This is a genomic window from Streptomyces sp. NPDC026538, assembly GCF_055567535.1.
The window spans coordinates 1-54,781 of sequence record NZ_JBVHQG010000008.1 but is presented as its reverse complement, the minus strand read 5'-3'; the positions used below and the strand labels follow the sequence as shown (position 1 = coordinate 54,781).

Sequence of the window (54,781 nt, the reverse complement as noted above, 5' to 3'; positions counted from 1 at the left end):
ACCCGATGCACGGCACGGTCGGCGTGGCCCCCGCCAACCTGGAGGTCCGCTCGGCCCTGGTGCCCGACGCGCACGGCGGGAACATGGACACGCCCGAGATGCGGGCGGGCGTCACCTGCTATCTCGGGGTGAACGTGGAGGGCGCGCTGCTCAGTCTCGGCGACGGACACGCCCGGCAGGGCGAGGGCGAGACGTGCGGGGTGGCCGTCGAGTGCGCGATGAACACCGTGGTGATCGTGGAGCTGCTGAAGGGAATCGCGACGCCCTGGCCCCGGCTGGAGTCGGACACGCACATCGTCTCCACGGGGTCGGCGCGTCCGCTGGAGGACGCCTTCCGGATATCGCAGCTCGACCTGGTGCAGTGGCTGGTGCGCGACTACGGATTCGCCGAACTGGACGCCTACCAGTACGCGACTCAGACGGTGGAATCGCCGCTGGCCAACGTGTGCGACACCAACTACACGTGTGTGGCCAAGCTCCGCAAGGAGTGGCTGCCCGCGCGCGAGACTTACCGCGGACTGCACGCGCGGCTGCGCGAGACCGCGGCGGCCCTGCACCGCTGACCGCGACTCCCCATGCTTCAGGCACGCTTCCGAAAGGCACCTCATCCATGGACCGGGCACGACCGCTCCCCAGCAGGCGACTGCTCATGAAGGGCGCGGCCCTCGCCGCGGTCCCGTACGCGCTGCTCCCCGCGAGCCGCGCGGGCGCGCGCACCGGAGTCGTCGACTACCCGAAGGCCGAGTGGCAGGCGGCGAGCGGTGAGAACCGTACGTCGGCCCAGCGTCCCGACGAGTACGACATCGACCGGGTGATCATCCATGTCACACAGCAGTCGTACGACGGCACCCTGTCCATCTTCCAGAACCCGAAGAAGCGCGTGTCCGCGCACTATCTGGTGCGTTCGGCCGACGGCCATGTGGCGCAGTGCGTCAGGGAGTCGGACGTCGCCTGGCACGCGGGGAACTGGGACTACAACACACGCAGTGTCGGCATCGAGCACGAGGGCTGGGTGACCAAGCCGGAGTACTTCACCGAGGCCCTGTACGCGGAGTCGGCGCGGCTGACGGCGTCGATCTGCGACAGATACGGCATCCCGAAGGACCGCGACCACGTCATCGGCCATGTCGAGGTGCCGGGGACCGACCACACGGATCCGGGAGAGTACTGGGACTGGGTCAGGTACATGCGACTGGTCGGCCTGTCCTCGGAGTGAGAGCGAGCCAAGGCGGTCGAAACGGTTGTCGGCGCGAACACCCCGAGTGACGATGTCCCCAGCCGCATCGCCGTCCGGGGAGGCTCCGTTGACCGATCCGTGGGTGGCCCTGGAGCCGGGGGCCGACCCTGCCGAGCGCGTCCGGGTACTACGCCGGGCGCATGAGACGTTCACCACGGCGGGTACCGTGCCGCGCCCGGTGCGGTCGGTGGTGGCGGAGTCGTGGCGGCGTTCGGCACGGGCCGGAGTGGGACCGGACGGCGCGGCGCGTGTGGAGCTGACGGACGGCGACCTCGGGGCCTATCGGGCGGAGCACCCGCTGGCCAGGGTGATGCCGCTGGTCCGGGAGCTGATGGGCACGTTCGCGGCGGACGGCGAGCATCTGCTGGCGGTGTGTGACGCGGACGGCAGGCTGCTGTGGGTGGAGGGGCATCCGGCGACCCGGCGCCGGGCGGACCGGATGAACTTCGTGCCGGGCGCGCGCTGGTCGGAGACCGCGGTCGGCACCAACGCGCCGGGGACGGCGGTGGCCGTGGACCGGCCGGTGCAGGTGTTCGCCGCGGAGCACTTCATCCGCCGGGTGCAGCCGTGGACGTGTGCGGCGGCGCCGGTGCACGATCCGCGCACCGGCCGGGTGCTCGGTGCCGTCGACATCACCGGCGGCGACCGGCTGGCGCATCCGCACAGCCTGGGCTTCGTACAGGCGGTGGCGCGGGCCGCCGAGTCGCAGCTGGCGCTGCTGGATCCGCCGACGGCCGCCGACGAGGCGCCCGCGTTGACGGCGCTCGGCCGTGACGAGGCCGAACTCCGGCTGGACGGGCACCGGATCAGGCTCGGCCGCCGGCACAGCGAGCTGCTGGTGCTGCTGTCCCGCCACCCGGAGGGACTGACCGGCGACGAACTGCTGTACGCGCTGTACGAGGACGAGTCGGTGACGCCGGTGACGCTGCGGGCCGAACTGGCCCGGCTGCGGCGGCTGCTGGGGCCCGGGCTGCTCGCCTCGCGGCCGTACCGGCTGACCAGTCCGGTCGAGTCCGACGCGAGCGTCGTGGAGCGGCGGCTGGAGGCGGGGGCGGTGACGGCGGCCGTGACGGCGTACCCGGGTCCGTTGCTGCCCGGTTCGCAGGCGCCGGCGGTCGTACTGCTCAGGCAGCGGCTGGCGGACGGTCTGCGGGCCGCGCTGATCGCGAGCCGTGACCCCGATCTGCTCGCGGACTGGGCGCACGCCGTGTGGGGCGAGGACGATGTCGAGGTGTGGCGGGCCCTCGCGACGGTGCGACCGACGGCGGTGATCCGCAGCCGGTTGACCGCGCTGGAGTCCGAGTTGGCGGCGCCACCACGCTGACCTGCGGTGCAACGTGGGCGCAACCTCCGCTTGTCTAGCCTGCGCGCCGGAGCTGCCCAACGGCGGGCAGCGCATCTGCAAGGAGGCAGGCCACCATGACCCGTTACGCGGCGCCCGGCACCGAGGGCGCGATCGTCTCCTACCAGGCGCGCTACGACCATTTCATCGGCGGCGAGTACGTGCCGCCGGCCCGGGGGCAGTACTTCGAGAACCCGTCGCCGGTGAACGGGCAGCCGTTCACCGAGGTCGCGCGGGGCACCGCCGAGGACGTGGAGCGGGCGCTGGACGCGGCGCACGCGGCCGCGCCGGGCTGGGGCCGTACGTCGGTGACCGAGCGCTCCGACATCCTCCTGAAGATCGCCGACCGGATGGAGGCCTATCTCGAACCGCTCGCGGTCGCCGAGAGCTGGGAGAACGGCAAGCCGGTGCGGGAGACGCTGGCCGCGGACATCCCCCTCGCCATCGACCACTTCCGCTACTTCGCGGGGGCGATCCGCGCGCAGGAGGGTTCGCTCAGCGAGATCGACGACGACACGGTGGCGTACCACTTCCATGAGCCGCTCGGGGTCGTGGCACAGATCATCCCGTGGAACTTCCCGATTCTGATGGCCACTTGGAAGCTGGCGCCCGCGCTGGCCGCCGGCAACGCCGTCGTCATCAAGCCGGCCGAACAGACTCCCACCTCCATCCACTACTGGATGAGCCTGATCGCGGACCTGCTGCCGCCGGGGGTCGTGAACATCGTCAACGGCTTCGGCGTGGAGGCGGGCAAGCCGCTGGCGTCCAGCCCGCGGGTGGCGAAGGTGGCGTTCACCGGGGAGACCACCACCGGGCGGCTGATCATGCAGTACGCCTCGGAGAACATCAAGCCGGTCACCCTCGAGCTCGGCGGCAAGTCCCCGAACATCTTCTTCGACGACGTCTGGGCCCACGACGACGACTTCCGTGACAAGGCCCTCGAGGGCTTCACGATGTTCGCGCTCAATCAGGGCGAGGTCTGCACCTGCCCGTCCCGGGCCCTCGTCCAGCGCGGCCACTACGCCGAGTTCATGGCGGCGGCGGTCGCCCGCACCCAGCAGATCAAGCCGGGCCACCCCCTCGACACCGACACGATGATCGGCGCGCAGGCCTCCAACGACCAGTTGGAGAAGATCCTCTCCTACCTGGACATCGGCCGGCAGGAGGGCGCGAAGGTCCTCACGGGCGGCGAACGCGTGGAGCACGACGGCGAGTTGAAGGGCGGCTACTACGTCCAGCCGACGATCTTCGAGGGCGACAACCGGATGCGGATCTTCCAGGAGGAGATCTTCGGCCCGGTCGTGTCGGTGACGTCCTTCGACGACTTCGACGACGCGATCAAAATCGCCAACGACACGCTGTACGGCCTCGGCGCGGGCGTGTGGACCCGGGACGCCAACACCGCGTACCGCGCGGGCCGCGCGATCCAGGCGGGCCGGGTGTGGACGAACTGCTACCACGCGTACCCGGCGCACGCGGCGTTCGGCGGCTACAAGCAGTCCGGGATCGGCCGCGAGAACCACAAGATGATGCTGGACCACTACCAGCAGACGAAGAACGTTCTAGTTTCATACAGCCCAAAGAAACTTGGTTTCTTCTAGAGCTTCAAGTCGGTTGTCTGGAGGGAGTTCTGCCTTCCAGACAACCGAGCCCCGAAGTCACTGTAAGTAAGGGACTCACGGCGTCGCCGCCTGGGCGGGCGTTGTCCATATCGCCTTCATCGTGGACACCTTCTCCCGCCGCATCGTCGGCTGGTCCGCGTCGCTGTCGAAACACACCCAACTCGTCCTGGATGCACTGGACATGAGCCTGTGGCAGCACGACCGAGACGGTCGTCCGTCCATGGCGCTTTCACGGTGCTCGGTGACTCACAGGCGGTTGACGGCCCCCGGATCACCAACTCGCCCGTCAGCCTGCCGCGTGTCAAGGGGTGTGTCCTGCAGCTGGAGTGTCCACCCGTACCCCGCTACCCGTACAAGCCCTGGCATTTGGCCCGGCATCTGGGCGCAGCATGGGCACTGCATGGCGACGGCGCGCTCATCGTCCGCAGCGCCTTGGCGCGATTGTTCGGATGGCCACGCGATCCCTTCAGGCCGTTACCAAGCGCTACGGCAGTTCTGAAGAACGGCCGGCACGCTCAGCAGCGCGCCGTACGCCGCGATGGTCGTCCAGCGTCATGTCGATCACAGGGTGGCGGGTGCACTTCACCCGGCGAGACCTCGCGTGGCCGAGGGAAGTGAGCCCATTCATACGGGAGTTCAATGAGCTGTTCGGCGATCTGGATCAACGGCTGGACGACCTGGGCGTACCCGGAGATCAGCCGTTCCTGATCAGTCCGAATCAGTCCGACGGCCGAGGGATCGCTGTGGCGTTGTCGCGTGCGGCTGGCAGCGGTCGAGGAGTTGGCGGTGTGCCGCTGGGGTGGCGCTGACGCGCGGGGTGTAGTCCTGGCCGCGTCGTACGGTCACGGCCTGGCTCACAACAGCAGTACGGGGCGCCCCCGAACACCGCCCACTTCGAAGAGACGGTGCGCCTCTGCCGCCTGTTCGGCTGGGAACGTGGCCGCGACGCGGAGTGTGAGGATGCCGGACTCGGCCTGGTCGCGTAGTTCCGTCAGGGCTGCCGTGTCCCGGAGCCGGTCCCCCACGAACAAGGGGAGCCGGCGCACACCACAATCCGTGGTCCCGGTAAACCCCTGAAGGGTCACGATGGTTCCGCCGTCGCGCACCCCTGCGGCCACCGCCGCGTTCATCAGCCCGGCGCCGATGATCCCGCCCGCGCCGGCGGGGCGCAGTTCACGGACTCGTTCGGCGAATTGGTCCCCGCGGGGGAGCACGTGATCGGGACCCAGGCCGGTGACGAGGTCGCGGTCCTTGTCCGCCGCGTCGGCAATCACTGTCAACCCGGCGGCCTTGGCCGGCTGCACCGCGTAACCGCCGACGGCTGCGCCGGTCACCGCGACCGTCGCTCCGGGGGCAGTTCAAGGGCGTCCAGCGCCGTCCGCGCGGTGAGCGCGTTCATCAGGAGGGTCGACGCGCTCGTCAGGTCGGCCCCCTTGGGCGCGCGAACCACCGATTCCGGGGTTGCGACCACGTGGCGATCGTCGACGCCGTTCTCACGCCTTTGCTCTGACGGCCATTTGTGAAGCGTCACCGGCAGGCGATCGGTCTGAAGCGAGTTCAGGGTTGGTGTGCCCGCCACGAGCAGAGTGGCGCTGCGTCGCGAGGTCGGGTGTAGACCTCGTCGCCCGCCTTGAACCCGTGCACCGCGGGTCCGACGCGGCAGGCGAGGCCCGCGACGTCGCGCCCGTACGTAGGGGGTGGACAAGGCCGCGTGCAGGCTCCGTGTGTCGAGTGGGCACCTCTTCCCGTACGGATGTCGCGCCGCAGGTGAGGTGTTGGCGCGGTGCCTAGGCGCGGCGCCAGCTCCGCGGTGTCCCCTTGCACGCCGGTCAGTGCGCCGTCCTGGTGTCCCCTTCGTGCTCGATGCCCAGGAGGGCGAGGGCGTTGTGGATGCCCTGTTCGAGGACTTGATCAGCGAGCTGCGGGTCGGCGAGGGCCCGTGAGAGCTGGAGTGTGCCGGCCATCATGGCGTACGAGCTCAGTGCCATGGGGCGGACCGAGAGCGGGTCGTCGGGCGCCAGGCGGGTGGCGATGCCGTCGGCGACCACCAGTACGCCGTCGGTGTAGGCCTGCTTGGTCGGGTGTGTGCAGCGCCCTATCTCGTCGAGCAGGGCGGCGGAGGGGCAGCCGACGTCACGGCTGTCACGGTGCCAGGGGGACAGGTACCAGCGCACGATCTGTTCGAGGCCGGCGCGGCCCGGTTCCGCGTGCGCGACGATAGTCGCGTTCTGGGCCTGCAGCTGGTCGGCGATCGTGGTGGCCACCAGTTCGTCCTTGGACGTGAAGTGGGTGTAGAAGGCGCCGTTGGTCAGCCCGGCGTCCCTCATGAGCGCCGCGATGCCCGAGCCGTCGATGCCGTCCTCCTTGAAGCGACGGGCCGCCGTCTCGATGATCCTCTGCCGGGTGGCCTGCTTGTGCTCTCTCCCGTATCGCACCACACACTCCTCTACGTACCGGGCGGGCAACTCGCCCTCCATCGGCTCCCCCAAGGTATTGTATTGTGAACGTAATTTAATAGCCCTGGATTCCAGTACCCTCACAGCCGAGGCGGGGCCACAGCCTCTCAGCCCCTGTCGCACTGAACCGCTTGCACTGCCGGTCCGCATTCGGCTCCACAGCCGACCGCGAGCCCCGCTCACCGCAGGGACCCCCTTGTGCACCAGAAGCACCCCTGCTTAATATTATGAGCATAATTCAATTGCCTCGCGGCTCGGCGCGGTGGATTCCGAGGCGATCGGAGCGCGCCGGAAGCCGCCTGGGTGACCCCAGGGGGCGAGAAGGTGTCGAGCGATCCGAGCGGATCGGATCGTCGGCCTGATCCACAACTCCGGCTCGCCTCTTCGAGCGCCGGCCAACGGCAGCGGCCCCACAGGCCCAGCACGCCTCCCCGTGTGCTGCGTGAGCAGACCCGCCAGAACCGACGGGCACCCGCCAACAAGAGAAGGACGTCATGAGCACATATCTGGCCGACACGGCCGAGAACCTCACCATGGAGGGGCCCTCCGCGACCTTCACCTACCGGCGCATGGGACCGCAGGGCGGCGTCCCGCTGGTCCTGCTGCAGCGTTTCCGCGCGACCATCGACTGGTGGGACCCGGAGTTCCTGGACTACCTGGCCGCCGACCACGACGTGATCGTCTTCGACAACGTCGGCGTCGGCTACACCACCGGAGAGCCGCGCGACTCCCTCGACGGATTCGCCGAGGGCGCCGCCGAGTTCATCGAGGCCCTCGGCCTCACGCAGGCCGACCTGCTCGGCTGGTCACTGGGCGGCTTCGTGGCCCAGCGCCTGGCCGCGCGACGCCCGGAGCTGGTGCGCAAGATCATCGTGGCAGGCAGCGGCCCGACCGGCTGGGTGCCCGGTGCGCCGGAGGCAAGCGAAAAGGTCCTGGGCATCATGGCCAAGCCCGACGCCGACCAGGAGGACATGCTGTACCTGTTCTACCCGGAGACGGACGCGGCCCGCGCCTCGGGTCACGAGCACTTCGCCCACGTCGCGACCCGGCTCACCGCCGGCGGCCCCGCGGTCACCGAGGCGACAGCGCAGGGCATGCTCGCCGCGATCGGCCAGCTGCTGGCGGCCCCCTTCGACGAGGTACGGGCCGAACTGGAGTCCATCGAGCACCCCGTCCTGTACGCCAACGGTCTGCACGACGTGATGGTCCCCGCCCACGCGTCCTACGTCGCCGTCCAGCACCTGGCCGACGCCACCCTCCTCCTCTACGGCGACGCCGGCCACGCCTTCCTCTTCCAGCACGCCAAGGCCTTCACCAAGCAGGTGACCGACTTCCTCGCCGCCTGAGCACGCCGACCGCACCGCCGATCCCGAACCCCGGCGGCTGGCCGGCAGTCGTGCAAGCGCCGCCTCACAGCCGTGAGGCGGCGCTTGCACGATGGTTGACCGGCGTCGCCATCGAGGCTGGGCAGTCGGTGCGTACCGGGACGTGACAATTCTGGATTGCCGGTTCCGAGTGGTTCACCGTCGTGTAGCTGAGGCCCTCGCCGAAGCGGCTGTGATGCCCCCGGACCTGGCCGCAGTAGACCGGCAGCTGTCCGGCAGGGCGGGGAACGCCGAGCGACAGCCGCCCACTCGGCTCGATGCACCCGAGCATGAACTCGGCAATCGCCCGACCGCCCCGCATCCCGGGTTGAAGGCCTGGATGATGGCGTCCGCGCCGAGTTCCGAGGCGTGCAGCGTCGAGGGATTGCCCTGGATCAGGACGACGACGAGGGGCCGGTCGAGAGCTTCTGGAGGGCGTCGAGGAGCGCGATCTGACTCACCATGAGCTCCAGCGTCGCCGTGGAGCGGCCTTTCCCCGGTCAGACCGACGGTGTCGCGGACGACCGCGACGACGTAGTCCGCCTGGGACGCGACCGCCACCGCCTCAGGCAGTTCGGCCTCGCCGACCTTGGCGGGCGGGATCGACCGGATCAGGGATCAGCCGGCCGATCTGCGCACCACGACGGTGTTGCGCAGGAGCACGAGTGAACATCACGACAGTTCGAGGTCGGGGCGGACGTCGATGACGACGACGCCCACCACGTCACCGGCCGGGATGCCTTTTGGGCCCGCCCGTGAGCTGGGCGCAGCGGAACCCGTGGAAGGCCATGGCCGGTTCGAAGGCGTCTTCGCAGCCGCTCAAGGTGAAGTGGTTGGTCGCCAGGGCCGAACGCAGCGGCCGTACGCACAGCTCGCTGCCCTCAAGAACCCCTCACTGTCCTCAAGGACCCCGGGTGCCGCGCCGTGATGCCGTCCCGGCCACTCCGCGCGCACGGAGCTTGAGCCGGCCCACGGTGTTCTATCCGAAGTCGAGGAGAAGGGGGGCCCGGAAGCGCCGCGTCAGATCCGCCGCAGGTGCACGTGGGCATGCGCCGTACCGGCGGCGCGGGATCGGGGCTGAGGCGGGCGTTGTCGAGCCGGTGCAGGCTCCGGCTCAGCCCTCGTCCTGGATTCCCGGGCGCAGCCAGGTGTCGTCGTCATGCCGGCATCGATGTCCCGACCGTCGTTGTCACCGCTCCGGGGCCGGACGTCCACGACTCATCGGTCACGATCAGCGTCTCGTGGCCGTCGGCGTAGGTGAGCCGCCCCTGCCCTGGTGGTGCGTTGCGCTATGCGCCATGACGCTTGGCGGAACTCGGGATTCCACAGCTGTGCATCCAGTTCGACTCCACCACTTGCACCCTGATTAAAGTACGGTCATACTTCAATAGTCGGCGGGTTGCTCAGGCCTGATCCAAGGGGTTTCCCATTTCCTGGGCCTCCTCTGACCGTCGACTCCGGACTGCAGTCGCAGCCGGGAGGCCGGGAACCGCTCTGCGCTCACCCGCGAGGAAGCAGAAATTGGCGCACAGCGGCGGTAACCCACACATCGAAGGGCACGACCGTGAACGCACGCGAAACACGAAACGACGGCGACGTGGTGACGTCGTACAAGAACGCGCAGACCCGCACCGTCACCGCCGACGGAGTGACCTTCGCCTACCGTGACCTCGGCCCCCGGACCGGCATGCCGGTCATCTTCATCACCCACCTCGCCGCGGTCCTGGACAACTGGGACCCCCGGGTCGTCGACGGCATCGCCGCCAAGCACCGGGTGATCACGTTCGACAACAGGGGCGTGGGCGCGTCCAGCGGCAAGACGCCGAAGACCATCGAGGAGATGGCCAAGGACGCCGTCACCTTCATCCGGGCGCTGGGGTTCGAGCAGGTGGACGTCCTCAGCTTCTCGATGGGCGCCATGATCGCCCAGGTGATCGCCCAGACCGATCCGCAGCTCATCCGCAGGCTGATCCTCGCGGGCACCGGTCCGGCCGGGGGCGAGGGCATCAAGAACGTCACCCGGATCTCCCACTACGACACCCTGCGGGCACTTCTCACCCTTCAGGACGTGAAGCAGTTCCTCTTCTTCACCCGCACCCCGAACGGGATTCGGGCCGGCAAGGAGTTCCTTGCCCGCCTGAAGGAGCGCACCAAGGACCGGGACAAGGCGATCCGCCCCGCCTCCTACTTCTCCCAGCTCACGGCCATCCACCGCTGGGGGCTGGCACAGCCGCAGGATCTCTCCCGCATCCAGCAGCCCGTGCTCGTCGCCAACGGCGACGACGACCGCATGGTTCCGACGTCGAACTCGCACGACCTGGCCCGGCGACTGCCCAACGCCGAGCTGGTGATCTACCCCGACGGCGGCCACGGCGGCATCTTCCAGTACCACGAGCAGTTCGTGCCGACGGCGCTCGAGTTCTTCGGCCGGCCGTAGGGCCGCGGTGCGGTCTGCGTACGGGCCGAGGACGCCGACTCAGAGCCGTGACGCCCGGCGGGCGTCACGGCTCTCGGCACCTGTTCGACGTAACCGAGCTGCTCGCTTCTCAGCCATACGGCGCCGAGACGGTTTTTGTGCGGACGGCGATGCGGAGACCGGCGTGGTCGATATCCCGTCTGCGCCGGTCCGCTACGGCGTATCGAATGAGTGGAGCGTCATGCGCCGTACGAGCGGAGGATCGCCGCATCGGTGTCGCTTCCGAGATCGCAGTTGTCCCGGCGACCGCCCGCTCACGCTGACGGCCGAAATCGCGGGTGCGCGGCACCGGCGTCCCGGTCCTTGCCAGGTGGTCAGCCAGCCGGTACCGACCGCTGTTGCGCGAAGGTGAGGGCGTTCTCGATTCCCTGCTCGAGGACCTCGTCGGAGAACTTCCGGTCGGAGAGCGCCCGGGACAGCTGCAACGTTCCCACCGCCATGGCGTAGAGCCCGATGGCCTGACCGCGGGCGGATTGCGGATCCTCGGGTGCCAGGCGGGCGGCGAGCTCGTCCAGGATGGCCCTGGCGCCGTCGGTGTAGACGTCCTTGGTCGCGTCACCGCAGCGGCCGATCTCGTCGAGCAGGGCCGCGGACGGGCAACCGTCACCGGGGTTGTCCCGGTGCTCGGGCGACAGATACCCGCGGATGAAATCCTCAAGTCCCTCACGGCCGGGCCGGAGCGTGTCGTACTGCTTGACCTGCGCGCGCAACTGCTCGGCGACGACATTGGCGACGAGGTCGTCCTTGGACTCGAAGTGGGCGTAGAAGGCTCCGTTGGTGAGTCCGGCGTCGGACATCAGCGTGGAGATGCCGGAGCCGTCGATGCCGTCCTGCTTGAACCGGTGGCCGGCCCGCTCGATGATCCGCTGCCGCGTCACCCGCTTGTGCTCTTTGGCGTAGCGCGCCACAGGGTGCCTCCCTCAACTTTGCCGGGCATTGCCTCGTGATCCCATCCTAATCCATGGCCTGACGCACGTAATATTACGATCGACAGGTGATTGTGCGGTCAATCTGCCTCCCAGCGGACGGCAGGCCATGGGCTCGCATGGCGGCCTTGGCTGTTGCCCGGCGCGACCGCCCCTCCTGGAGACCACCGACTTGCCGGCGGACGAGATCACCGGCCAGGTCGGCTTCGGTGCAGACACCTCGCTGCGACCTTGCTGCGACCTTGCCTAGCGGCCTGAACGCCCGTCGAGCTTGCCGAGGATCGCGTGCACCACGCGATCACGTGCCAGACGCCCGTCGATCACCGGGTTGATCACTCCTCGCGGCACGGACAGCGGGGCCCAGCGAGCCGGCCGGATCACACGGGGTGACCGGTGTTCGATGACCCGCACCACGGCTTCGGCGGCCTGGTCCGGCGCCAGGCGCTTGAGCAGCGGCCCCGGCGATGTCCTGGCCGGCATCTCAGTGATCGCAGGATCCGCGTCGACGCCGTTTCTGATCATGTCCGTCTGGATCAGACGGTGGTGGCGGACGCGCCGTGGCGGGCGAGTTCCACGCGCACTGCCCATGATGCCGGCGCTCGCGATCGCGACGCCGACCCGCCCGAACCGCTCACACAGGTGGGCCACGGCATCGTTGAGCGCGCTGCGGTCGCAGACGTCCGCGGTAAAGCCGACAACGTGGGACGACGAGATGTCGGCTGCGATCTCCAGCGTGTCCGGACGCAGATCCACGACGCCGACCCGGGCGCCGCGGGAGAGAAGGGCCCGGGCCATGGCGCCGCCGAGTCCGCCGGTGCCGCCGGTGCCGCCGGTGCCGCCGGTGCCGCCGGTGCCGCCGGTGCCGCCGGTGATGAAAACGACCTTGTCGGGGAGATCGAATGCATTGATGCGAATGCCTCGTCTTCAGTCATGGAATGGGGCCGAGTCCCCGTCCGGTGCGGCGAGTCCGGATTCAAAGCCGCGGGGCGGGACCTCGTCGTCATCGCCGGCGCACCGCTCGCGTCGCGAGCGCATTTGCCCCGCTGCCTGGCTGCGCCACGCACACGCCGAAGCGCCCGAGGAAGGCGACTCCCTCGGGCACCGGGCGCTCTGGTCAGGCGGCGTAGGTGGGGTAGTCGGTGTAGCCGGCCGCGCCACCTCCGTAGAAGGTGGCCGGGTCGGGGGTGTTCAGGGGCGCGCCCGCACGGATGCGCTCGACCAGGTCGGGGTTGGCGAGTGCCATTGAGCCCACGGTGATGACGTCGGCGATGCCGTTCTCGATGTCCTTGGCGCGGGTGGCGATGTCGGTGCCCGCGCGGTTGAGGAGCAGCGTGTTCGGCCACAGCTCGCGCAGCGTGCCCAGGAGTTCCTCGTCGCCGCCGTGGGCGAGGTGCAGGTAGGCGAGGTCCAGGGCAGCGAGGGCGCGCACGAGGTGCGGGTAAAGCTCGCGGGGGTCGTCCTCCGTGAGGTCGCCGAGTTGGAAGGGGTTGCCGGGGGAGAGCCGGATGCCGGTACGGTCGGCTCCGATCTCGTCGGCCACGGCGGCGGCGACCTCCACCGCGAAGCGGATGCGGTTGTCGAGGGAGCCGCCGTACTGGTCGGTGCGCTGGTTGGTGCTGGGGAAGAGGAACTGGTGGACCAGGTAGCCGTTGGCGCCGTGGATCTCGACGCCGTCGGCGCCGGCCGCGATGGCGGCCGCGGCGGCCCGCCGGAAGTCGTCGACCGTCGCGGTGACCTCCTCGGTGGACAGTGCGCGCGGTTCCGGCATTTCCTGCATCCCGGAGCCGGTGAACGTGAGACCCACCGGCTTGATCGCGGAGGGGGCCACCGGCTGCCGGTGGTGGGGGGTGTTGTCGGGGTGGGAGATCCGCCCGACGTGCATGAGCTGGATGACGACACGCCCGTCGGCCTTGTGTACGGCGTCGGTGACCTTGCGCCAGCCGGCGATGTGCTCGTCGGTGTAGATGCCCGGCGTCACCGGGTAGCCCTGGCCGTCGGCGGAGGGCTGGGTGCCCTCGGTGATGATGAGGGCGTGCGAGGCTCGCTGGTCGTAGTACTCGGCGTTGAGCTCGGTCGGCACGCCGTCCGGGGCGGCCCTGCTGCGGGTCAGGGGGGACATCGCCAGACGATGCGGCAGGGAGATCTTTCCGGCGACGGTCGGGGTCCACAGGCTGTCGAGCATGCGTGCTTCCTCAGGTTGTTGGTGGCGGACATCCGGCAGACCTACATCCCGGACTGTGAATCCGATGAGGCATCCGCCATGAGCATGGGTAAATTACATTACGCACGTAATACTTTACTGGGTGGCGGACGGCGCAGGAACGACCGGGACCGCCGTCGGCCGAGGACGTGCCGTTCGGCCTTGGCGCGCAGCTACTTACTCGTCGAGGAACTGGAGGGCGTGCTTGAGGAACCGCTCGGGGTACTGGAAGTGGGCTCCGTGTCCGGCGTCGGGGTAGATCAGCAGCTGGGCGTTGGGGATGTTCTGGGCGAGGTGCCAGGAGTTGATCGAGGCGATCATCACGTCGTTCTCGCCGTTGAAGACCAGCGTCGGCTGGGTGATCGCGTTCAGGTAGGCGTAGCGATTCTCGCCCGGCAGCGGCTCCGCATAGGCCATGGACGCTTCGAACTGCGCCTGCCCGACTGCGGGCGAGCTCGGCGGGTCCTGGTCGGCCCGCTGGTGGCGTCGCTCCCAGAAGGCCCGGCCCGCTTCGACCGCGGCTTGTGAGCGGCCGAAGAACAGGAAGAGGAAGTCCTCCAGGCCGGGGACCGGGTTCAGCGCCACCTCGGGCACCTTGGGGTCCATCGTCGGGTCCCCGCCGCAGAGGCCGGTGCCGAGCAGGAGGAGCTGCGCGATCGAGCCGCAGGCCCCCGTTCTCGCAGGTCACGCCTCTGTATTGCGAGAACGAGCCATCAGATGGTGCGGCCGGCATCACGCGACACTACTGTCAGGCGGTCTCTTTCAGCTGCGGGGAGGAGTCCTCCACCCGCAACACATAGGCCGCAGCCCCGGCGTAGGAAGCCTCGACGACAAGAACGGCGATCAGCAGAGCATGGGGCCACCCATCCGCCACGATGCTGACCAGGCGCCCCACAGCCAGGCCGCTCATGAAGGTGAACAGCGTGATGAGCGAAGTCCTGGTGTAACGCGTGTTAAAGGCTCCCAGGCAGAACAAGATCGCCATGGCTACGAACAGTGACCCCGAGCCGCTCCTGAAAATGTTCGCCTCCGATGGCGACCGGATGTCGACCCCGTAGACGTCGAGCAAGAGGTGGGGAGCCAAGAGATAGATCAACCCGATCACGGCGATCCCGAGGCCCGCGGAACCAAGAACCAGCTTTTTCAGGCGCATCTTTCTGATACCTCCGGCTTGGGAGCTCATCGAAGAAGCTCCGGAATACGCGGCACGAACTGCTCGTGGTGCTCGTGGTGCTGGAAGACGCCGCCATGGCCGGCATCGGGGTAGATCCGAAGTGAGGCGTTGGGCAGGCGATGCGCGAGGTCGGACGATGCTCGTGTTGGAAGCCTGCGGTCGTCCTCGCCGTACGCGACCAGAACGGGATGCCGGATCAAGGAGAAGTCCATCGGTGCTTGATTTCCCCAGCGAAGAGTCGCCTTGAGCTGGGCAGCGACCCTCTCGGTGAGGTGCCGGACACAGCCTCGAGGTTCGGACCCGGACGGGCGGGGCGCGGCCCTCCGGCCGGGAGCCGGCGGCCGGGGCTGCCGTTGGGCGTGCCCGGCCGCCGCAGGGACCCTGGTGGGCCGCCGAGGATGGCACCGGCCCAGGCTGTCGCGGCGCCTACGGGCGCCCAGTGGGGCGCTGCGGTCGGTCGTGGGCGCGGCCGGGGCCATCAGAGGGCTTCGCTGACCCGGCCGATGTACTCACCCAGCTGGTACTCGACGTCGAGGCCCTTTTCGGCAACCAGGGCGCCGATTCCGACCGCACGCGCGGCGAATCCCGGCTGCGTCAGGGTGCCCGCGAACTCGCCGAAGGCGGCGACCAGGTGGGCGTCCGGCGGCAGTGTCGCCCGGTTGACCTGGGACTTCGCGGTCGCCAGTGCATGCCGGTCGAAGGAGGCGAGGCGGGCGACGGTCGCGTCGACGAAGGCGTCGAGTTCCGCGTCGGGCAGGGTCCGGGTGACCCATCCCCAGCGTTCGGCCAGGTCGGCGTCATAGTCGGCGCTGGTCAGGATGGCCTCCAGGGCGCGGTCGCGGCCGATGGAGCGCGGGAGCCGCTCGGCGCCGCCTCCGCCGGGGACGAGGCCGAGGCCGACCTCGGGCTGGCCGAAGAACGCCTTCTCGCGGCTGGCGTAGCGCAGGTCGCAGGCGAGGGCCAGCTCGTTGCCGGCGCCGCGGGTACGGCCTCGGATGGCCGCGATGCTGACGAACGGAGCCTTGCTCAGCCGCAGGACCATGTCGGTCCACAGCGGGTTGTCGTCCTCGTGCTCGGGCACGGGAAGGTCGGCGGCCGCGGCGGCGTCGAAGTGGTTGATGAAGAAGTCGGGAAGTTCGCTGGCGAAGACGACGACCTGGATGTCCGGGTCGTTCTCCAGCTCCGAGACGATCTTGTGCAGCGTCACGATGGACTCAGGAATCACCAGGTTCACGGGGGGATTCGAGAACGTGATCCTCGCGATCCGCGGGGTCGTCCGCTCCAGGCGGATCGTGCTGGGCTGGCTCATGGCCTGGTTTCCATTTCATAGGGGCTCGGGCTTGCATGACCGTGATCGCGTCCGGCGACCACGGAACTGTTGCGCCTGGTGGGGTGCGGGTGTCGCCGACTTGTCCGTCGGAGCGGCGTCGGCTGGGCCGGCCCCGCCTGCACCTGTGCGGCATGGTGTGGGCTGTGTTCGTTCGAGCTGATGGCGAGCCATCGCTTGGTTCCCATCATTTACCTTACGGCCATAATGCAATAGGCCGGGAAACGCTCAGCAGGCAAGACCCGACACACGGGGCGAGCCACCGGCCAGCCGTTTTCGCCTGGATGGCCGACCGGCGAACCGAGCCGTCGAGACCGTCCGGCGGCGCACGAGAAAGAAGGCCAGGCGGGCAGAAGAGCTCCTCGCTTTTGAACGAGGCCGCCGCCGAGGTCTTAGCGGATGGAGGGGAGGGTGGCGGTGACGATCAGGTTGTCGAGCGCGGTGATGACTCCGGCCGTGCCGGTCATGACCGCGGCCCCGACGGCACTGCCTCCCGAACCGGTTGCTTGTGATGCCGTGTCAGGACGTCCCCTTGGCGGACGCGCCTGGCGATTGGCCGGCGAGGGCGGGCCCTCCTCAGGGGAGCTGCGGGTAGAGCGCCGAGACACCCCCGGACAGTGCCGCCTGCGCCTGGCGGGCCGCGTTGTCGGCGAGGATCTCGTAGGCGCCGGCGGCGATGCCGTCCACAGCGATGCGCGCGATGTCGGCCGGGTCGGACTTGGCCGCGTCGACGGTTCGGACCATGTCGGTGTCCATGTAGCCGACGTGCAGACCGGCCACGCGGATGCCCTGGTCGGCCAGTTGCACGCGCAGGGTGTTGGTAAGTGACCACTCCGCGGATTTGGCGGCGCAGTAGGCGCCGAACTCCGGGAAGCTGACCCAGGACAGGCCGGACAGGACGTTCAGCATGGCCCCGCCACCGTTGGCCGCGATCTGGGGTGCGAAGGCGCGGGCCACCGTCAGGGTGCCGAGGTAGTGGGTGTTCATCTCCAGGCGGATGTCGTCCAGGTCGGCGGTGAGCAAGTCGGCGCCGGTGGAAGATCCCGCGTTGTTGACCAGGATGGTCACATCGCCGGTGGCCGCGGCGGCGGCCGCGACGGAGGCGGGGTCGGTGATGTCGAGCGCGATCGGCTTGGCGCCGGGCAGGTCGACCTGGTCGGGGTTGCGGGCGCCGGCGTAGACGGTTGCGCCGCGGCTGAGCAGTTCGGCGGCGAGGGCCCGGCCGAAGCCCCGGTTCGCTCCGGTGACAAGGGCGGTGCTGGCGGAGAGGTCCATGAAGGTTCCCGATGAAGTGGAGAGGAGATGACCAGAGCACTGAGGGCGTGACCCGACGCGGCCCCAGTCCATTAAATTACGATCGTAAGAGTAAGCAGGTCGAGTCAGTGATCGCAACCGATCCGCCTGGTGAATGACGCTGAGCCGGGCCTCTTGCCGGAACACTGTCAAGGAGCTGATCGATGCGGGCAAGGCCAAGCACTTCGGCCTGAGCGAGACCGGCCCGCAGACCATCCGCGGGGCGCAGGTGGTGCGGCCGGCCTCCGTCCTTCAGGCTGGTACTCCTGTTCGAGCGGGACGTCGAGCAGCTCTTCCGGTCCTCGACGAACTGGGCGTCGGCTTCGTCGCCTACTCATCTCTCGGCCGCGGCTTCATCACCGGCACCGCCACACCCGCCGGCGAACGCGACGTAGCCGACATGCGCAACAGTTCTTCAGATCCGTACGGCCGCAGACGGTGTGCATTCCTGCCGTCTCGAAGAAAGTGAACGGACGCATCTCCAGGCACGTCTGACCGGCGATTCCCGTCGCACGCCGCGCCAACTCTTTGCACCAGCAGGCGAGCAGCCTTCGCACGGGCCGCAGAAGGGACAGTTCGGTCGAGCCCGTAGGGCGAAGGGTTCCCCTGCACACCGAGGCATTGCCGGCGCCGGTCTCCGTGGCGTGAGCCGCCCCCACTCATGTGGCAAAGGCGCTCAGGGGCGCAGCCTGGGAGGCCCGTTGGCACGCAGGGACATGTCGCACACATCTCACAGGCTGTTGACAGGCCATCACAGAGTCCGTGATTCTCCTGATCACAACACGGCGCATCACCACAACAGCGGCTTGCAGCTACCTGCACCCTTCCGCGAGGTCCGGCTGGAACCTCACGGTCCGTGCCTAGCTCGTCGTCCGCGTTGATCCGCCAAGCCCCCGACGCAGCACCCTGTGCATCGAGTGGCAGCAGATGCGAACAGCCCCATGTGCTGTGTGCCGTGCTCCCCCGGGCGCCACACCCGTTGGCCCTTGCCCACCATCGCCATCCCGTGACCGGCCGGACCCGCCTGCCGGCACCGGCCGCTGCGCGCCGCGCCGTCACCCACCCTCAATGCCCGGAGGTTCCGTGCACTCGCCTTTCTCCCCGCCCCCCTGGCCGCCCGTCGGCCCCGCTCCCGTCGCACCATGCCGGACCGTCAGCTCGACCCCATAGGTTCGGACGCGAGACGCCCCGTGATCATGGCCTTCCTCATCTTCATCGGAGGGTTCCTGTTGTGGATCTTCACTCTCGCCACGGCGGAGGGGGAGAACCCGTTCTATGAACCCCGAACACCACAGCTCGCTTGACGAAGGACATAGAGGCACCCCCCGCATGGATGAACGGCCACCGGTTCGGCCCGCACGGTTTCACTCGCCGTCGGGCACCATCGAGACCACGACCTTGCCGGCCTTGGTGCGGCCCTGTTCGACGTACGCCATCGCCTCGAGCGTCTGGTCGAAGGGGAAGGTGCTGTCGATGACCGGGCGGAGCTTCCCGCTGTCGTAGAGGGCGCCGAGTTTGCGCAGCTGGGAGCCGTTGGCCTGCATGAAGAGGAACTCGTAGCGCACGCCCAGCGCCCTGGCCCGCTTGCGGATCTTGCGGCTGAGGGTGTTCATGACCAGGCCCAGGACGGAGGGTGCGCCGAGTTGCTTGGCGAAACCGGCGTCGGGCGGGCCGACGACACTGATGGCCAGGCCGCCGGGCTTCAGTACGGTCAGTGACTTCTCGAGGTTCGCCCCGCCCAGGGAGTCCAGCACCAGGTCGTAGCCCGAGAGCACCTTGGAGAAGTCTTCCTTGGTGTAGTCGACGACGACGTCGGCGCCGAGGCTCCTGACCAACTCCTCGGACCTGGTGTTCGCGGTCGTCGCCACCGTGGCGCCGAGGTGCTTGGCAAGCTGGATGACCGTCGACCCGAGGCCGCCGGCTCCGGCGTGGACGAGCACTTTCTGCCCCGGCTTCACGTGCGCGCGCTCGACGAGGATCTGCCAGGCGGTCAGGGCCACCAGCGGCACCGCGGCCGCCTCCTCCAGGGAGAGTGAGGCCGGCTTGGGGGCGACATCGTCCGCGTCGATCGCGATGAACTCCGCGAAGCCCCCGACCCGCAGGTCGCGCGGGCGGGCGTAGACCTCGTCGCCGACCTTGAAGCCGTGTACGGCGGAGCCGACCTGTGTCACGACGCCGGCCACGTCGTGGCCGAGCACGAACGGGCGCTTGTACTTCAGGATCTGCTTGAACTCCCCGTTGCGGACCATCTTGTCCAGCGGGTTGATGCCGGCGGCGCTCACTCTGACCAGAACGTCGCGGGCTCCGACGGTGGGCTCGGGCACGTCGGCGGCGCGGGCGCCGTCCTTGCCGTACTTCTCGACGACGAATGCCTTCATGGCGGCCGCCTTTCTGCGTGGGTGTCTCGGTGGTCGGTGTGATTCTTGGGACGGTCCCCTGTGCGCCTGCTTCTCGTCTGCGGCCGGGTTGACGTGCCGACCATGACGGTACTAGCTGAGTATAGAAAAGTAAACTCAGAGGAGGTTAGAATCCCCCCTATGGACGCAACGACCGAAGCCCTGCAGGACGACGCCGGCACGTTTCCCCATCTCGACCGGGACACGTCGAACTGCTCGATCGCCCGCACCCTTGAGGTCGTGGGCGAGAAGTGGACGATCCTGATCCTGCGCGAGGTCTGGTACGGCTCGTCCCGTTTCAGCGAGTTCGAACGCGTCCTCGGCTGTCCTCGCAACCTCCTCGCGGCGCGACTCAAGATGCTCGTGGAGGAAGGGATCCTGGCCACCGAGACCTACAAGGAGCCGGGCTCGCGGAGTCGGCCGAAGTACGTGATCACACCCAAGGGTGCGGATCTGGTCCCGGCCGTGATGGGGCTCCTGCAGTGGGGGGACCGCTACCGCGCCGACCCGGAGGGCCCGGCCATGCTGTCCCGGCACCGTGGATGCGGCGCGCACGTCGACGCCCAGATCCGCTGCGACCAGGGCCACGCCGTACAGCCGGAAGACATCGAGAGCATCCCCGGCCCCGCTTTTCGCCTGAGGCCCGCCGAGTGAACTGAGCGCGGTGGCGCCGGGAGCTCGCGACGGGCTCGGTCCGACCAGGTGCGCTCGCGCTCGCCCGGGCCGGCCCGGGTCCGCGTTCTGGCGGTCGCCGCCGGGACGCCCTGGACCACCAGTGGCGATTGCGGAAGCGTCGGTCGCCGGACGTGGGCCAGGCGGCGCCGAGAATCAAACAACGCCCGTTCCCGCCCCCGCCGAGCACGGCCCTGAAGCGGTCACGCACCCACCACCTCTCCAGGCAGGTCACGCCACAGGCGCAGGCAATGCCCGCACAATTAGCGCGGCAATCACGGCGGCGCGGGCGGCGGGCACGGTCAGAACCCTGCGCCCCGGCTCGACCGTCGTCATCCTGAGCTGCGCCTCCAGCGCCAACACGACTGCGATCGCGCAGACCGAGTAGCGCAGCCGCGAGCGGGGTGTCGCGAACGCCTTGCGCACCGGGGCGCGGATCGTCGCCGCCCGAGAGGGGGAGTTCCGCCCACGCCCCGAAGCGGAGCGGGATCAGGCCGGATCGACGAAGATGTCGAGGGCGAGATCCCCCTCGAAGCCGGCAGGGCTGTACTCGGAGAGGTCGGCGACGCCTTCGTCCGACAGGACCTCGTCGTCGATGAGCAGGTTGCCGGTGCACTTGCGCGCGTCACGCGTGAGGACGGCGTACGCGGCGTCAGCCATGATCTGCGGACTACGGGCCTGCCCGGCGCCGCCGACCACGTTGCGTACGGCGGCCGTGTCGATCAGCGTTCGCGGCCACAGCGAGTTGGCGGCGATGCCGTCGGCGGCGAGCTCCTCGGCGAGCCCGATGGTGCACAGACTCATCCCGTACTTCGACAGCGTGTAGCCGAGATGCCTGCCCACCCAGTGCGGCGCGAGGTTCAACGGCGGCGAGAGGGTGAGGATGTGCGGGTTGTCCGCTTCCCGCAGGTGCGGGATCGCGGCCTTGCTCAGCAGGAACGTGCCGCGCGTGTTGATGTTCTGCATCAGGTCGTACCGCTTCATCTCCAGCTGCTCCGTCGACGACAGGTTGATCGCGCTGGCGTTGTTCACCACGATGTCGATGCCGCCGAAGGCAGTGACCGCGGCGTTGACGGCGGTGCGTACGTCGTCCTCGTTGCGGACGTCACCGACGACGGCCAGCCCCTTGCCGCCCGCGCGCTCGATCTCCTCGACCGCGGTGTGAACCGTGCCTTCGAGCTTCGGGTGCGGTACGGCGGTCTTGGCGAGCATCACCACGTTCGCACCGTCGCGGGCCGCGCGCAGGGCGATGGCGAGTCCGATGCCGCGGCTGCCTCCCGACATCAGGACGGTCTTGCCGGCCAGCGTCCGTGTCATGGTCGAACCTCCACAATCGATTGGTCAACTAATCATATGCGATGCGAATGATACGGTCCGCGCATGACTTCCACTCCCGCACGCCAGAGCGACCGGCTCTACCACGAGCTCCTCGCCCCCAAAGAGACCCAGTCCGTACGCGCCGCCGTGCGCCGGATCGCGGAGCAAGAAGTGGCTCCGCACGCCGCAGCGATCGCGAACGGCGACGAGCGCACCGACGGCTTCCCCCGGCAGGTGTTCGACGCGCTCGCATCGGCGGGGGTCTTCCGGATCCCCTTCCCCGGCGAGGTCGGCGGCGACGGTCTGACCCACCCGGCGACTGCCACCGCCGCGGCGATCGAGGAACTGGCCTACTACTCCAGCAGCGTCGCGGCCGTCTTCGACGTGCACTGCATCCTGGCGGGCAACGCACTGCGGCAGGGCACCGAGGAGCAGCAGCAGCGCTGGCTGCCCAAGGTCGCGGAGGGTTCCGTGGTCGGCGCGTTCGCCACCACCGAGCCGGACGCCTCCAGCGACCTGTCTCCGCAGGCCGTTCGAACCGAGGCCGTACGCACCGAGACCGGATGGGTGCTGAACGGCCACAAGCGGTGGATCTCCAACTCGCCCGTGGCCGCGTTCGTGGTGGTTCTCGCCCGCACCGGCGAGCGGCTGAGCATGTTCATCGTCGACACAGCACTTCCGGGCGTTCACGTCGGCCTCGCCGACCGCAAGATGGGCAACCGCGGCCAGCTCACCGCGGACATCCGCTTCTCGGACGTACACCTGTCCGACGACGACCTCCTCGGCGGCACCGAGGGACACGGACTGCGCCATGCACTGACCACCCTCACCTACGGCCGGATCGGCATCGCGGCCGTCGGGGTCGGCATGGCACAGGCCGCCTTCGATCACACCGTGGCCCACCTGTCGACGCGCCACGCCTTCGGCAAGCCGGTGGCCGCCAACCAGCACTGGCAGTTCCTGCTCGCCGAGCGGGCCACCGAGATCGACAACGCCCGCACCCTCGTCACCAAGGCGGCCCTTCGCTTGGACGCTGGCAACCCGTCCCCGGAACCCGAGGCCGCGATGGCGAAGTACTACGCCACCAAGCTGTCGGTGGACATGGCACGCGACGCCGTCCAGGCTTTCGGAGGCCTCGGCTTCGCCCGCGAACTGGGTGCCGACGGCAGCCCCGGCCCCGTCGAGGCGATCTACCGGGACAGCAAGATCGGCGAGATATACGAGGGCACCAACGAGATCCAGAAGTGGGTCATCGCCCGGCAGATCTTCGGCCGGACCGTCGTCGGCTGACGGCCCCGCCGCGTTCCCTGCCCTGCGAGCCCCTCTCCTGCGCACCGAGATCGCCGCCCGGACCGGCCGCCTCCGGCGTTCTCGTACGATGGACCCAGACGATACGCAGGGCTAACCATAGGCGGGATAAACGATGTCCGAGGCTCCGCTGGTACCGGGGACAGTGGCTGAACACACCATCTGCCTGCTGGTCAAACTCGGGCAGGTGGCTTTCAGGATCGCCGAAGACGGCATCAGCGGTACCGGCCTGCGAGTGCGCCACTACAGCGTCTTGCAGGCCCTGGCCGACAACGGGGCCATGCCGCAGCTGGCGCTCGGCTCGTTCCTGCGCATCGACCCGGCAACGATGGTGACGAGTCTCGACGACCTTGAGCGGGCCGGATACGCCGAGCGGACACGCGATCCGCAGGACCGACGCCGCTACGCCGTCAACATCACGGACGACGGGCGCAAGGTCCTGGCCGACCTCAACCGCACACTCGTCGGCCTCGACACCGAAATCCTCCCCGACCTCGGCACCACTGAGCGGCACTCGCTACACGCCCTGCTGAGCAGCCTTGCCGAGAGTCCCGCTCTCACCGCCATGTTCGACGCCGTCCGCGAGCAGAGCGGCGCGAAAAGGGCTTGACGTGCTCCCTGACCCAGGCCGTGTCTGATAACTGATCTTATGGTTGGTCGGGGTGAGTTGCCGGATGCGGCGTGGGAGCGGATGGCTCCGCTGCTGCCGGTTGCGGATGGTCGTGGGCGGTCTTGGCGGGAACACCGGCAGGTCGTGAACGGCGTGTTGTGGCGGTTGCGGACAGGAGCGCCCCAGCAACACGGCCGGGTGCAGATACTCTTGCCCGGTCACAGCCTGGGCACCCGCGCAACCCCCTCGGCTTCGCCGACGCCCTGAGCCAGCACGGTCTGCCCGCCCGCGCAGCCCGGAACACCGCCATGATGGACGCCCTCGTAGACCTGCCGCCCATGGTCATCACCGACCTGCTCGGCATCCAGCCCAAGGCAGCCGAACCCTGGGCCACCCTCGCGGGCGGGAGCTGGTCCGAATACTTGGCAGCGCGGCAGTCCGCCCCGCCGGGCATGCCCGTCTGTGGCCCGAGGGGCCGATGGAACCGACCGTAGCGATCCTGCCGCTCTTCGACGAGGAGCCCTCCCAGCCAGTCGCCGACCGCCTGCGCGCAAAGCTGGAAGACATCGTCAGGCAGGACCACCTCCTGGCCCCGGCCGCCGACTCCGCTTCTGGGCCCGTATGGTCGCCCAGCGGCGCCTCAGCGCCACCGTCCAGGACCGCCCGGCGCCGGGAAGGCCATCATCGCCCGGCTCCTCACGGGCGGCCGCGACATGGCATTCGAGCCGGTGCCGGCCACCTTCCCGGCTCAGCAGAACCACCCCCGACCACCGATGGTAAGTGGATCGACTTGCCTTAAAGGTGGTGTGGGAGTTACCTTCCGATGGTGAGTCCATCGACTTACCTTACTTCTCGGCAAGGAACAGGGAACATGAATCGTCTTGCGGGCAAGCGCGCCCTCATCACCGGCGGCACCAGCGGGATCGGCCTGGAGACCGCACAGCGTTTTGTGGCGGAGGGAGCCGACGTGCTGGTCACGGGCGTCACCCCGGCCAGCATCGACAAGGCGCGGCAGATCCTCGGGGACAAGGTGCCCGTCGTGCAGGCCGACGCCCGCGATCTCGATGCGCAGCGCGCCCTGGCCAAGCAGGTGGGTGAGCACTTCGGAAAGCTGGACGTGGTGTTCCTGAACGCCGGTGTCTCGGACTGGCGGCCGTTCGAGGACCACACGGAGGACAGCTTCGACCGGCTCTTCGACATCAACGTCAAGAGCGTCTTCTTTCTCACGCAGGCCCTGGTGCCCGTGCTGGCCAACCCGTCCTCGGTCATCCTCAACGCGTCCAGCAGCGCGCACGGCGGCTACGGGAACTCGAACGCCTACGCCGCGACGAAGGCGGCTGTCGGCTCCCTGATGCGGTCGTGGAACGCGGACCTGCTCAAGTCGCACGGCATCCGGTTCAACGCGGTCAGCCCCGGCCCGGTGGACACCCCGCTGTACGCCAAGCTCGGGATCGAGGACCCCGCGGTGCAGGCGGCGGTCCTGGAGGGGATCAGCGCCGGCATCCCGCTGGGCCGCATGGGTCTGCCGGAGGAGGTCGCGGAAGCCGTCGTGTACCTGGCCTCCGACGCCTCCGCCTTCGCGGTGGGCCAGGACCTTATCCTGGACGGCGGCCAGACCGTCCTCTGACAGCGAGGACGCGGCCGGGAGACGGGCGAGGGGCGTGGGCATGGCGGTGGCGGAACGAGCGGAAACCGGTGGCGAAGCGAGCCAGGCCGGGTATCACGCGCAGATCAAAGCGGAGAACCGCGCCCGCATCATCCGCGCCGCCCGCGACCTCTTCCTCGCCCGGGGATACGACAAGACCTCCCTGGCCCAGATCGCCAAGGAGGCCCGCGTCTCCACCGGCACCCTCTTCAAGCGGTACCCCTCCAAGGCCGCGCTGTTCGCGGCCGTCACCTCCGAACAATGGCAGCTGGATGTGGAGTACGCCGCGCCGCCACCGCCCGGCGACCCCCGGTACGGTCTGGACCACATCGGCCGCGACTACGCCTGCCTGGTCGCGCGTCCGGGCACGGCGGCGCTGTGCCGCCTCATCATCACCGAGCTGCCCCAGATGCCGGAACTCGCCGACATCGTCGGCACCGGCTTCGCCATCGACCGGGGCCCCTTCTTCGACCGGCTCCGCGACTACCTGGAGGCCGAGGCACAGGCGGGCACACTCGACTTCCGTTCGGCCGACGGACAGCCGCTGTCGGCATCCGAAGTGGCCGAACAGTTCCTCGGCATGATCTGCAGCCAGTTCCTGTGGCCTCAACTCGTACGGACCGACTTCGTCCCGCCCAACCCCACCGACGCCGCGATCGTGGACGAAGCGGTCGCCCTCATGCTCAGCCGCTACGGCACCGGATCCTGAACTCCGGACCTCCGGTTCACGCCGCAAGGATTTCGACACGTCGCCCTACCGTCGGCAGCGCTCGCGGTCGTCCGTCCAGGAGGTGGGCAGATACAGCCGCCGGTCGATCAGCGTGCGTCCGCGGCCGGTGGCGTAGGCGAGGAACACACCGATCCGGCAGTTCTCGAAAGCCGCCGGCAGCACGCCTCCGCGAGAGCGTCACCCATGTCGAGCCCTCATAGCGCTACATGTTGATCATGTGGCCGGCGAGGCCGTGGACGGCTTCCTTGACCGCCTCGCCGAGGGTCGGGTGGGCGTGGACGTTGCGGGCGACCTCGTGGACCGTGAGGTCCCACTGCTGGGCCAGGGTCAGCTCGGGGAGGAGTTCGGTGGCGTCGGGGCCGATGAGGTGGCCGCCGAGGAGCTCGCCGTACTTGGCGTCGCTGATCAGCTTCACGAACCCGGTCGCATCGCCCAGGCCATGGGCCTTGGCATTCGCGGTGAACGGGAACTTGGCCACCTGGACGTCGAAGCCCTTCTCCCTGGCCTGTGCCTCGGTGTAGCCGAAGCTGGCGATCTGAGGCTGGCAGAAGGTGGACCGCGGGATCATCACGTAGTCCAGCTCCATGGTCTCCGCGTCCGCGATCGTCTCCGCGGCGACCACGCCCATGGCCTCGGCGGCGTGCGCGAGCATCAGCTTCGCGGTGACGTCACCAATGGCGTAGATGTGCGGGACGGAGGTGCGGCAGCGGCCGTCGACGTCGATCGCGCCCCGTTCGGTGACCCGCACTCCGGTGTTCTCCAGGCCGTAGCCGGTGACGTTCGGCGCGAAACCGATCGCCTGCAGGACCTTGTCGGCCTGAAGGACCTGCTGGGCGCCGTCCTTGCCGGTGACCGTGACACGGACCTGCGCGCCCGACTCGTCGATCGACTCGACGCGGGTCGAGGTGAGGACGTCGATGCCCGACTTCCGGTACTGCTTGGCGAGTTCGGCGGAGACCTCGGCGTCTTCCAGCGGGGCGATCCGGTCCAGGAACTCGACGATGGTGACCTTCACACCGTAGTTGTGCAGGATGTACGCGAACTCGACGCCGATGGCGCCGGCTCCCGCGATCACGATCGACTGCGGCAGGTCCTCGGCGAGGATCTGCTCCTCGAACGTCACGACACGCGAGGTGCGGCGGGTGCCGGGCAGCAGCTTGGGCGTCGCTCCGGTGGCGATGACGCAGTGGTCGAACCCGACGGTTCGGGTGTTGCCGTCGTAGTCCACGACCTGGAGCGTATGGGGGTCGAGGAACGTGCCGCGCCCACTGATCTCCGTGATCTTGTTCTTCTTCATCAGGTAGTGGACGCCCTTGACCCGGCCGTCCGCGACCTTCCGGCTGCGGCGGAACGCCTCGCCGTAGTCGAAGGAGACCTCGCCGTCGACCTTGATGCCGAAGGTCTTCGCCTCGCGCGTGAAGACGTGCGCGAGTTCGGCGTTGCGCAACAGGGCCTTGGTGGGGATGCAGCCGACGTTCAGACAGACGCCTCCCCAGTACTTCTCCTCGACGACCGCGACCCGCTTGCCCAGTTGTGCGGCCCTGATCGCGGCAACGTACCCGCCGGGGCCCGCGCCGAGTACGACGACGTCGAAGCGCTCACCCTGCTCGTCCATGGACGGCTTCCCTTTCCACTGGTGCGGCCGGCCCCCGCGAGGGGCGGACTCACTCCCGATCGAACCATCTGTTCACCAACCCGCCGGCGGCGGCATCCGCCACCGCCCGCCGCGCGGGGAACCGGTGGAGGCGGCCGTATGGTCCACCGTCTCGGCGGCTTCCCGAACGTCAGCTTCAGCGCCGCGGCGTGGTGATCTATGCCCGCTCAGCCGTCATCGACGGCGGCCCGACGCCCCGTCGACTTCGTGTACTCCGGCCTCGGCGGCACCGAGCCTGAGAGCGTCGAGGCCGAAGGCGGCGACCGGGCCGTGCGCACCGGGCTTGAGTACGGCATCCGGCTGAGCCGCGTGGGCGGCGCCCCACGCCAGGAGGGATCGCGTGCGCCAGTCCACATCCATGAGCCCGCAGCCCCTCTGTCGTCAAGAGCGCTCGAACGAGCGTCTGACCAGTAAAGTTGCGTAGGTAGACCCACTTGTCAAGGGTGACCTGCCGTGCAGGGCGCTGCCCGGTCAGCCCGTGAACCGGGCCCGCACATCCGGCCGTTCGGCCAGGTGCGGTGGGTAGCCGGGGCCCACCCGGGGGTGGGTGTTGTCCAGGGTCATGGGCTCGCCGCAGGCGGCGCACACCACCTCGGCATGCGTCTCCTGCCCGCACGCCTCGTGGCGCATCGTCACCGGCGGGCCCGCTTCGCCGGAGAGCCAGCGGTCCCCCCACCGGTTCATCACCAGCAGCACGCCATAGAAGTCGCGCCCCTTCTCGGTGAGCACGTAGTCATGGCGGACCGGCTCCGTCTGATAGGGCGGCTTCTCCAGCAGCCCCTCCTCCACCAGCCGGCGCAGCCGGTCCGTCAGCGTGTTGCGGGCGATCCCCAGCGACTCCTGGAACGCGTCGAACCGCCGGATCCCGCAGAACGCCTCACGCAGCACCAGCGGCGTCCACCAGTCCCGAGCAGGTCCATGGTGCGCGCGATCGAGCAGGGCCGCTGCGCAAAGGATGTCCGTCTCATGACGGCCGGCATAGGTTCGTCCAGTCGTGAGACCCAGCAGGTGAACCGAACGGCGACCGGTGCGCAGTCTCTTGTGCTCCGTCAATAACGAAGTTATGTTGCCGCCATGAAACGTGACTTGCTGGGCAAGAAGCTGGTTGTTACCGGAGCGGCACGCGGCATCGGTGAGAAGGTGGCCCGCCTGGCCGCCGCCCGAGGGGCCCGGGTGACCGTGATCGGCCTCGAAGCCGATCGGTTGCGCGCCCTCGCCGACGAGCTGGGTGCCGGCGCCGCCTGGCGTGAGGCCGATGTGCGCGACGGGGCTGCTCTACGGTCGGCGATCGACGAGGCCGCCGAGGTCATGGGCGGCGTCGACCTCGTGGTCGCCAACGCCGGCGTCGTGGCGTACGGGACGGTGCGGCAGACGGACGAGGCGTCGTTCGAGCGGGTTCTGGACATCAACCTCAACGGTGTCTTCCGCACCCTCAAGTACGCGACGCCCCATCTGGAGCGCAGCCGTGGCCATGTGCTGGTCGTGGCGTCCGCGCTGTCGTTCATGCCGCTGGCCGCGATGGCCTCCTACGGCGCGAGCAAGGCCGGGGCCGAGTTGCTCGCTCTGACCTACCGACAGGAAGTGGCCCACCTCAGAGTCACGGTCGGCGTGGTACACCCCTCCTGGATCGACACGGATCTCGTCCGGGGCGCCGAGGCGGACCTCCCCTCGTTCCAGGACCTGCGCACACGGCTGCCCTATCCGGGCAACGTCACCACGAGCGCAGACCGGGCGGCCGCAGCGATCGTCGACGGGCTCGTGCGCCGGCGCAGCCGCGTGTATGTCCCGCGTGCGGTCGTCGTGGCCAACTGGGCCAAGGCGGCGCTGAATTCACCGCCGGCGTGGCCCTGGGCGCGGCGCTTCGCGGCCCGGGCGGTGCCGTCCCTCGAACGGGAGGTCGCGGCGCTGGGGAGGCAGGACCAGGTCACGCCGGGCGCAGATGCCCCTGCCGCGGAGACCAGGTCGTCCTAGGTCCTGGGGCAGCACCCAACCGCCCGGCTTCTCAGCGGCCTTGGACGATCGAGTCGTACAGGCGCGCGCCGGCCTCGTGGGAGGCTTCGGCACGTTCGCGCTCGTCACCGAGTCCGACAGTGAAGTTCACACCCATCGGCACGAGGACCTGCGTCACGGCGTCGTCGAACTCGACGAAGTGTTCAGCCAGTTCGAGGGTGATGTAACCGTGCACGTAGCTCCACAGCTGGGCGGCGATGACTTCGGGTTCCTGCCGCTCGACCCTGCCGGAGCGCAGGAGCCGTTCGCACGCCGCGGTGACATGGGCGTGGGCTTCCCGAAAGGCCGGGGAATGCCCGCTCAGGCGGCGGTCCGTATCCGGCAGCGGCCGGTACGTCGCCCGAGTGGACAGTCCGAACATCAGGTCGTAGAGGTGAGGGTTCTCGCGGGCCTGCCGACGGCAGGTCAGGGCCATGGCGAAGAGATCCGCGATCGGGTCCTCCGTCACCGGTACCCGGGCGAACGCCGCGCCGAGTTCCTTGAACCCGTGATCGGCGACAGCGCTCATCAGCTCGGGGATCCCGCCGAAGTGGCTGTAGACCACCATCGTCGACAGTCCGCTCACTGAGGCCACCGTGCGCGCCTTCACAGCCGACGGACCCTGCTCGGCCAGCAGGCCGATGGCCGCCTGCACAAGTCGTTCCGGCGCGTCTTGGAGCCTCGCCCGCCCTGCCATGTTCCGTACGCCTCCACCGTTGACACACCAGAAATAACTTGGTTATGTAATCCTTCACGGCAATAGTACACATCGCATGTGACGTGCCGCCGTCGATACACGCGTCCGCCTTCGGACACGTCATCACGCGCTGGTCCAGTCTCCTGCCGCCCGTGCGGGCACAGCCTGTCGGGGCGAACCCGACCTCATCGCTGCGACACGCATCCGCGGCCGTTTCCACGCACTTTCCCACCCCATGAACTCAGCACGGGAGCAGAACTCATGCCATACAAAGACAAGGGCCGTCTCACGGTCGAAGATCGCGGCGCCGTTCTGATCGCGCGGGTCGACGGCGGCCCGCTCCAGGAGTTCGGCCTCGACATCGCCCAGCAGCTGGAGAAGCTGGTGGCCCGAGCCGACCGTGATCCGAACGTCCGTGCCGTCGTCTTCACCGGGGCACATCCCGAGCGGTTCGTCAGCCATGCCGCGGTCCGGTGGCTGCAGGAAGAGGGAGCCGCGAGTCCTACGGTCGGCCGGCGCGCTGCCTCAGCCGTCGTCCGCATGGCCAAGCACGTGGACCGGTCCCGCCCCCTCGGGTCCGTGATGCGCAGAACCCCGATGCGCGGGGCTCTGCAGCTGGAACGTCTGCACAGGACCTTCCTGCGGATGAACGCCAGCGGTGTGCTCTACGTCGCCGCCCTCAACGGTTCCGCTCTCGGCCTCGGCGCGGAGTTCGCCTGGGCGTGCGATCTACGGGTCATGGCCGAGGGGGAATTCTTCATCGGCCAGCCGGAGATCCTCCTCGGCATCATCCCGGGCGGTGGCGGCACCCAGCGGCTGACCCGCCTGATCGGCACCCACCGGTCCCTGGCCGCGATCCTCGAAGGCAAGCCGTTCACGCCCGCGGAGGCCCTCGCCAACGGGGCGGTGGACAAGGTCGTCGCGCAGGACAAGGTGGTCGCGCAGGCGGTCGAACTCGCCGAGCACTTCGGGAAGCGGTCGAAGGGGTCGGTCGCGGCGGCCAAGAGGTCGGTGTACTTCGGCGGCTCGATGTCACTGGAGGACGGTCTGCACGTCGAACGCGCCGAGTTCTTCGCCCAGATCATGTCAGAGGAAGGCCAGAGGCTGATGCTCGACTACCAGGCCACGACCGCCGCCACCGGCGAACTCCCGCTCTACACGCCGGGCACCTACGCACGAGCCCTCGCCTCGGGCAGCGTGCCGGGCGGTCGCTCCACGAGCGGGCGGTGAACCGACGATGACCACCCAGCAGTCCTTCACCCGTCACGACATCACGTTCCCTTCCGGCGACAGCAACTGCGCCGGCTGGCTCTACCTCCCCACGGGCGTCACGTCTGCGCCCGTCGTCATCCTCGGGCACGGCCTCGGCGCCGTCCGCGAGATGCGCCTGGACGCCTTCGCCGAGCGCTTCGCGCAGGCCGGCATCGCCGCGGTGGCCTTCACCTACCGGCACTTCGGCGACAGCGGCGGCCACCCTCGCCAACTCCTGTCGATCAAGCGTCAGCTCGCCGACTGGGACGCCGCCATCGCCTACGTCAAGGCCCGCACGGACGTCGACCGGGCCCGCATCGCCGTATGGGGCAGCTCGTTCGGCGGCGGCCATGCCATCACCGTCGCCTCCCGCCACCCCGAACTGCGCGCGGCGGTGTCGCAATGCCCCTTCACCGACGGTCTCGCCTCCGCGCTCGCGCTGGGCCCTGTCGCCTCACTCAAGGTCCTCCCCGTGGTCGCCCGCGACCTGGCGGCCAGAGGCCGCGGAAAGCCGCCCGTGATGGTTCCGATCGCCGCCACCCCCGGCTCGTCGGCCCTCATGAACGCCCCGGACGCCCTGCCCGGATACCAGGCGCTCCAGCCTCCGGGAACGACGTTCCGCAACGAGGTGGCGGCGCGGGTCATCCCGACCATCCTCACCTACCGGCCCGGGCGTGCGGCCAAGAAGATCGCCATGCCGATTCTCTTCTGCGTCAGCGACACCGACTCCGTCACGCCTCCCGCCCAGACCCTCCGCTACGCGCGCACCGCACCCAAGGGAGAGATCAAGAGGTACGACGCCGGCCACTTCGACTTCTACACCGGCGAGACCTTCGAAGTACTGGTGCGCGACCAGATCGAGTTCCTCACCCGCCAGCTGAAGCCGGCAGCCGCCGCGTCAGCTCCGTGACCGGACCGCATCACACCCAGACAGGTACGCCCTCGCCATGAATTTCGCATCTCTGCCCGACCGCCGCGCGTCCCTCGACCCCGACGGGGCCGCGGTCTCGGACGGCCGCCAGGCCCTCACCAACGTCCAGTTGCTGCGTCGCGTCCAGGCGGCCACACGTCACCTCCAGGATCTCGGGATCGGCCCCGGCGATGTCGTGGCTCTCAAGCTCACCAATCGCGTGGAGTTCGTGCTTCTGCTGTTCGCCGCCTGGCGGCTCGGCGCCACCATCACGCCGGTCAACCCGAGCATGACCGACATCGAAGTGGCCCGACAGGTCAAGGACTCCCGCGCACGCCTTCTGGTGAGCGAGGACGGCGAGGCCGCGGTGGCGGACGGGACTGCCGTGCTCGCCGTCGGCGAACTGCACGACGACGCAGCGGCGGAGCCGGATGAGGCCCCCCTCCCGGACCCGTCCGCGCTGGCCCTGCTCATCTACACCAGCGGCACGACCGGGGTTCCCAAGGGGGTGATGCTCGATCACGCCAACATCGACGCCATGGCGGACATGGGGCGTCGGGCGCTGGAGGTCGGGCCGGCCGACCGGTGCCTGCTGATCCTGCCGCTCTTCCACGTCAACGGCATCGTGGTCAGCACTCTCGTACCGTTGCTGGCGGGCGCGAGCGTCACCATCGCCGACCGGTTCAATCCCCAGACGTTCTTCGACGTGGTCGAGCGCGAGCGCCCCACGTTCTTCAGCGCCGTGCCGACGATCTACAGCATGCTCGCGGCGCTCCCGGACCAGGTCCGCCCCGACACGTCGTCCCTGCGCTTCGGAGTCTGCGGCGCGGCACCCGCCTCCGCCGAGCTGCTGACCCGGTTCGAGGCCCGTTACGGGTTCCCGCTCGTCGAGGGGTACGGGCTGTCCGAGGGAACCTGCGGCTCCACCATCAATCCTGTCGCGGGCCCTCGACGCGCCGGAACCGTGGGACTGCCCTTCCCCGGCCAGGAGATCCGGGTCGTCGACGCCGACGGCAGCGAGGTGCCGCCGGGCGCGGACGGAGAGGTTGTCGTGCGGGGCCCCAACGTCATGCGGGGCTATCTCGGCCGCCCGGAGGAGACAGCCAAGGTCATCGTCGACGGCTGGCTGCACACCGGCGACGTGGGCCGACTCGACGCCGACGGATACCTGACCCTGGTCGGACGGTCGAAAGACATGATCATCCGGGGTGGGGAGAACATCTACCCCAAGGAGATCGAGGACGTCCTCGTCGGTGACCCGTCGGTGCTCGAAGCCGCCGTGATCGGCGTCCCCGACGAGAAATGGGGAGAGGTCGTCGTCGCCTACGTCCAGCCCCGACCGGGTTCGGCCGTCGATCCGTCGGCACTGCAGTTCCTCTGCGCGCGCAGCCTCACCGGCTTCAAGCGCCCGACCGCGTTCTTCGTGGTGGATGCCATCCCGAAGAACCCGGTCGGCAAGATCGACAAGGTCTCGCTGCGCGCTGCCCACGCCGAGGTCGCCGCGCGGTCCTGACCTCCACGGATGGCGCTTGGGGCTGTCTCCGGTGGCGGCCCTCGGCTCCGTGTCAGGGACCGAGTCCAGATCCGGGACCCCCAGCACTTCGCGAGCTTCGCCACTCGCCCGGCCTGCCGGGGACATCCGCGGAGTTGCTCACAAGGATGGCCCCGCCCTATCGGTGCGCTCGCTCCCGGGCCGCTCCTGCCGGAGCAGGCCGGCAAGGAGACACCATCAAGATTCCGGACCATACACGGACCAACTCCCGCCAGCTCTCTGCAAACCCCGCATTCGCGCAGGTCAGCGCCACGCGTGCGATGTACCACCAGCAGACGAAGAATCTTCTGGTGTCGTACTCGCCACGCAAACTCGGGTTCTTCTAAGGGCACACGAAAGGGTGCCTGACCTGGGAAGATCCCCTTCAGGCACCCTTGTGATTCGCTGTTTCAAGCAGTACGGCGAAATGAAGCCTTACTCCCGTTTCATCCCACCTGTGTCCCACCGTCGCCCACCTGGTCCGGAATATTTCCGGACCAGATCCCCGGTCACCCGGTCTCGCCAGGAGGAGACGAGGAGCCCTCCCAGCGATTCATCGACTCCTCGATCAGCTGATTCGCATGGTCTCGGGCCCCGGCCAGGAACTTCGCGTAGTAGCGAAAGAGGACCTGGATGCTTTGGCCCGCCCTGCGTGCACATTCGACAGGGTCCACGCCTGAGGCCAGCCAGAAGGAGATGCCGGCGTGGCGCAAGTCATACGGTCGCTTGGCGAGGTGCAGGGCGTGCTCGTCCAAGGTGAGCGCGGCTTCCCTGGCACGCCCCCAGGTGATGCAGTACGCCGAGGTCTCGATGTAGTTGCCAGCCTCGTTCTGGAAGATCCTGCCGTCGGCGGCGACACCGAAACGGTCGATGTGGTTGCGGAGCATCCGCACGAGTACCGGCGGGATAGGAACCGAGCGGGTCGCCTTGGCCGCGCGTCGTTTCAGGGAGTGGGTCTCGTGGACCGCTCCGTCGTCCGTCCACTCCTTGCCCGCAGTGACAATCCCACCCTTGAGATTGAGCAGCCCCCAGCCGGTCGAGGGCAGGCGACACCGGGACTTCCTTAGACGCCATTTCACTTGGTCAGTCTGCGGTGACATATGAGGGTTGCGGCGATGGCGGTGAAGGCGAGGAAGTGTTCCGGCTTGCGTTCGTAGCGGCGGTGCAGGCGTCGACAGCCGGACAGCCAGGACACGGTCCGCTCCACGACCCAGCGGTGTCGGCCCAGGCGCCGAGATGACTCGATGCCTTTGCGGGCCAGGCGATGCCGAATGCCACGGGAAGCGAGCCATCGGCGCAGGTGGCGGTAGTCATAGCCCTTGTCACCGTGCAGCTTCCGCCAGCACCTCGCGGTCCCCGCGCCGACGAGGTCCTCCGCCTTGCGGTCGGACCGGCGCCGGCGGCACCACCCGCTGAAACAACGTCCACAGCTCTTCCGGCGCCATCCGCTCGACAAGCGCAGCAGTCATCACCTCAGACTGCCGCAAGATCACGCCAACTGAAATGGCGCCTTAGTGATCAAGTACCAGCGCCCCCGGCGCGCCCCCGATAAGCAGCGGACGCAACGCGGCCTGGCCGCGTTCGATGAATCCGGCGATCTTGGCCGCGGATTCACGGCGGGCGCCGGACACTCAACGCAGCGATGTGCACAGCTACTTCACGCCCGACGACAGCGCTGCCACTGCCGTGGCGGTCACGGCAGCCTTCCGCATCCTGCACGCCAAGAACATTCGCGCCGCGGCCTGGGCCGCTGCGTGGCTGACCAACCGGGTGGCCGCCACCGGCCGCCCCCTCCATCCGGCCGGTGTCAGCGCCCTCGGCGGCACGCTCTCGCCCGGACTCGAAGCGGCGCTGCGCTCCAGCCGGGAGACGAAGCTGATGCCGGTCGCGCGCCTACGCCACCGCACCGCCCTCGCCTCCACCCGGCCCCCGGCCAATCAGGACGCCGGAGCACGCAGTCTGCCGACCGCTCTGTGGCCCGAGTGGGCCCTGCGCCTGGCGCCAACGGCACCCCAGCGGCAGACCCGCCGCGCAGCGCGCGGACGAACTCCTGAGCGTGGCCTGCCTGCTGGCCGGCAACACCACATCGATCCAAGGTGGAGTACGCCTGACCGGTACCACAGTCAGCAGCCACAACGTCTCCACCCTGCTTGCCGATCCGACACGCCGCGCCGACTGCGCCGACGTCCTGCACCCGCTGATCCTGCTCGCCGACCACCTCGACGCCCACGGCAGCCCCATCGACTACGCACACCGCCGTGCCCTGTTCACCGCCTGCTCACACTTCATCGACCCAGCGACCTGGCAGGATCTGCAGCGGCGACTGCGCTCGAACCACAGCCCCGATGCCGCGCACGCCCAGCGCTGGCTCTTCCACACCCTGACGGGCTCTCCCCCGCTTCTCGCGCACCCCGACATCGCGCCCGTCACCGGCGCCCGACGCCAGCAGTACCAGCGCTTTCGCTGGCGGATCCTGCCCGCCGAAGCGGAACTGCTCATGCGCACCGCCCACGCGCTCCTAGGCGAGCACGGCATCGACGAACCCGTCCGGTGGGCACCGCGCCTGGCCGCCCGCGCCCTTGCCCCACTTCGGCTCCCCGGGCCCGAGCCGGACAGCATCACCGCGGCTCAGCTCCATCAGGCCGTGCCCACCGGTGACTTCTCCATCGCCCAGCTCGCGCACACCTTGAAGACCACCACGGCGCATGTCATATATCTGCTGTCCCGGTACCCGGTCGACTGGAGCCCACCGCGGTTTCGCCGCACTCAGTACACCGCCACCCGCATCGGGCAATGGCGCACCTGGTACGAGCACGGCCACCTCTCGCTCCAGGACATCGCGGACCGGGAAGGAACCAGCCTCGCCACGGTCCGCCTGGCTCTGCTGAAGGCCGGCACTCAACTGCGCCCCGCCGGGTCATATCCGGGCCGCCCGAGGAGGAAGTGAGCGCTCCGCTACAGGCGCGGGGTGGGCGCGATCCCGGCATCCGCGGTGGTGACCATCACCGAGCACAGCGTGCCCCGCCGGGCTCAGGGCGTCGCCACGGACCCGGACGGCAACGTCTGGTTCACCCAGCCCCAGGACGTCCAGATCGGGAAGATCACCCCTGCCGGGGTGGTCACGGAGGACGACGTGCCGGCCGGGAACTCCACTCCGGTCGGGATTGCCGCCGGTGCGGACGGCAATCTGGGGTTCACCGAATACAACAGCCACAAGATAGGGAAGATCACCCCGGCCGGGGCCATCACCGAGTACCCGGTGCCCACCGCGGGCTCGCGCCTGGACCAGATCACCACCGGCCCCGACGGCAAGATGTGGTTCACCCACGTCAGCACCAACAAGATCAGCAAGGCCACCACCAGCGGTTTCGTCGACGAGGTCAGCGAGACAGTCCAGCTGGCCCGGACGTCGCGTCGTTTCTTCGATCCGCCCGACAGGGATCAGGCCGTCGAGGACGTCGACGACGAACTGGGACGGGGGGCACGGCCTCGAACTCGTCTCGTGAGTCGTCGTTCAGCACCGTGTGCGTATCAGGTGACGGATGGTCAGCGATGGCTGGGCCCGCCGGTCAGTCGATGCCTTCGATGATGCGGAAGTCACGCTCGAAGCCGTCGGGGAGGGCCACCAGCGCCTTCTGGTATGCCTCGCTCTCGTATGCCGCGACGGCCTGTTCGAAGCTGTCGAACTCGATCAGAACGACGCGTTGCGTGTTTCCGGCCTCGTGGGCGACGACTCGACCGCCACGGGACGGGATCCGGGACAGGACGCGCCCGCCCCCAGCCTGGACAGCCGGACCGGCCAGCTTGTCGTAGGCAGTCAGCCTCTCAGGGTTGGAAATGGCCGGGTAGACACTGACCCAGTAGCCCTTAGCCATGGAAACCTCCTGTGTTGGGCCGGACATGTCCGACTTCGAATTGACACTCAGATCGATCGATCCCGGCCCCGGGTACTGCGGTCAGCTGAATCGTCATATGCGCAGGTTAGGGCTTGATGTGCGGTCGAGGGAAAGACCGGTACGGGATAGACTCAGAACGGATCGTTATCAATCGGCAGGGAGGGCACGTGGCGCCGGATACGGTGAGCCTGCGGTACTTCCTGGTGCTGGCGCAGGAGTTGAACTTCACCCGCGCGGCCGCCCGGATCGGTATCGCACAGCCCGCACTCAGCGCCCGGATGCGCCGATTGGAGGCGGAACTCGGTACGGCCCTGCTGGTCCGCAACACGCGTAGCGTGGTATTGACCACGGCCGGCGCGGCTTTGGCGGAGTCCGCGCCGCCCGCGCTGGCGGCGCTGGACCGAGCATGGGACACCGCCCGGAGCGCGGCGGCCGGTGAACTGGGCACGCTGCGCATCGGATACAGCCTCAGCACCGGGGCCGAGACGGCACCGGCCCTGGTAGACAGGCTGATTCGCGGCAACAGCGGACTCGAGGTCGGCGCGGTCCCGATGGCGACACCGGAGATCTCCCCCGCGGTCGCCGACGGCCGCATCGATGCCGGGATCACCCGCGGTGAACAGCCGGGCCGTGGCGTGCGCCGGTTCCTGCTGCGGCGTGCGCGCATCGGGGTCCAACTGGCGCAGCACCATCCGCTGGCCGAACACCCGGAGATCGAGATCGCCGACGCGGCCGCGTTTCCGCTGCGACTCCCGGACCGTGCGGCCAACCCCGTGATCCACGATCAGCTGTCCGCACTGTTCCGAGACACCCGACCACACCCCCGATTCCACACGCCCGCAGTCTCTTTCGACATGTCTCAGCGCGACCTGCGCGACGGGGTCACCCTCGCCCCGGCCGGAGAAGCCGCGGCCACGGCACAACCGGCCGGTCTCACCTGGCGACCACTGCGAGGCGCGCCCAGCCTGACGACCCACCTGGTCCTCCCACGCGAGCAGTCACCGCTACACCGCCGCATCCGTGCCGTCGCCAAAACCCTGGCGCACGAGCTGCACTGGCTGCCGGACTGACGCGCAAGCGGTCAAGCGAGACGGGCGCCTGCGGTGGCGAGGCCGAAGACCCTGCGCCCGGCGGACTGCGCGGTGATGACGACGACGGCGGTCTTGCTGAATGTCCGACACGACCTCGCGACGCCGGCGGATCAGCATCCGATGATGGCCCCGGGTCCGGTCCGAGTCGTACACCGCGGCGACTTCCTCGCCCAGCCCGAGCTCTCGGCGGATACCGCGCCTTCGCCGACGCCGAACCGGACAAGCACGGGTAACCGGCGGGAACGCCCGCCGTCAACGGCGTCCATGACGTCGGTCAATGCTTAACGCCAACCACTGTTCCGTTGCTCCCCGAGGCCGGAAATGGCCACGCTCCTGAGACAGAAGCATGGCCATCGGCGTGAGAATGAGCAGAGAGCGGCAGGCCACAGCGTCGGCATGTGACGCGCGTTCTGAGATCCCACAAGTCCGATCTAGGGTCCGCGACTTCGTTAGCAATGAAGGCGGTTGGTTAGCAGCGGATTAGCAAATCCGCGATCTCATTGACAATGGCTCGTTCAGTAGCGATCTCAGCCGGGCTCTTCCGTTCTTCTGTGAGTGGGGGCCGACGGCGCTTCGTACGGTTGCCAGCATGGCTGTGGGAAGGTCGGGCGGCGCCCGTCGTACGCGCAAGATTCCTACGGCGTCGATCCGGTACGAGGACGCGTCGGTACGTGAGGTGTCTGTCCGGCAGTTGCGGTTAGCTGACTTCGCGGAGTCGAAGCCGCATTCCCGTTGTGTCGTGACCGCCAAGGTCGCGGCGGAGCCGTCGGGCCGGGCGGCCCGCAGCAGCGTTCGCCGAAGCCATGTGGCATTCCCGAACGCCATCCGAGCAAGGTGCTGACCGGCAGCGGGGAGTAGTTCACTGGCCGGTTCACCAGGCCCGCCCCGGCTGGGGTGCTCTTCGAGCGGCAACACAAGTGTGACTCACCAGGCCCTCTCTCGCCTACGGCCACCACCTAGAAGATCGAGCGGTGTCGCGGTCGATGGTCTGCAGCGAGTGAGCCGCCAGTCCCGGGGAATCCTGCCGTCCCTGCCGCGGTGGCTTCGTGGACGGTGCGGTTCTACCGTGAGAGCAGCAGGTAGATCCTTGGAGCGGGTCATGATCGTCATCCTCGGACGCGAAGGCGCAGGGAGGCTCACCCCACGTGATCGCGCTCCCGCCCCAAACGGCGGTCCTGGGAGCAGACTGCACTTGTGCGGGCACCGATCCGCCCCCTGGTAGACCGCCCCCACGCGCAGATCGGTGGCCGGCCAGCGCCACGGATCTTTCTGCCACCGAACCCCAGCAGAGAACTCACCCAGGCAGGCCATCCATGAGTATCGCTAAGAAGATCGCGCACAAGGCCGAAGCGATGAAGGGCGGCGCCAAGAAGACGACCGGCCGCGCCACCGGCAGTCGGCGCCTGCAGGCCGAAGGCCGCGGAGACCAAGTCAAGGGCAATATCAAGCAGGCCGGAGCGAAGATCAGGGACGCCTTCAAGCACTGACCACTCCGCCCCGGGCCGGCGAACTACGGGTCGTTGGTTCGGTTGGGCCGTCCCGCCAGGGGTGGAAGCCGTACACAGTGGGGAGTTTTGGTGTCCGGCCGTGGGTGGGTGATCGTTTCCGCCACCGGGGAGATCACGCTTTCCGTCGACATTCCGGGTCCTCAAGCGGGTGCGCCGTGCATGCAGGTCGGGAGGAGGTGTTCACCATGGACTGGCTGACAAGGCTTCCTGGTATCGCACGGCTGATGCGTACTCACGTGTGGCGGGCGTACGAGCGGCTGGCCAAGACCCACTGGGCCCGGCTCGCCGCCGCCGTCACCTACATCAGTTTCGTCGCGCTCTTTCCGCTGATCACTGCGGGCGCGGCGATTGGCGCCAAGCTGCTGAGCAAGGACCAGCTCAGCAAGCTTGAAGACAAGATTGCCGGCCAGGCGCCGGGCCTTTCCCACCTGTTGAACCTGAAGGGCCTCGTCGCGCACGCCGGAACCGTCGGGCTCATTGCGGGCGCGCTGCTGCTCGTGATCGGCATCAACTGGGTCGGCGCCCTTCGCGGGTGCCTGCGTGCGGTCTGGGAGAAGGAGCAGGACCCGGGAAATCCGATCCTGCTCAGGATCAAGGACACCGGGGTGCTGGTCGGTCTCGGCGTGGTCGGGCTGGTCGCGATGGGCAGTTCGGTGTTCGCGAACAGCGCGGTCGGCTGGGCAGCCGACAAGGTCGGGATCGAGGGCGGGGCGGGACGGGTGCTGCTGTTCTTCGCCGGCTTGGCCATTGCCCTGCTTGTCGACTTCCTGCTCCTGGTCTACCTGCTCACCCGGCTGCCGCGGGTGCATCCCGGCCGACGTGCGGTCGTGGTCGCCGGTCTGATCGGTGCGGTCGGCTTCGAACTGCTCAAGCTGCTGCTGACCGGCTATTTCCAGGGCGTCGCAGGGAAGAGCATGTACGGCGCCTTCGCCGTCCCGGTCGCCGTCGTGCTGTGGATCAACCTCATGGCCAGGCTGCTGCTGTACTGCGCCGCCTGGACGGCGACGGGGACAGCAGCGCAGGCCAGCGAAGCAGACGCAGGTGAGGTGCCGGTTCCCGGGACCGGACCCGCAGTGACCGACGAACCCCAGCGGGCAGCGGAAGACGGCGGTCCACCAACAACACCGCCCAGGCCCTGACACCGAGCGGTCCCCGACCCGCCCCTTGCGGCGAGTGCCCACCGACGCCCACCGAAGGGCGAGCGGGGTGGGGCTCCCTGGCCAGCAGCGCGTTCCCGGCTCGCCCCAGACGAAGCGACCCACCGCCCACGAGAGTCTCAACCAGAGGAGAGGCCGATGTACGAGATGATCGCCGACCCTGCGACGACCGGTGCCGGGGTCATGTGGCACGTCAGGGCCAAGAGTGATGCCCGCGCCACACTGTGCGGACAGGAGGTCGCACGAACCGTGGGTGCCAGACCGGTCCTCGATGACACGCCGGCCGAACGCTACTGCTCGCCGTGTATGGCCGTCGTCCACGCAAGGATGCGGCCTGATGCACGCTGATCATGCGCACGCCCCCGGCAATCGGGCGTCCGGGCGTGAGCAGCTCCGGGCTCCGAGGTTCCCCTCTCATCCTCGCCGTTTCAGCGCACGTGCCACGCGTGGGAGCTCCTCGTGCAGCAGCCGGCCGACCAGGGCACCGCCGAATACGACGACGCCCACACCGACCAGCCAGGACTGGATGACCAGGACGGTTCCGACGGGGCCGTAGGTGACGGCGTTGGACGCGATCAGCGGCGAGTAGACGAGCCGGGAGAAGACCCTGAGACCGAGCAGACCGACCATGGTAGCCACCGCACCGGGCACCAGGGCGCGCCAGCGAACCCGCCCGCCCAGCAGCATGCGCTGCGACCACCAGAAGAACAGGACGGCGCTCAGCGATGCGACGAACCCACCGGCCAGGGATTCAGGCCGCAGCGTGGTGGTGGCGGAAGCGAAGAGGTAGCCGATGAGTACGCCGAGCCACACCACATGGCGCCACCTGGCCCACCAGCGGGCCGGGGGCAGATCCCAGACCTTCTCATAGCCGGACTGCACCGCTGCCCCGAAGGCCAGGCCGAAAGCGGCCAGGACGGCAATTCCGAACGCGGTCGTGGTCCGCAGAGCCTGACCGGGACGAATAAACAACTGCTCCACATGTTCCCTGGAGGTCGTCGACACGCCGAGTCCTTCCCCCAGCCACTGCGCGAATCCCCGCCCATGCTTTGGATCGGCCGAGGAGACAATGATCAGCAGCGGCACCAGCGTGAGGAAGCCCAGCGCCGCGAAGCCCAGCGAACGCTGCCCCAACCCCAGCTCGCTGCTCCGCCGCCATCCGCGTCCGACCGGTGAATGGCTGATCATGCGGCCCAGCCGTTCGAACAGAGAGGAACGGCCTGCGGCACCCGGGGTCTTCATCGGCATGCCTGTCGACTACCACGGTCGACCCCGGCGGCCCGCGAGGGCGCGACGCAGCTTCCCGAACGGCTCACGACGAGGCCATGACCCAGGAAGCCGACATTCGTGAGTGCGTAACCACCACGTCGTGGATTCTCAAGGGGGCCACAACATCGCCAAACGGCCCGTGATGATCCTGCTCTTCGCCGCGATCACAGCAAGACGTACGGCAGCATGGCCGCGATCATCATCTACCTGGTCTGGACGCGGGATCTCCACCATCGCCATCCTGCTCTGCCCGGAATTCTGTCAGTGGCACGCCGAACTCGAACACGCCCGGGCCATCGACAGCGGCCACCCGCCCGGGGAAAACCCCTACGTCGAGCCCCGCGGCGCCCGCAAACTCTGACACGCACCCCGGCTGGGGTGCCGGCCGCAGGGATGCGGGTACCCGGCTGCCGCCTCGCATCCGGCACACGGACGGACGAGGCCCATCGGCCGGGAAGGACACGCCGACAGCATGACCACGCATACCCCGCCCCGTCGCCCGCCTCCCCCCGCAGGCGGCAGTGATTTCGCCCGCCTGTCCAAGAAGATCGCCGAGGCCGGCCTGATGGACCGGCGCCCCGGCTACTACACCGTCCGCTCCATCGCCGTGGCCGTCGCCTATGCCGGTGTCTGGAGTGCGTTCGTCCTCATCGGCTCCGGCTGGTGGACTCTGGCGCTCGCCGCGTTCCTCGCCGTGATGTTCGGGCAGGTCGCTCTGCTCGCCCACGACGTCGCCCACCGCCAGGTCTTCCGCCGGCGCCGGCCCAGCGAGACGGCCGGCCGCATCGCCGGGGCCGCGATCGGGATGGGCTATGGATGGTGGCAGGACAAACACAGCCGCCACCACGCCAACCCCAACCACGAGGACCTCGACCCCGACATCGCCCCCGACCTGCTGGTGTGGTCCCAGGATCAGGCCCGCGCCGCGACCGGGCTGCCGAGGATCATCGGCCGCTGGCAGGCGTTCCTCTTCTTTCATGATGACGGCGTACAGGGCCTGGTCGATGCGGCGCCGCCGCTCCAGCAGGCTGGGGAAGAAGCTGCCGGTACGCAGTTTGGGGACGGCCAGGTCGAGGCGCCGGCCTGGGTGGTCAGCGTCTTGCCGCGGTGCCCGTTGCGGTAGGCGGTGCGGGCCTCGGTGTGCTCGTTCCACTCGGCGCCGATCCGGGCCACGGCCTCGGACTCGATCAACTCCTGCAGCATCCGCTCGGCCACGCTCCGCACGAGTTCGAGTCCGTCCGCCGAACGTAGTGACTCCAGCAGGCGGAGTAAGTCAGACTGGGACAAGGCCACCGCGCACCACCTGCGTTGAACTGCCCGTTCACCCACGGAGAGTTGCACGGTGGCTGCCTCATGCGCAGGGAGCAGAAGCCTCTCGCGGGTGTGCGCCCCGGGAGCAAGCCCGCGCACACCTCAACCTTGATCGGCTACACCACACAGCGGGACGCCATCCGGCGTTGTGGCGTGCGCCAGCCTCATGTGGGCAGGGGGCCAGCCAGTTGTCGCTTGGTCGGTCCATCCAGTCCGAAGTCCCATGTCGAGAGACTGAACGGCTGGACACGAGCATGAGACTCCACAAAAGCCGCAGTTCGGAGTCCCTTCGTAGGACGTGAGCCGCGAGACTCTACACGAAATGTAGGTTCTCAAAAACGGCGCCATATTCTCAGAGCTGACTGCATATCAGGGCCACATGCGGCGTCGTTCTGAGAATTGCAAACGCCTTCACCCGGGGCCTGGACCGGGACATCGACGCCGTGATCGCCGGGCTCACGCTTCCGTACAGCAACGGCCCCACTGAGGGCGTCAACACCAAGACCAAACGGAAGACCCTCTGGCGGACGAGCCGGCCCAGGCGGGAGCGGGTGACGTTGGTCGAGGGCTCGTCGGTGGGCAGGCCGAGGTGTTCGTGCAGATCACGGATGCGAAACACCTTCCTGGGGTGCTCGTCGAACGCGGTCACGATGCGCTGGTAGACGGTGGTGCTCTCCGCGGGGGCCGGTTCGTGGTCGGGCGGGGCGAGGCCGTCGATGACCTTGTGGGTGGTGGCCCGTTCGGCCAGGCGGGCCTCGGCCAGGGCGGTGGTGAACTGCTCCATCTATGCGCGCAGTTGGTCGGCGCGGGCGGCGGTCTGGTCGTGCTCGCCCTGCAGCAGTCTCAGAAGTTCGGACACGTTCACGCGGCCAGCTCCATCTCGTCCCGCCAGGCGGGGGCAGGGATGATAAGGCGGCAAGCATGCCGGCGGTGGCGGCCCACCTTGTCCAGCAGCACGATGCCGGCGGCATTGAGCCTGTTCCAACCTCAGGTTGCGGTGGCTGAGGGCTATGAACGGGTCTACCTCCGAGCGTCGTGAGGTAGCACCGGCGCCCGGCCCCTCCATATAGGACAGAACCTGACCTGGATCCCGCCTAACGTCGCGGCTGACAACCAACATTGGCGGAAGGGCCGTGATGTCTGAGCAGACAAACTCCGCGCCGGCGGGCTACACCACCGTTGCCCCCTGGGTCGTTACCGACGACACGGGGGCTTTCCTCGGCTTCGTCTCCCGGGCGTTCGGGGGTGAAGAGCTGGGGCGAGTGCCCACCGAGGATGGTTTGATCGGTCACGGCGAGATTCGAGTCGGCGATACCGTCGTGCTGGCCTTCGACCGGCACACGAACTGGCCCGCCATGCCAAGCCTGCTGCGCGTGTTCGTCACCGACGCTGACCAAGCCTTTTCACAAGCCGTCGCAGCTGGCAGCCATGTCGTCACGCCTTTGGCCTACGACGCCTTCGGACAGCGCGGAGGCCGTATCAAGGACCCGTTCGGCAACATCTGGTGGGTGATCAGCCGCGTCGAGGACGTCTCTGAAGAGGAGATGTGGAAGCGGCTACAGGACCCCGCGTACGCCGAAGTCATGCGCGTGGCTCAGGAGACACTCGACACCGAACTCAGCGGTCGAGACCAGGGACGCAGCAGTGCTCCTGTCAGGACAACCAACTGATCAGTGCCCAACTTGACTGAAACGATCGGCAGTTGGCGTGGGGGTGGTGTCCGGGAAGAGGTGAAGCTCCTGGTAGATGGGTTGTCGACCAAGATCAACCTATCTGCCCGGAGCTTCACGTGCTCGTCTACCCATCGGGGATCGATCTGTCCAGTGTGACCCTGCGCTACCTCTCCCGCTTGCTGACCACCCGACGCCTGGAGCGGGGCACACGGTGGCGTCGGCTCCCCGCAGATCGGCAGGCCCTGCTGGTCCTGGCCCACCTGCGGTGCGGACACATACGCCCAGCTCGCAGCCGAGTTCGGGGTCGGGATCGCCACCGTCTACCGCTACATAACTGAAGCGGTCGAGGTCTTGGCCGCCGTCGCACCGAACCTCGCAACAGCCGTGCGCACCGCCGCACACAAGGCGTTCGTGACTCTCGACGGCACCCTGCTGCCCATCGACCGGATCGCGGCCGACCGGCCCCACTACTCCGGGAAGCACAAGAAGCACGGCATGAACGTACAAGTCCCCGCCGATCCATTCGGACGGCTGCTGTGGGCCTCCGCCGCTCTGCCCGGATCGGTCCACGACGTCAAAGCCGCCCGCACCCACGGCGTCATCGCGGCACTGGCTGAGGCCGGCGTGAGCTGCTGGGCCGATAAGGGGTACCAGGGCGCTGGCGGCACCGTGCGCGCCCCCTACCGTGGCCGCAGGGACAAGCTCTCCGCGGGCCAGAAGGCCGTCAACGTCTCCCACGCGAAGATCCGAGCAGTGGGCGAGCAGGCAATGGCCACCCTGAAGTCGTGGCGGCTGCTGCGCAAGCTCCGCTGCAGCACCACCCGCATCACCGACCTGGTCAAGGCCGTCCTCGCCCTCTACCTGGCAACCTCAAGCTGAGATTGGAAAAGCCTCATTGTCGAGCTGGCGGTATTTCCCCTTCTCCGTGTCACGCTCTTCACGTTGCGAGGGAACCCGCCTTTTCTCCGACCACCATGACCGTCGGAGAAAAGCTGTGCCCCCTCGCGGCCTGTGGCGTCACAGCCGGCGCGCGCCGGGCGAGCGGATCATCAGACTGCTGCCCCCAGCGTCGTCATGCGAGGTGGTACTGGACAGGGCCGGCGACTTGGCCGTTGAGTTCCTTGGCTGCGCGGCGCGCCCAGTACGGGTTGCGCATCAGCTCGCGGCCCAGGAGAACCGCGTCCGCCTGGCCGGAGGCGATGATGTCCTGGGCCTGCCCCGGCTCCGTGATCAGGCCGACAGCGGCCACGGGCATCCCGGCCTTGTTACGGACCTTCTGAGCGAAGGGCACCTGGTAGTGGGGGCCGACCATAATCTTCGCGTCGGGAACGTTGCCGCCGGTGGAGACGTCCATGAGGTCAACGCCGCGGGCCTGGAGCTCCTTGGCGAAGCGCACGGTGTCTTCGGTGGTCCAGCCCTCCCGGTCATCCTCAGGGTTTTCCGTGAGCCAGTCCGTGGCGGAGATACGGAAGAAGACCGGCAGCTCCTCAGGCCACACTGCCCGAACAGCTTCGACGACTTCCAGGGCAAAGCGTGTCCGAGCCTCGAAGGATCCGCCGTACCCGTCGGTGCGGTGATTGCTGTAGGGAGCCAGGAACTGGTGGATCAGATAACCGTGTGCCCCATGCAGCTCGACGACTTCGAATCCGGCTGCCAGCGCGCGCCTGGCGGCGTCGGCGAACTCCTGGACGATCTCGCCAATGCGCTCAGCCGTGAGCTCTTTCGGAGTGGTGGACGCTTCGTCGAAGGCGATTGCGCTGGGGGCTACCGGCGTCCAACCGAAGGGCTCGTTCGGAGTGATCTGCCGGCCGCGGTCAACCCAAGTCCGTTCAGTCGACGCTTTGCGCCCGGCGTGGGCAAGTTGGATACCGGGCACGGTTCCTTGCGACTTGAGGAACTCGGTGATGCGCCGGAAGGCGGCCACCTGCGTGTCGTTCCAGATGCCGAGGTCGTATGGAGAGATGCGGCCTTCAGGGCTCACGGCCGTGGCCTCAGTGAGGATCAGACCGGTTCCACCGGTGGCCCGTGCCGCAAGGTGGGCGAAGTGCCAGTCAGTCGGGGCACCGACGGCCTCCCCCTCTGGCGCCGCGCTGTACTGGCACATCGCGGCCATCCATATGCGGTTGGGGATGGTCAGCGACCGCAGGGTGTAGCCGTCGAAAAGAGAGCTCAACTCGTACTCCTTGTATGCGGCCCGGAGGCCTGGGGTGAGGCACTGTGATCAGTCCGCATTGACTGCGTGGCGCCGGTGAGTGCGGGCTTGGCCTGCTCCGGCAGCGCCTGAGGGTGTACGGCTGGGGCAAGAACACTTGTATGGATGGCCGAGGCGAAGACGCAGTCGGGGTGCCTGCGTTGCTACGCCAGCGCTCGACATGGCCGCCCGCCCGCCACGTATCGGACGGGTGATGCTGGCGGAGACAGCGAACGCCGTCGCCTGCCAGCATGTCCTGCAGTGGGAGGGGGCGGCCATCGACGCGAACGTGGCGGAGCCGGGACTGGCTGTGGTGGAGACGAAGGTCGCCGGCGCGGAGACCGCGTGCACCCTCGAAGCGGCGCTCGCCGATGATCGGACGCAGCGAACACCGTCGCGGGAGCATGGGACACATGCGCAACTCGGAGTGCCTCACCTGCCGTGCAGGCAGGGAGCCTGCAATGCTCGCAACACTGCAGGCCGGAACCTGCCTCCTCGTCTCCTGACGACTGATCCACAACAATCACGCTGCGGACCAACGCTCAGCCGCAACCCCCGGGCAAGCGCCCGACCGTGGACTGCGGGTCTGCGTCGGGACGAGCGAGATACTGCGGCACATCGAGCGCTTTGGTCCAAGAGATGCGGCGCGCCGTGAAGATCTCCATGAGCGGCGGCTTGATGCTTTCAGGGTCGTCCATGCTGCCGAGCATCACGAAAACCTGGCCCGGGAACCCCGAGAGTTTGTCGGTGAAGACCCTGGCACCGCAATCGGCGCAGAAGTTGCGTTCAAGGGTGTTCCCGCTGTCGGCCACATAGGGGTAGGAACGCGGGCTGCCACTGAGAAGCTTGAAGTCGTCCTGGGCAACACTGAAGTAGCTCGCCATGACGCCGCCGGACGACCTCTGACAGTCCTTGCAGTAGCAGTTCGCGACGAACTCGGGCGCGTTACTGAACTCGTACGTAATGGCGCCGCACTCACAACGCCCAGTGAACTTTTCAGACATGCTTTGCTCCCTGAGTAATTACCGACGCGCCCTTGCGGCGCATCTCTATGCTCACCAGCCTGCATCCTCGTTTCGTTCTACGCCCCTCATTAATGGGCAGGAACCCCACAGATCAGGACGTCCTACGGACGCTTGCGGGCTGGGGATGCGTATTGTTTGCCCTAAAGGGCATCCCCGGAAGTGGTATGAGTTTTCCGGTCTTCGGTTTATTCCGAGCCAGAATGAGTCTCCGGGGGGCGAGGGCAGACGTTGCCCGATCTTCGAAATGTCGACGCTGGCGCTGAGCCGTCTGCTCCTGCAGTCCTCGCCGAGGGCGTCCTCGTTCCGGCGGGTCCCAGCCCTCTGCGCACGAATCAAAGGGCTGGCCGAGGCACTTTAATCCTGCACATGGACATTGCGTATGTAATGGAGGCGGGCACGCCCAGCCCCCTCGGGCTGGCCGTTTTCGAGTAGCGTCTAGCTGTCGCGTCCCGTATTCGCCGGTGCAGATAGCGCCACCGTCGAAGATGGCGTTGGCGGTCTTGCCTTTATGCGCTCCTATCTCGCCCGCGGTTCAGTATCCCCGCTCACAACAGGCGGCGAATCACCTCTGCTCGCTCGCGTTCCGTGGGGGGGGTCAGCGCCGCAGTTGGCGGACCCAGTCCTGCGGCACCCGGCCCGCCGGCCCCGGGGCCGGCTGTTCCTCGGGGTGGCTGCTGGGAGGTGCGAGCTCCAGCCCGATGTCCAGAACATCGTTGCGGGCGAAGTCCCAGAACCAGTCTTCTCCGGGTTCGAAGCTCTGGACGACGGGGTGCCCGGTGGCGCGGTAGTGGGCCGTGGCGTGCTGGGAGGGGGAACTGTCGCAGCAGCCGACGTGCCCGCATACGGCGCAGCGCCTGAGGTGGAACCACCAGCCGTTGGTGGCGTCGCAGTCGACACAGCCGGTGCCGCTCGGTGGTGTGGTGAGGTCAATCGTGGGGTGGCTGGTCATCGGGACTCCTCGAGGTCGGGTGTGCGGGCGGCGAGCGGGAGCAGGACCTGGAAGCGGGTGTCGCCTGGTGCGGACTCCACGCTGAGGTTGCCGTGGTGCTTGTTGACGACGATTCGCCAGGCGATGTCGAGTCCGAGTCCGGTGCCTTCCCCCACGGGCTTCGTGGTGAAGAAGGGGTCGAAGATCCTGTCGCGGATCTTGGCGTCGATGCCGGCGCCGGTGTCACGGATTTCGACCAGCAGTTGGTCTTGGAGGTGGGCGGTGCGGATGGTGAGTGTCCCTGTGTCCGTGGCGCTGCTCATGGCGGCGATCGCGTTGTCGATCAGGTTCGTCCAGACCTGGTTGAGCTCAGCGGCGTAGGCGGGGACTGCGGGCAGTGTGGTGTCGTAGATCTTGTCGACCGCGATGTGAGGTCCGATCCTGCTGGACAGCATCATCAGGGTGCTGTCCAGCAGCTCGTGTACGTCGACGGGGCGGTAAGGTGCTCGGTCCAGTTGCGCGTACTGCTTGGCTCCGTCCACGAGGTGGGAGATACGTGCCGTTGATTCCGCGATCTCGTTCATCAGCAGCTCGTTCTCGACGGTCTGGCTGAGCCATCTGATCGCTGTCGGCAAGGCGGGCTGGTCGACCCTCGCCGCGATGTGGTCCAGCCAGGCGTCGTCCAGGCCGGCTTGTACGAGGGTCGGCGCGATCTGCCAGCTGTGCTCGATGCCGTGGCCGTCGAGCCAGTCGGTGAGAGTGTCTTCGCAGTCCGCGGTCTCCAGTGGGCTGAGCTGTGGTGCCTTGCCGACCATGTCGGCTGTCTGCTGCTGGGCCTCGATCAGAGCGGCTAGCGTGGCCGTGGTGAACTTGCCGCCGACGAGCGCAGCGAGATCGTGGCGCATGGCCGCCACTCGCTCCCGCAGTGCGGCAACGGCTCGCGCGGCTGCGGCGGCAGGGTTGTTGAGTTCGTGGGTGAGCCCCGCTGACAGAGAGCCGAGGGCCAGGAGCCGTTCACGTTGTCCGATGGCCTGTTGGGTGTTCTTCACACCGAAGAAGATCCCCTCCAGTAGGTGAACGGCCATGGGAAACCATTCCTGCACGATGGTGGCGAAGGTGTCGGCGGGAAGCACGAAGAACCGGGTCGGCTCGGTGACACGCAGGGTGTTGTTGTATACCTGCGGCGTCCGATCGCCGAGGTACGCCTGCATGGCGCCGGCGTAGACACCTTGCTGTGAGGTGCGGTTGACCTCGACGTCGTCCTGGCCGACCTTTCGGTACATCACGACAGTGCCTTCGAGCAGCACGTAGAAGCAGGTGGCTGGCTGCCCTTCGGTGTAGAGGATGCCGGGTCGGGCGAGCTCGACGCGCCCGTCCTGGCAGAGGCGGTCCAGCTGCTCGGGGGCGAGCTTCTCGAAGAGGAAGAGCTGTTTGATCTCCTGGACGTAGCAGGGCAGCGGGCTGGTCATGACTGCTCCAGGTAGCGGTGGACCAGCATGACGGCCATGGCTCCCTCGCCTACGGCGGAGGCAACGCGTTTGGCGGACTCAGCCCGTGCGTCACCGGCGACGAACACGCCGGGGATGCTGGTCTCCAGGTGGTAGGGGGCTCGCTCCAGTTCCCAGGAATCAGGAGCGCTTCCGTCAGGGGCGAGATCGGGGCCTGCCAGGATGAAGCCGCGTGCGTCGCGCTGGACGGCATCCCCGAGCCAGCCGGTCAGCGGGGCGGCACCGATGAAGACGAACAGCCAGTGCGTTTCCACGGTTTCGCTCTGGCCGGTTTCGGTGTCGCGCAGGGTGAGTTGCTTGAGGTGGTCGGTGCCTTGTACGGAGTCGACGACTGTGTGACAGCGGACCTGGATGTTGCCTGTCTGCTCGATCTGCTGGATCAAGTAGTGCGACATCGACGCTGCCAGGGAGGGCCCTCGTACCAGGAGGGTGACCGATTTGGCGGTGTGTGACAGATGCATCGCGGCCTGTCCGGCCGAGTTGGCCCCGCCCACGATGTATACGTCGTGGCCTTCGCAGGATGCGGCTTCCGTCAGCGCCGAGCCGTAGTAGACCCCGCAGCCGGCCAGGGAGTCGGCGCCTTCGGCGGGGAGCTGGCGGTAGGACACGCCTGTGGCGAGGATGACGCTGCGGGCGCCGATCGCGGTGCCGTCGGAGAAGCGTATGACCCGGGCGGCCCCGCTGGTTTCCAGGCCGGTCACCTCCCGCGCTGTGAGGATCTCTGCGCCGAACTTGGCCGCCTGCCGCCTGGCCCGGTCGGTCAGCTGCGCTCCGGAGACGCCGTCGGGGAAGCCCAGGTAGTTCTCGATGCGTGAGCTCTGTCCGGCCTGTCCTCCGGTCGCGGACCGCTCGACCAGGACCGTGCGAAGTCCTTCCGAGGCGCCGTATACGGCGGCCCCGAGTCCGGCCGGGCCTCCGCCGATGACGACGAGGTCGTAGAAGTCGGTGGTCGGCTCGGTGGCCAGCCCGACCCAGGTCGCGAGGTCGGGTACGTCCGGCTCGATCAGCGGTGTGCCGTCGGAAGTGATCACGACGGGCAGTCGCGTCCCGTCCTGACCCGCGGCGGCCAGCAGTCGCTGCCCTTCGGGTTCGTCGGAGGAGTACCACCGGTAGGGCACCTGGTTGCGGGCCAGGAAGTCCCGTACCTGGGAGGAACGGGCGGACCAGCGGTGACCGATGATTTTGATGCTGGTCACGGTTCGGCGGTCGCTGGCACGCCAGCCCGCGAGCAGGTCGTCGAGGACTGGGTAGAACTTTTCCTCCGGTGGATCCCACGGCTTGAGCAGGTAGTGGTCCAGGTCCACCACGTTGATTGCGTCGATGGCTGCGTTGGTGTCCGCGTAGGCGGTGAGCAGGACACGGCGGGCGCTGGGAAAGATATCCATGGCTTGCTCGAGGAACTCGATGCCGTTCATGTCCGGCATGCGATGGTCGGCCAGGATGACGGCCACCTGGTCGCCGCGCAGCTTCAACTCGTTAAGTGCTTCAAGTGCGGTTGCGCCGGATTCCGCCCTCACGATTCGATGCGTGGCCCCGTAGCGTCGCCGCAGATCGCGGGCGATGGCTCGGGATACTCCCGGGTCATCGTCGACAGTCATGATGGCGGTCCGCGCCTTCTCGGTGTTTTCTGGCACGAGTTCCTCAAATCTTCGGGCACAGCACTTAAAGAGTTTCAGCAGCGGCACGCATCTTTTCGGTGATGCGTTCCGCAATCTCTGTCAGCCAGATTATTTGGCCAGGGGAAAGGTGGTCGAGGAAAAGTCGCCGGATTTCTTCGGCCTGGCGGGGTGTCGCTTCGACGATGGCTGATCGGCCTGCCCGGGTAGCCGCTACGAGAGCGGTTCGCCGGTCATCTGCATGCTCTTTTCGCGCGACCAGGCCGCGCTTCTCCATGCGACTCAACTGATGAGACAGGCGGCTCTTCTCCCACCCCAGACAGGCAATCAGCTCAGAGATGCGTATCCAGCCGTCCTCCGTGACGGTTTGCGTGAGCTCCGCCAGCACGGCACAATCGGCTTCGGAAAGCCCGAATTCGAGCTGAATAGGGCGTGCCGTTCTGCTGGCCAGGAGCGCACTCATGTGCAAAAGGCTGCGCCATGCCCGCATTTCGATTTCTGACAGCGGAGCCTGTCTATCATCCATGAGTCCACCATACGAGACGGCGGTTCCACACGGCCCCGCTGGTCGGAATTGTCAGGCTGCGCTTCCGCAAGGTCCGGAGTGGTCACAGAACGGCTGGTTGCTGGATTTTCCGCAGCCGCACAGCATGACCCTGCTTTCACGTCGAATTCCTGCAGCTGTTTCTATCTGCAGGTCGCCCCGAAGGTACAGAATCCCGCGCGCATGCCGTCGCAGCCGGGCGGGCTGCGAGGGTTCCTCGTCCCGGCCCGCGCGCAGGTGATATTGCAGAGCGCCGCTGGGGCACCGTTCCACCACCTCGGCGATGACCTCAGCTGGTGCAGCACTTACGTCGATCCAGGGCCGATGCTCGACGTCGAAGACAGCCGGGAGCCCTCGCAGGCACTCTGCCTGATGAAGGCAGATCCGCGCTTCGTAACTGACCGCGATGTCCGAGCCCTCGTAGCGCTTGGCGGCGTCCCTCAGCGTCGGGTCCGAACCCCCAGAAGGTGTCGTGGTCATCAGTCGCTGACTTTGCTTTTGCCAGAGTAGAGGAGAGCCTGGTAATCGGGATGACGGGCGATCCATCCCGCGTAGAAGGGGCACACCGGCAGGACAGCGAGACCGGCAGAGCGCGCTTCGTCCAGGGATGAACGGACGAGTGCCGCGCCGATACCCTGGCCCTCGTATCCGGGATTGACCTCGGTGTGCACGAAGGCGATGAGTCGCTCGGTACGTATGTACTCAGCGAAGCCTGCCACCACGCTTCCGATGCGCGCCTCGTAACGGTTGGCTGCTGTGTTGTCGACGATCTGCACGCTGGGCGTCTGCGCGTCGCTCATGCTGATCCTCCCGCTGCGTTGTAGTTCATGATGTTCGGTGGCTCGTGCCATGGAGGTGTTTTCCGTGGCGGCCGCCGGGGTGGGCGGCCGCCGTCGGGGTGGGTCAGGCGGTGGTGCCGAGGGCTTCCTTGAGGCTG

57 protein-coding genes and 5 pseudogenes (1 of these 62 cut by a window edge) are annotated in these 54,781 nt (G+C 68.1%); 27 read left to right on the top strand and 35 right to left on the bottom strand.

The window, feature by feature from the left end:
- From ACZ4N4_RS29720 to adh, 4 genes are all read left to right on the top strand, one after another.
- Positions 1-563 carry the 3' portion of an acetamidase/formamidase family protein gene (locus tag ACZ4N4_RS29720; RefSeq protein ID WP_453563909.1) on the top strand. 451 nt of this gene lie to the left of the window's left edge, so the window shows 563 of its 1,014 coding nt (coding positions 452-1,014); the start codon falls outside the window, past its left edge; the stop codon is at positions 561-563.
- Between the two features lie 47 nt (positions 564-610).
- Positions 611-1,216: an N-acetylmuramoyl-L-alanine amidase gene (locus tag ACZ4N4_RS29715; RefSeq protein WP_467594503.1), complete on the top strand. Its 606-nt coding sequence runs from the start codon at positions 611-613 to the stop codon at positions 1,214-1,216.
- 52 nt (positions 1,217-1,268) lie between these two features.
- A complete protein-coding gene (locus tag ACZ4N4_RS29710; RefSeq protein WP_467594500.1) occupies positions 1,269-2,561 on the top strand; it encodes a GAF domain-containing protein in 1,293 nt (430 codons plus the stop codon).
- 95 nt (positions 2,562-2,656) lie between these two features.
- Complete coding sequence (gene adh / locus ACZ4N4_RS29705) at positions 2,657-4,180, top strand: aldehyde dehydrogenase (RefSeq protein WP_467594499.1); 1,524 nt, start codon at positions 2,657-2,659, stop codon at positions 4,178-4,180.
- A gap of 75 nt (positions 4,181-4,255) precedes the next feature.
- Here adh and ACZ4N4_RS29700 read toward each other — a convergent pair whose 3' ends face one another.
- From ACZ4N4_RS29700 to ACZ4N4_RS29680, 5 genes are all read right to left on the bottom strand, one after another.
- Positions 4,256-4,384, bottom strand: a complete 129-nt coding sequence (locus ACZ4N4_RS29700) for a hypothetical protein (RefSeq protein ID WP_373560381.1) — start codon at positions 4,382-4,384, stop codon at positions 4,256-4,258.
- Positions 4,385-5,055: 671 nt separating this feature from the next.
- Positions 5,056-5,505 carry a zinc-binding dehydrogenase gene (locus tag ACZ4N4_RS29695; protein WP_467594495.1) on the bottom strand — a complete coding sequence of 150 codons (450 nt, stop codon included), beginning with the start codon at positions 5,503-5,505 and terminating at the stop codon, positions 5,056-5,058.
- A gap of 26 nt (positions 5,506-5,531) precedes the next feature.
- Positions 5,532-5,780: a hypothetical protein gene (locus ACZ4N4_RS29690; RefSeq protein WP_467595168.1), complete on the bottom strand. Its 249-nt coding sequence runs from the start codon at positions 5,778-5,780 to the stop codon at positions 5,532-5,534.
- Entirely contained in the window at positions 5,759-6,025 is a 267-nt protein-coding gene (locus ACZ4N4_RS29685; protein ID WP_467594493.1) for an alcohol dehydrogenase catalytic domain-containing protein, read from the bottom strand. Before ACZ4N4_RS29685 ends, ACZ4N4_RS29690 begins: the two co-directional genes overlap by 22 nt.
- 5 nt (positions 6,026-6,030) lie before the next feature.
- On the bottom strand, positions 6,031-6,639 hold the full coding sequence (locus ACZ4N4_RS29680; protein ID WP_467595138.1) for a TetR/AcrR family transcriptional regulator: 609 nt from the start codon (positions 6,637-6,639) through the stop codon (positions 6,031-6,033).
- 512 nt (positions 6,640-7,151) lie between these two features.
- On the opposite strand from ACZ4N4_RS29680, the gene ACZ4N4_RS29675 reads away from it, so the two are divergent.
- Positions 7,152-8,003 (top strand): alpha/beta fold hydrolase, encoded by an 852-nt coding sequence (locus ACZ4N4_RS29675; RefSeq protein ID WP_467594490.1) that lies wholly within the window; start codon positions 7,152-7,154, stop codon positions 8,001-8,003.
- A gap of 742 nt (positions 8,004-8,745) precedes the next feature.
- Here ACZ4N4_RS29675 and ACZ4N4_RS29670 read toward each other — a convergent pair.
- The gene (locus tag ACZ4N4_RS29670) at positions 8,746-8,892 is read right to left on the bottom strand and encodes a family 78 glycoside hydrolase catalytic domain (RefSeq protein WP_165854332.1); all 147 of its coding nucleotides are present in this window, start codon (positions 8,890-8,892) and stop codon (positions 8,746-8,748) included.
- 693 nt (positions 8,893-9,585) lie between these two features.
- Here ACZ4N4_RS29670 and ACZ4N4_RS29665 point away from each other — a divergent pair.
- Positions 9,586-10,458, top strand: coding sequence for an alpha/beta fold hydrolase (locus tag ACZ4N4_RS29665; protein ID WP_467594487.1), 873 nt, complete (start codon positions 9,586-9,588; stop codon positions 10,456-10,458).
- Positions 10,459-10,811: 353 nt separating this feature from the next.
- Here ACZ4N4_RS29665 and ACZ4N4_RS29660 read toward each other — a convergent pair whose 3' ends face one another.
- The 8 genes from ACZ4N4_RS29660 to ACZ4N4_RS29625 form a co-directional block, all read right to left on the bottom strand.
- Positions 10,812-11,405: a TetR/AcrR family transcriptional regulator gene (locus tag ACZ4N4_RS29660; protein ID WP_467594484.1), complete on the bottom strand. Its 594-nt coding sequence runs from the start codon at positions 11,403-11,405 to the stop codon at positions 10,812-10,814.
- Positions 11,406-11,669: 264 nt separating this feature from the next.
- Positions 11,670-12,296 carry an SDR family NAD(P)-dependent oxidoreductase gene (locus ACZ4N4_RS29655; protein WP_467595135.1) on the bottom strand — a complete coding sequence of 209 codons (627 nt, stop codon included), beginning with the start codon at positions 12,294-12,296 and terminating at the stop codon, positions 11,670-11,672.
- Between the two features lie 241 nt (positions 12,297-12,537).
- Positions 12,538-13,605, bottom strand: coding sequence for an alkene reductase (locus ACZ4N4_RS29650; protein WP_467594481.1), 1,068 nt, complete (start codon positions 13,603-13,605; stop codon positions 12,538-12,540).
- A gap of 195 nt (positions 13,606-13,800) precedes the next feature.
- Positions 13,801-14,229: an alpha/beta fold hydrolase gene (locus tag ACZ4N4_RS29645; RefSeq protein WP_467594478.1), complete on the bottom strand. Its 429-nt coding sequence runs from the start codon at positions 14,227-14,229 to the stop codon at positions 13,801-13,803.
- A 142-nt stretch (positions 14,230-14,371) separates the two neighbouring features.
- A complete protein-coding gene (locus tag ACZ4N4_RS29640; protein ID WP_467594475.1) occupies positions 14,372-14,776 on the bottom strand; it encodes a DUF4345 domain-containing protein in 405 nt (134 codons plus the stop codon).
- Positions 14,777-14,802: 26 nt separating this feature from the next.
- Positions 14,803-15,276 (bottom strand): alpha/beta fold hydrolase, encoded by a 474-nt coding sequence (locus tag ACZ4N4_RS29635; RefSeq protein ID WP_467594472.1) that lies wholly within the window; start codon positions 15,274-15,276, stop codon positions 14,803-14,805.
- On the bottom strand, positions 15,276-16,106 hold the full coding sequence (locus ACZ4N4_RS29630; RefSeq protein ID WP_467594470.1) for an enoyl-CoA hydratase/isomerase family protein: 831 nt from the start codon (positions 16,104-16,106) through the stop codon (positions 15,276-15,278). Before ACZ4N4_RS29630 ends, ACZ4N4_RS29635 begins: the two co-directional genes overlap by 1 nt.
- A gap of 594 nt (positions 16,107-16,700) precedes the next feature.
- Positions 16,701-17,399 (bottom strand): SDR family oxidoreductase, encoded by a 699-nt coding sequence (locus tag ACZ4N4_RS29625; protein ID WP_093903864.1) that lies wholly within the window; start codon positions 17,397-17,399, stop codon positions 16,701-16,703.
- Between the two features lie 133 nt (positions 17,400-17,532).
- On the opposite strand from ACZ4N4_RS29625, the gene ACZ4N4_RS29620 reads away from it, so the two are divergent.
- On the top strand, positions 17,533-17,886 hold the full coding sequence (locus ACZ4N4_RS29620) for an aldo/keto reductase (RefSeq protein WP_467594466.1): 354 nt from the start codon (positions 17,533-17,535) through the stop codon (positions 17,884-17,886).
- Positions 17,887-18,559: 673 nt separating this feature from the next.
- Positions 18,560-18,721 carry a hypothetical protein gene (locus tag ACZ4N4_RS29615; RefSeq protein ID WP_467594463.1) on the top strand — a complete coding sequence of 54 codons (162 nt, stop codon included), beginning with the start codon at positions 18,560-18,562 and terminating at the stop codon, positions 18,719-18,721.
- Positions 18,722-18,781: 60 nt separating this feature from the next.
- Here the strand turns inward: ACZ4N4_RS29615 and ACZ4N4_RS29610 are convergent, their stop codons facing one another.
- Complete coding sequence (locus ACZ4N4_RS29610; RefSeq protein WP_097256921.1) at positions 18,782-19,795, bottom strand: NADP-dependent oxidoreductase; 1,014 nt, start codon at positions 19,793-19,795, stop codon at positions 18,782-18,784.
- Positions 19,796-19,954: 159 nt separating this feature from the next.
- Here ACZ4N4_RS29610 and ACZ4N4_RS29605 point away from each other — a divergent pair, with 159 nt between their 5' ends.
- Positions 19,955-20,467 carry a winged helix-turn-helix transcriptional regulator gene (locus ACZ4N4_RS29605; protein ID WP_101372356.1) on the top strand — a complete coding sequence of 171 codons (513 nt, stop codon included), beginning with the start codon at positions 19,955-19,957 and terminating at the stop codon, positions 20,465-20,467.
- A 249-nt stretch (positions 20,468-20,716) separates the two neighbouring features.
- On the opposite strand, the gene ACZ4N4_RS29600 is transcribed toward ACZ4N4_RS29605, so the two are convergent.
- A complete protein-coding gene (locus ACZ4N4_RS29600) occupies positions 20,717-20,911 on the bottom strand; it encodes a hypothetical protein (protein ID WP_467594460.1) in 195 nt (64 codons plus the stop codon).
- Positions 20,912-20,974: 63 nt separating this feature from the next.
- Complete coding sequence (locus ACZ4N4_RS29595) at positions 20,975-21,802, bottom strand: SDR family oxidoreductase (protein WP_467594457.1); 828 nt, start codon at positions 21,800-21,802, stop codon at positions 20,975-20,977.
- A gap of 63 nt (positions 21,803-21,865) precedes the next feature.
- On the opposite strand from ACZ4N4_RS29595, the gene ACZ4N4_RS29590 reads away from it, so the two are divergent.
- From ACZ4N4_RS29590 to ACZ4N4_RS29570, 5 genes and pseudogenes are all read left to right on the top strand, one after another.
- Positions 21,866-23,092, top strand: a complete 1,227-nt coding sequence (locus ACZ4N4_RS29590; protein ID WP_467594454.1) for an acyl-CoA dehydrogenase family protein — start codon at positions 21,866-21,868, stop codon at positions 23,090-23,092.
- Positions 23,093-23,225: 133 nt separating this feature from the next.
- Positions 23,226-23,720: a MarR family winged helix-turn-helix transcriptional regulator gene (locus ACZ4N4_RS29585; RefSeq protein WP_095851127.1), complete on the top strand. Its 495-nt coding sequence runs from the start codon at positions 23,226-23,228 to the stop codon at positions 23,718-23,720.
- A 39-nt stretch (positions 23,721-23,759) separates the two neighbouring features.
- Positions 23,760-23,903 (top strand): annotated as a pseudogene (locus ACZ4N4_RS29580) (transposase); the annotation flags it as partial.
- Positions 23,904-24,591: 688 nt separating this feature from the next.
- Complete coding sequence (locus tag ACZ4N4_RS29575) at positions 24,592-25,347, top strand: SDR family oxidoreductase (protein WP_467594450.1); 756 nt, start codon at positions 24,592-24,594, stop codon at positions 25,345-25,347.
- Positions 25,348-25,387: 40 nt separating this feature from the next.
- Positions 25,388-26,074 (top strand): TetR/AcrR family transcriptional regulator, encoded by a 687-nt coding sequence (locus ACZ4N4_RS29570; protein ID WP_116130406.1) that lies wholly within the window; start codon positions 25,388-25,390, stop codon positions 26,072-26,074.
- 51 nt (positions 26,075-26,125) lie between these two features.
- On the opposite strand, the pseudogene ACZ4N4_RS29565 reads toward ACZ4N4_RS29570, so the two are convergent.
- The 3 genes and pseudogenes from ACZ4N4_RS29565 to ACZ4N4_RS29555 all read right to left on the bottom strand — a co-directional run.
- Positions 26,126-26,239 (bottom strand): annotated as a pseudogene (locus ACZ4N4_RS29565) (IS701 family transposase); the annotation flags it as partial.
- A 58-nt stretch (positions 26,240-26,297) separates the two neighbouring features.
- The gene (lpdA, locus tag ACZ4N4_RS29560) at positions 26,298-27,710 is read right to left on the bottom strand and encodes a dihydrolipoyl dehydrogenase (RefSeq protein WP_467594447.1); all 1,413 of its coding nucleotides are present in this window, start codon (positions 27,708-27,710) and stop codon (positions 26,298-26,300) included.
- 510 nt (positions 27,711-28,220) lie between these two features.
- Positions 28,221-28,637: a winged helix-turn-helix transcriptional regulator gene (locus ACZ4N4_RS29555; RefSeq protein WP_467594444.1), complete on the bottom strand. Its 417-nt coding sequence runs from the start codon at positions 28,635-28,637 to the stop codon at positions 28,221-28,223.
- 186 nt (positions 28,638-28,823) lie between these two features.
- Between ACZ4N4_RS29555 and ACZ4N4_RS29550 the strand changes: the two genes are divergently transcribed.
- The gene (locus tag ACZ4N4_RS29550; RefSeq protein ID WP_467594442.1) at positions 28,824-29,720 is read left to right on the top strand and encodes a short-chain dehydrogenase/reductase; all 897 of its coding nucleotides are present in this window, start codon (positions 28,824-28,826) and stop codon (positions 29,718-29,720) included.
- Positions 29,721-29,751: 31 nt separating this feature from the next.
- On the opposite strand, the gene ACZ4N4_RS29545 is transcribed toward ACZ4N4_RS29550, so the two are convergent.
- Positions 29,752-30,435 carry a TetR/AcrR family transcriptional regulator gene (locus ACZ4N4_RS29545; protein WP_467594439.1) on the bottom strand — a complete coding sequence of 228 codons (684 nt, stop codon included), beginning with the start codon at positions 30,433-30,435 and terminating at the stop codon, positions 29,752-29,754.
- Between the two features lie 261 nt (positions 30,436-30,696).
- Here ACZ4N4_RS29545 and ACZ4N4_RS29540 point away from each other — a divergent pair, with 261 nt between their 5' ends.
- From ACZ4N4_RS29540 to ACZ4N4_RS29530, 3 genes are read left to right on the top strand one after another with little or no spacing between them, the layout of a single operon-like run.
- Entirely contained in the window at positions 30,697-31,665 is a 969-nt protein-coding gene (locus ACZ4N4_RS29540; RefSeq protein ID WP_467594436.1) for an enoyl-CoA hydratase/isomerase family protein, read from the top strand.
- A gap of 7 nt (positions 31,666-31,672) precedes the next feature.
- Positions 31,673-32,596 carry an alpha/beta hydrolase gene (locus ACZ4N4_RS29535; protein WP_095851139.1) on the top strand — a complete coding sequence of 308 codons (924 nt, stop codon included), beginning with the start codon at positions 31,673-31,675 and terminating at the stop codon, positions 32,594-32,596.
- Between the two features lie 37 nt (positions 32,597-32,633).
- On the top strand, positions 32,634-34,109 hold the full coding sequence (locus ACZ4N4_RS29530) for a class I adenylate-forming enzyme family protein (protein WP_467594434.1): 1,476 nt from the start codon (positions 32,634-32,636) through the stop codon (positions 34,107-34,109).
- 527 nt (positions 34,110-34,636) lie between these two features.
- Here the strand turns inward: ACZ4N4_RS29530 and ACZ4N4_RS29525 are convergent.
- Positions 34,637-35,206, bottom strand: coding sequence for a hypothetical protein (locus ACZ4N4_RS29525; RefSeq protein ID WP_467594431.1), 570 nt, complete (start codon positions 35,204-35,206; stop codon positions 34,637-34,639).
- Positions 35,203-35,583, bottom strand: coding sequence for a transposase (locus tag ACZ4N4_RS29520; RefSeq protein WP_467594429.1), 381 nt, complete (start codon positions 35,581-35,583; stop codon positions 35,203-35,205). The genes ACZ4N4_RS29525 and ACZ4N4_RS29520 overlap by 4 nt, the downstream gene beginning before the upstream one ends.
- Before the next feature lie 600 nt (positions 35,584-36,183).
- Here ACZ4N4_RS29520 and ACZ4N4_RS29515 point away from each other — a divergent pair.
- The gene (locus tag ACZ4N4_RS29515) at positions 36,184-37,074 is read left to right on the top strand and encodes a hypothetical protein (protein WP_467594427.1); all 891 of its coding nucleotides are present in this window, start codon (positions 36,184-36,186) and stop codon (positions 37,072-37,074) included.
- A gap of 21 nt (positions 37,075-37,095) precedes the next feature.
- Complete coding sequence (locus ACZ4N4_RS29510) at positions 37,096-37,716, top strand: Vgb family protein (protein WP_467594424.1); 621 nt, start codon at positions 37,096-37,098, stop codon at positions 37,714-37,716.
- On the opposite strand, the gene ACZ4N4_RS29505 is transcribed toward ACZ4N4_RS29510, so the two are convergent.
- Positions 37,697-38,002: a DUF1330 domain-containing protein gene (locus ACZ4N4_RS29505; protein ID WP_101416076.1), complete on the bottom strand. Its 306-nt coding sequence runs from the start codon at positions 38,000-38,002 to the stop codon at positions 37,697-37,699. The two genes, ACZ4N4_RS29510 and ACZ4N4_RS29505, sit on opposite strands and share 20 nt — an antisense overlap.
- A 188-nt stretch (positions 38,003-38,190) precedes the next feature.
- Between ACZ4N4_RS29505 and ACZ4N4_RS29500 the strand changes: the two genes are divergently transcribed.
- The 3 genes from ACZ4N4_RS29500 (at position 38,191) to ACZ4N4_RS29490 (ending at position 41,761) form a co-directional block, all read left to right on the top strand.
- Entirely contained in the window at positions 38,191-39,093 is a 903-nt protein-coding gene (locus tag ACZ4N4_RS29500) for a LysR family transcriptional regulator (protein ID WP_467594422.1), read from the top strand.
- Positions 39,094-40,427: 1,334 nt separating this feature from the next.
- On the top strand, positions 40,428-40,601 hold the full coding sequence (locus tag ACZ4N4_RS29495) for a CsbD family protein (RefSeq protein ID WP_199380241.1): 174 nt from the start codon (positions 40,428-40,430) through the stop codon (positions 40,599-40,601).
- Positions 40,602-40,807: 206 nt separating this feature from the next.
- Entirely contained in the window at positions 40,808-41,761 is a 954-nt protein-coding gene (locus tag ACZ4N4_RS29490; RefSeq protein WP_467594419.1) for a YihY/virulence factor BrkB family protein, read from the top strand.
- A gap of 432 nt (positions 41,762-42,193) precedes the next feature.
- Here the strand turns inward: ACZ4N4_RS29490 and ACZ4N4_RS29485 are convergent, their stop codons facing one another.
- Entirely contained in the window at positions 42,194-43,027 is an 834-nt protein-coding gene (locus ACZ4N4_RS29485) for a YhjD/YihY/BrkB family envelope integrity protein (RefSeq protein ID WP_467594416.1), read from the bottom strand.
- A gap of 121 nt (positions 43,028-43,148) precedes the next feature.
- Here ACZ4N4_RS29485 and ACZ4N4_RS29480 point away from each other — a divergent pair, with 121 nt between their 5' ends.
- Complete coding sequence (locus ACZ4N4_RS29480; protein ID WP_467594414.1) at positions 43,149-43,409, top strand: hypothetical protein; 261 nt, start codon at positions 43,149-43,151, stop codon at positions 43,407-43,409.
- 111 nt (positions 43,410-43,520) lie between these two features.
- A pseudogene (locus ACZ4N4_RS29475) lies at positions 43,521-44,024 on the top strand (fatty acid desaturase family protein); the annotation flags it as partial.
- On the opposite strand, the pseudogene ACZ4N4_RS29470 reads toward ACZ4N4_RS29475, so the two are convergent.
- Positions 44,022-44,341: pseudogene (locus tag ACZ4N4_RS29470) on the bottom strand (transposase); the annotation flags it as partial. The pseudogenes ACZ4N4_RS29475 and ACZ4N4_RS29470 sit on opposite strands and share 3 nt — an antisense overlap.
- A gap of 370 nt (positions 44,342-44,711) precedes the next feature.
- Positions 44,712-45,143: a hypothetical protein gene (locus ACZ4N4_RS29465; protein ID WP_467594412.1), complete on the bottom strand. Its 432-nt coding sequence runs from the start codon at positions 45,141-45,143 to the stop codon at positions 44,712-44,714.
- 352 nt (positions 45,144-45,495) lie between these two features.
- On the opposite strand from ACZ4N4_RS29465, the gene ACZ4N4_RS29460 reads away from it, so the two are divergent.
- Together ACZ4N4_RS29460 and ACZ4N4_RS29455 are read left to right on the top strand one after the other, a co-directional pair.
- Positions 45,496-46,029, top strand: coding sequence for a VOC family protein (locus ACZ4N4_RS29460; protein WP_467594410.1), 534 nt, complete (start codon positions 45,496-45,498; stop codon positions 46,027-46,029).
- A 119-nt stretch (positions 46,030-46,148) separates the two neighbouring features.
- Positions 46,149-46,911 (top strand): annotated as a pseudogene (locus ACZ4N4_RS29455) (transposase family protein).
- 193 nt (positions 46,912-47,104) lie between these two features.
- On the opposite strand, the gene ACZ4N4_RS29450 reads toward ACZ4N4_RS29455, so the two are convergent.
- From ACZ4N4_RS29450 to ACZ4N4_RS29415, 8 genes are all read right to left on the bottom strand, one after another.
- Complete coding sequence (locus ACZ4N4_RS29450) at positions 47,105-48,205, bottom strand: NADH:flavin oxidoreductase/NADH oxidase (protein ID WP_467594408.1); 1,101 nt, start codon at positions 48,203-48,205, stop codon at positions 47,105-47,107.
- A 560-nt stretch (positions 48,206-48,765) separates the two neighbouring features.
- Positions 48,766-49,227, bottom strand: coding sequence for a GFA family protein (locus ACZ4N4_RS29445; protein ID WP_467594405.1), 462 nt, complete (start codon positions 49,225-49,227; stop codon positions 48,766-48,768).
- A gap of 616 nt (positions 49,228-49,843) precedes the next feature.
- Entirely contained in the window at positions 49,844-50,197 is a 354-nt protein-coding gene (locus ACZ4N4_RS29440; protein WP_467594403.1) for a UBP-type zinc finger domain-containing protein, read from the bottom strand.
- A complete protein-coding gene (locus ACZ4N4_RS29435) occupies positions 50,194-51,645 on the bottom strand; it encodes an ATP-binding protein (RefSeq protein ID WP_467594400.1) in 1,452 nt (483 codons plus the stop codon). Before ACZ4N4_RS29435 ends, ACZ4N4_RS29440 begins: the two co-directional genes overlap by 4 nt.
- Positions 51,642-53,282 carry an NAD(P)/FAD-dependent oxidoreductase gene (locus ACZ4N4_RS29430; protein WP_467595133.1) on the bottom strand — a complete coding sequence of 547 codons (1,641 nt, stop codon included), beginning with the start codon at positions 53,280-53,282 and terminating at the stop codon, positions 51,642-51,644. The genes ACZ4N4_RS29435 and ACZ4N4_RS29430 overlap by 4 nt, the downstream gene beginning before the upstream one ends.
- Before the next feature lie 64 nt (positions 53,283-53,346).
- Positions 53,347-53,826, bottom strand: coding sequence for a MarR family winged helix-turn-helix transcriptional regulator (locus ACZ4N4_RS29425; protein ID WP_467594397.1), 480 nt, complete (start codon positions 53,824-53,826; stop codon positions 53,347-53,349).
- A 51-nt stretch (positions 53,827-53,877) separates the two neighbouring features.
- Positions 53,878-54,324 (bottom strand): (4Fe-4S)-binding protein, encoded by a 447-nt coding sequence (locus ACZ4N4_RS29420; protein ID WP_467594394.1) that lies wholly within the window; start codon positions 54,322-54,324, stop codon positions 53,878-53,880.
- Positions 54,324-54,644, bottom strand: a complete 321-nt coding sequence (locus ACZ4N4_RS29415) for a GNAT family N-acetyltransferase (protein WP_355490225.1) — start codon at positions 54,642-54,644, stop codon at positions 54,324-54,326. The genes ACZ4N4_RS29420 and ACZ4N4_RS29415 overlap by 1 nt, the downstream gene beginning before the upstream one ends.
- Positions 54,645-54,781: the final 137 nt, after the last annotated feature.

Bases quoted from the DNA above. Each gene is read 5' to 3' on its own strand.
- ACZ4N4_RS29535 (WP_095851139.1), top strand. From the start codon at position 31,673: ATGACCACCCAGCAGTCCTTCACCCGTCACGACATCACGTTCCCTTCC.
- ACZ4N4_RS29620 (WP_467594466.1), top strand. From the start codon at position 17,533: ATGACGCTGAGCCGGGCCTCTTGCCGGAACACTGTCAAGGAGCTGATC.
- ACZ4N4_RS29415 (WP_355490225.1), bottom strand. From the start codon at position 54,644: ATGAGCGACGCGCAGACGCCCAGCGTGCAGATCGTCGACAACACAGCA.
- ACZ4N4_RS29430 (WP_467595133.1), bottom strand. From the start codon at position 53,282: ATGACTGTCGACGATGACCCGGGAGTATCCCGAGCCATCGCCCGCGAT.
- ACZ4N4_RS29715 (WP_467594503.1), top strand. From the start codon at position 611: ATGGACCGGGCACGACCGCTCCCCAGCAGGCGACTGCTCATGAAGGGC.
- adh (WP_467594499.1), top strand. From the start codon at position 2,657: ATGACCCGTTACGCGGCGCCCGGCACCGAGGGCGCGATCGTCTCCTAC.
- ACZ4N4_RS29420 (WP_467594394.1), bottom strand. From the start codon at position 54,324: ATGACCACGACACCTTCTGGGGGTTCGGACCCGACGCTGAGGGACGCC.
- ACZ4N4_RS29485 (WP_467594416.1), bottom strand. From the start codon at position 43,027: ATGCCGATGAAGACCCCGGGTGCCGCAGGCCGTTCCTCTCTGTTCGAA.
- ACZ4N4_RS29630 (WP_467594470.1), bottom strand. From the start codon at position 16,106: ATGAGCCAGCCCAGCACGATCCGCCTGGAGCGGACGACCCCGCGGATC.
- ACZ4N4_RS29645 (WP_467594478.1), bottom strand. From the start codon at position 14,229: ATGGACCCCAAGGTGCCCGAGGTGGCGCTGAACCCGGTCCCCGGCCTG.
- ACZ4N4_RS29460 (WP_467594410.1), top strand. From the start codon at position 45,496: ATGTCTGAGCAGACAAACTCCGCGCCGGCGGGCTACACCACCGTTGCC.
- ACZ4N4_RS29615 (WP_467594463.1), top strand. From the start codon at position 18,560: ATGCCGGACCGTCAGCTCGACCCCATAGGTTCGGACGCGAGACGCCCC.
- ACZ4N4_RS29530 (WP_467594434.1), top strand. From the start codon at position 32,634: ATGAATTTCGCATCTCTGCCCGACCGCCGCGCGTCCCTCGACCCCGAC.
- ACZ4N4_RS29425 (WP_467594397.1), bottom strand. From the start codon at position 53,826: ATGGATGATAGACAGGCTCCGCTGTCAGAAATCGAAATGCGGGCATGG.
- ACZ4N4_RS29490 (WP_467594419.1), top strand. From the start codon at position 40,808: ATGGACTGGCTGACAAGGCTTCCTGGTATCGCACGGCTGATGCGTACT.
- ACZ4N4_RS29650 (WP_467594481.1), bottom strand. From the start codon at position 13,605: ATGCTCGACAGCCTGTGGACCCCGACCGTCGCCGGAAAGATCTCCCTG.
- ACZ4N4_RS29625 (WP_093903864.1), bottom strand. From the start codon at position 17,399: ATGGACCTCTCCGCCAGCACCGCCCTTGTCACCGGAGCGAACCGGGGC.
- ACZ4N4_RS29445 (WP_467594405.1), bottom strand. From the start codon at position 49,227: ATGTCTGAAAAGTTCACTGGGCGTTGTGAGTGCGGCGCCATTACGTAC.
- ACZ4N4_RS29495 (WP_199380241.1), top strand. From the start codon at position 40,428: ATGAGTATCGCTAAGAAGATCGCGCACAAGGCCGAAGCGATGAAGGGC.
- ACZ4N4_RS29540 (WP_467594436.1), top strand. From the start codon at position 30,697: ATGCCATACAAAGACAAGGGCCGTCTCACGGTCGAAGATCGCGGCGCC.
- ACZ4N4_RS29575 (WP_467594450.1), top strand. From the start codon at position 24,592: ATGAATCGTCTTGCGGGCAAGCGCGCCCTCATCACCGGCGGCACCAGC.
- ACZ4N4_RS29545 (WP_467594439.1), bottom strand. From the start codon at position 30,435: ATGGCAGGGCGGGCGAGGCTCCAAGACGCGCCGGAACGACTTGTGCAG.
- ACZ4N4_RS29635 (WP_467594472.1), bottom strand. From the start codon at position 15,276: ATGGCCCCGGCCGCGCCCACGACCGACCGCAGCGCCCCACTGGGCGCC.
- ACZ4N4_RS29590 (WP_467594454.1), top strand. From the start codon at position 21,866: ATGACTTCCACTCCCGCACGCCAGAGCGACCGGCTCTACCACGAGCTC.
- ACZ4N4_RS29610 (WP_097256921.1), bottom strand. From the start codon at position 19,795: ATGAAGGCATTCGTCGTCGAGAAGTACGGCAAGGACGGCGCCCGCGCC.
- ACZ4N4_RS29435 (WP_467594400.1), bottom strand. From the start codon at position 51,645: ATGACCAGCCCGCTGCCCTGCTACGTCCAGGAGATCAAACAGCTCTTC.
- lpdA (WP_467594447.1), bottom strand. From the start codon at position 27,710: ATGGACGAGCAGGGTGAGCGCTTCGACGTCGTCGTACTCGGCGCGGGC.
- ACZ4N4_RS29505 (WP_101416076.1), bottom strand. From the start codon at position 38,002: ATGGCTAAGGGCTACTGGGTCAGTGTCTACCCGGCCATTTCCAACCCT.
- ACZ4N4_RS29605 (WP_101372356.1), top strand. From the start codon at position 19,955: ATGGACGCAACGACCGAAGCCCTGCAGGACGACGCCGGCACGTTTCCC.
- ACZ4N4_RS29440 (WP_467594403.1), bottom strand. From the start codon at position 50,197: ATGACCAGCCACCCCACGATTGACCTCACCACACCACCGAGCGGCACC.
- ACZ4N4_RS29570 (WP_116130406.1), top strand. From the start codon at position 25,388: ATGGCGGTGGCGGAACGAGCGGAAACCGGTGGCGAAGCGAGCCAGGCC.
- ACZ4N4_RS29465 (WP_467594412.1), bottom strand. From the start codon at position 45,143: ATGGAGCAGTTCACCACCGCCCTGGCCGAGGCCCGCCTGGCCGAACGG.
- ACZ4N4_RS29550 (WP_467594442.1), top strand. From the start codon at position 28,824: ATGAAACGTGACTTGCTGGGCAAGAAGCTGGTTGTTACCGGAGCGGCA.
- ACZ4N4_RS29700 (WP_373560381.1), bottom strand. From the start codon at position 4,384: ATGTCCAGTGCATCCAGGACGAGTTGGGTGTGTTTCGACAGCGACGCG.
- ACZ4N4_RS29710 (WP_467594500.1), top strand. From the start codon at position 1,269: ATGTCCCCAGCCGCATCGCCGTCCGGGGAGGCTCCGTTGACCGATCCG.
- ACZ4N4_RS29585 (WP_095851127.1), top strand. From the start codon at position 23,226: ATGTCCGAGGCTCCGCTGGTACCGGGGACAGTGGCTGAACACACCATC.
- ACZ4N4_RS29640 (WP_467594475.1), bottom strand. From the start codon at position 14,776: ATGCGCCTGAAAAAGCTGGTTCTTGGTTCCGCGGGCCTCGGGATCGCC.
- ACZ4N4_RS29595 (WP_467594457.1), bottom strand. From the start codon at position 21,802: ATGACACGGACGCTGGCCGGCAAGACCGTCCTGATGTCGGGAGGCAGC.
- ACZ4N4_RS29675 (WP_467594490.1), top strand. From the start codon at position 7,152: ATGAGCACATATCTGGCCGACACGGCCGAGAACCTCACCATGGAGGGG.